This is a genomic window from Vagococcus xieshaowenii (assembly GCF_004792515.1).
Classification (GTDB): domain Bacteria; phylum Bacillota; class Bacilli; order Lactobacillales; family Vagococcaceae; genus Vagococcus_A; species Vagococcus_A xieshaowenii.
This window is the reverse complement of record NZ_CP038865.1, coordinates 327,672-385,342: the sequence shown is the minus strand read 5'-3', so window position 1 is coordinate 385,342 and position 57,671 is coordinate 327,672. Positions and strand designations below refer to the sequence as shown.

Here is a 57,671-nt window from a genome sequence, read left to right as displayed (position 1 = left end):
GGCTAACAAATTCTCCTTCATCATCTATTATAAATTCACCGTGAAAATTAGGACATAAACGTTTACGATTCTCACTTGTTCTAGGAGCATTACGTTTTGATTTATTATGAAAACGTCCTCTCTCAGCAATCAACTTGCGACCGCCTAAACCACCAGACTTTTTAGGGTTTGTCACATATAATTGAAGTGCTTGTTCATCATTCATGCTTGGTAATTTAAAATATGAACGAATATAACGAATATTATGCTCATCAATATAGATTCTAAACTGATGTAGACGCTTATCCTTCAACCCTTCTCGTCCATACGCACGTTGCACTAATTTGGAAAAATAATGTAAAAATTTCCCATGCGGCGCCATTTTAACGTCAAACGTATGCGTCCCCGTTAATTGTAACATGCCATGATTATCTATCTCAGCACCCATCTGATTTAATAGTAGCGCAATCTTTTTTTCTGTTGATAAGCTAGATTTCTTATACATTTTATAATAAAGTGTTGTTCCCACACGTAAACTTTGATTCAATTCTGTTTGGATTACCTTATCTAAAGATAAAGTCTCATTTGCTGTCAAATATTTTTTTACACAATTTTTAACAAAATACGCTCTTGCCTTTTCATCCCATCCACGCTGTTCACATACTATTTTCTGGATTATCAGATGATAATGCTCCAGCAGTTGATTTTCTTTTACTGTCAAACGGTAACGATAACGAAATATTCCTAATATGTATCTACGAAAAAAACTCGCCATCTCGCTATCCCCCCTTTGCCATTATTATAGTACAAAATCAAAAAAATCACTCAAAAGTTGATTGTTAACCACTTATTGAAAACAAAAAAACAAGGTGGTGACAAAAGTTTGTCACAACCTTGTATTAATCCTACTTTTTAACCTTTTACCGATCCATGTATTAATCCTACTTTTTAACCTTTTACCGATCCATTTGTTACACCCTCAACGTAATATTTTTGCATGAAAATAAATAATAACGTAATCGGAATAGCAATTAACACACATCCCGCCGTAAAGGCCATAAAGTATTCGTTAATTTTATCCTTCGTTTGCATCGTGAATAAACCAATCGCGACTGTATATTTTTCAACATTGTCACCTAAAATAATTTTAGCAAAAATAAAATCCATCCAAGGTGCCATAAATGCCATTAAGGCTGTATAAACAATAATAGGTTTACTTAATGGTAAAGTGATTTTTGTGAAAATCTCAAATTTACTAGCTCCATCGATCATGGCTGATTCATCAAGTGCCATAGGAATTGTATCAAAGAAACCTTTAGCAATATAAAAACCTAACGCCGCCCCAGATGAGTACACGATAATCAATGCTAATAAACTACCCGTTAAATTCATTGCTTTTAAAATATAATAAACAGCAATCATGCTCATGAATCCTGGAAACATGTTCAATACTAACGCAACCTTCAAAAATGGTTTTCTCATTTTAAAACGTAAACGACTTAATGAATAAGCCATCGCGATGGTAATCAATGTTGATAAAATACAACTACAAATCGCCACAAATAACGTATTAAAGAACCATCTAATAAACGGATAGGTATTACTTGTTAATAACATTTTATAATTTTCTAATGTAAAGTTTTTGGGCATAAAATAAGTAACAAACGCTCCACCTTCACCTCTAAAACTAGTTAAAACAATCCATACTATCGGAAATAACCAAACGATTGCTAAAACAGTTAGTAACGCATGTTGCCATATAGCCGTCTTTCTTTTTTGTTTTTGCATAATGATTACGCTCCTTCCGTTTTATATGAACCACTTCGAGTATAGGCAATTAATGAGAAGACTGCCGATAAGACAAAGATTAAAATCCCGATAACCGAAGCTAAATTATAATCAGCTGCAGATACCGTTAATTTGTATAACCATGTCACCAACAGATCGGTTTCTCCCGCGTTATAGTAGTTACTATTAGCTGGTTGACCACCTGTTAATAAGAAAATAACGTTAAAGTTATTAATATTGCCAATAAACTGTTGAATCAAACTCGGTGCCATAACGAATAAAATTTGTGGAAAAGTAATGTTCTTAAACACTTGAAATTTCGTAGCACCATCAATTTCAGCTGCCTCAATTTGATCGGTAGGTAAATTGGTAATAATACCTGTTGCAACTAACATAGTAACGGGAATCCCTACCCACATGTTGACAAAAATAATCGTAATTTTCGCCATTAAACCATCTGTTAAGAATGGAATGGGTTGACTAATCAATCCCCAGTTTTGCAACAAGGCATTGACTGGTCCTGCTCCATTAAACATATTAGCCATTAATAATAAACTAACAAATTGTGGCACAGCCATTGTAATAACAAAAATTGTACGCCAAACTTTCTTACCTTTAACTCCTTTTGCATTAATTAATAATGCTAATAGAATACCAAAGAAAAAAGTCGTGATTGTTGCTAAAACAGCCCATACCATCGTCCACGCAAAAACAGGGAAAAAGGTACTCGCAATATCACCAGTGATTACTTTACCAAAGTTTTCAAACCCTACCCAATGGAAAAGATTTTTTGGTGGCAAATGATTATGATCATAATTAGTAAAAGCGATTGATACCATATAAAGTAGTGGTAATACAGTAAACATTAAGACTCCGAACAATGGAATAGTCATCAACGTTATGTGGAAATTTTCATTTAGTAATGTGTGTAAATCTTCCTTCATTGTTGGGAGTGGTTTACCTTCTTGTTTTAATAAATGAATGTTTCGAGCACTTTTTAAATTCATTATATACATCACTAGGAACATCACAATAATAATAAGAGCAGCAATCCCAAACAATAATAATAACATTGAATTATCACCAGGTTGTTGAATTTCAATTCCTAATTCTTCATCCAATATCCAGCCTTGTGTTTTAGTTCCTAATGTTTGTAACATTGATAGTGCCTTAACACCATTTGATACTAACCAGGCAATAAAGCCTACTTCTAATACTAAAAATAATAAGCCCTTGATAAACTGTTTATTAGCAAAGTTGGCACTTCCCATCACCAAATAAGAAAGTTTCGTTGCGAGGTCGCCTTCTTTAAACAATTGCCTAAATGACAGTTTTCCTTTTACTTGAGTCGTATCCATAACTTTTCACATCCCATTCTATTCTTACGTCCTTCTCAATGTAGAAAATAGGAAGGAATGACTAATTCCTTCCTACTTTAATTGACGTTTTATTTACTTGTATCTTCTACTAATTTGTCTAGTTTAGCTTTGTAATCATCAGCTGAAATTTTATCATTAAATGTATCATTGATAACCGCATCTGATGGTCCCCAGAATGTTACCATTGCTGGTAATTTAGGCATTACAAATGAATGTTCTGCATCACTCATTGTCATTACTGCTTGTGTTACTTCATCAGCTTGAACGTTTTCAGCTGTTTGGGCTTCAATATTTGAAGGAACTGTTCCGTGCCCTTCAAAGACTGTTAATTGACTCTCTTTATTCGTAATATAGTCTGCTAAAGCCATTGCTGCAACTGGACTCTTAGTTGCGGCATTCACACCGAATAATTTAACCCCTAAGAACGCTTTTTGTTGCACTTCACCATCACCAAAATCAACGGTTGGATAAGGAGCTGCAGCGAAATTATCACCTAAAGCTTTTTCAACGTCGTTCTTAGACCATGGACCTGATAAGAACGCATCTACTTTACCACTTTCTAGATTTGATAAGGCTTCAGCATTCGATTGAATCACACCTTTGTTATCTTTTTGAGCGCGAATCCATTCTAATACTTGAACCCCTTTATCATTATTAAAGTTAGTTCCTTTTAAATCTTCTCCATTTTCACCATATAACACATTGCCATTAGACATAAATAACGGTGTAAAGATGTAGTTAGCACCTGCTTCTCCAAAGTTAGTCCCTAATTTTCCTTTCGCAGTTAATGTATTCCAAGATGTAACATCCTCGGCTCTAAGTTTAGCTTTGTTATAATAAAGAATTTGTGTTTCAACACCATATGGATAGCCATATAATTTACCATCATAAGTTGCAGCATCTACAGCGCTTTCAATATTATTTTCTTTAACTGTTTCTTCATATTTAGTATTAGGATAAATCATTCCAGCTTCTACCATTTGACCTATATGATCATGTGGGAACATGAAAACATCTGCTGCTGCACTTGGGTCTTTTTTAATGTTTTCTTGAGCTGTAGCAGACTCACTTGGCTTAATGGTTACTTTCCAATTTGGATTTTCTTTTTGGAAGTCATCAACAATTCCTTGATATGTCTCTACTTGTGCTGCATCTACCCACAACTTAATAGAAGCGTTTTCATTTGTTTTTGAAGTATCTGTCGCTTGTTCCGTTTCTTTATCACTGCCACAACCTGCCAATAACATCGCTGATAAACCTAACGTTGCACCGACCCCTAAAACTCTTTTTGTTTGCTTTTTCATATTTTCCTCCCCTAAACCTTTAGTTATTAATTTCTATAACCCCATTGTGCAACCGTTTGTCTAAAAAGTCAACTATTATTTATCAACCACTACAAAAAATTAGAATGTTCGATTGACAAAAAACAAAATAAAAATGCTTAAAAAGTTGATAAAACAACGTTTTAACGAACTAAGCATGACCGAATAATTATAATAGTCGTCGATAATCACACCTGTTACAAATAAAAACGTCTAAATGCAACCGATTGCGAAATAACGATTGAAACCGTTTTTATATTATGCCATAATAGTAAGTAACTTAAAATAAACTATCATGAAGAAATATTTTATACAGGAGGAATCATACGATGAATACAGCAGCTATTTTACACCGACCAGAAAGCGAATATGCTTATCTTTACAAGAAAGATTTGATGCACATTCGTATTAGAACAGGACGTGGTGATATTAAACACGTTGAACTAATTCACGGGGACCCTTATCAATTAGATCAAACAGAATGGTTTAAGCAATCTAACCATATGACAAAAGGTCTCACCACTTCGACTCACGATTATTGGGAAATTGAATTAACCGCTCCTTTCAGACGATTAAGCTACGCATTTAAAATCGAAGCTTACGATGGTAGTATTCTATTCTTTGGTGAACATGGTTTCTCTGAATATACGGATAAAAACCTGAAAGCTGCTAATAATTATTTTCGTTTACCCTATTTCCATGAAGCAGACCGATTTACTGCACCTGATTGGGTGAAGGAAACCGTTTGGTATCAAATTTTTCCTGAACGCTTTGCCAATGGAGATCTTACTAACGACCCTGAAGGAACATTAGCTTGGGGAAGCAAAGAACATCCTGACCGAGAAGATTTCTTCGGCGGTGACTTACAAGGGGTTATCGATCACTTAGATCATTTAGTCGAACTAGGAATTAACGGCATCTACTTCTGCCCAATTTTTAAAGCTCATAGCAATCACAAATACGACACGATTGACTACTTAGAAATCGATCCAGATTTTGGAGACAAAGCACTCTTTAAACAACTAGTCGATGAATGTCACCAACGTGGAATTAAAGTTATGTTAGATGCGGTCTTTAACCACATGGGTGACGTTTCACCTCAATGGCAAGATGTTATCGCACATGGTGCAGATTCACCATTCGCTGATTGGTTCCACATTCATGACTTCCCTGTTTCATATACCGAAACGGAAGATTTTGAATTTTCAGAAGATATAAATTACGATACATTTGCTTTTACACCACACATGCCTAAATTAAATACTGCAAATAAAGAAGTACAAGAATATCTACTAACAATTGGCAAATATTGGATTGAGGAATTTAATATTGATGCTTGGCGTTTAGACGTTGCAAACGAAGTTGATCACCGTTTCTGGAAAAAATTCTACGATGCATGTACCACAATCAAACCTGATATTTACATTTTAGGAGAAATCTGGCATTCATCTCAACGTTGGTTAGAAGGCGATGAATTTCATGCGGTAATGAACTATCCATTCACTGATGCGATTACCGCTTACTTCTTACATAAAACCGTTTCTTTACCACGTATGATGGAAAATATTAATGCGCAATTAATGCTTTATCGTGAACAAACCAATCAAGTAATGTTTAACGTCTTGGATTCACATGATACACCACGTTTACTCACATTAGCAGAAAATAATAAAGAACTAATGAAACAAGTCCTAGCCTTCACTTATTTACAAAAAGGGCTTCCTTGTTTGTATTATGGTGATGAATTTGGAATGAATGGTGCGGGTGATCCAGATTGTCGCAAGTGCATGGTCTGGGAAAAAGAACAACAAGATACAGATATGTTTAATTTCATTAAAACATTAATCGCTACACGTAAAGCTTATCAGCCAATTTTATCTGAGGGTAAACTAATTTGGACAAAAGCTGATGAAACAACTGGCTTAATCGAATATTGTTACCAAACACCTCACCATACATTACGTGCAACTTTCAACTCTGGGAACAATGCGATAACGTTAAATGAATCTACTGGCGTTCTATCCTATTTAACACATACTACTGATCATACATTAACAATTGAACCATTTGGCTTTAACGTAAGCTTGATTAATGAAAGGACGGATGAAGAATCATGACACATACACATTGGTGGCAAGAAGTTGTTGTTTATCAAATCTATCCTCGTAGCTTCAATGATAGTAACGGTGATGGTATTGGGGATATCAACGGCATCATTGAAAAATTAGACTATTTAGAAAAATTAGGAATTGGTGCTATTTGGTTAAGTCCAGTCTACCAGTCACCCAACGATGATAACGGGTATGATATTTCCGATTATCAAGCGATAATGACAGAATTTGGCACGATGGCTGAAATGGACCGTTTAATTGCCGAAGCAAAAAGACGAGGGATTCAACTTATTATGGATCTCGTTGTCAATCATACAAGCGATGAACATGCTTGGTTTGTAGAAGCAAAAGCTTCAACAGATAGTAAATACCGAGATTTCTACGTTTGGCGTAAACCCGTCAACGGACAAATACCTAACAACTTACAATCAACCTTCTTAGGACCAGCTTGGGAATTAGATGAAGCAACTGGCGAATATTATCTACATCTATTTAGCAAAAAGCAACCTGATTTAAATTGGGAAAACCCAGAAATGCGTCAAGCAATTTACGACATGATGAATTTTTGGATTGATAAAGGAATCGGTGGCTTCAGAATGGATGTTATTGATCTAGTTGGAAAACTACCTGATCAAGAAATAACTGGTAACGGGCCAAAATTACATGATTATTTACAAGAAATGAACCGTGAAACATTTGGCAAACACGACTTATTAACCGTTGGGGAAACGTGGGGAGCAACTCCAGAAATCGCCAAACTTTATTCACACCCTGACCGCCAAGAATTGTCTATGGTCTTCCAATTTGAGCATGTTGGATTAGATGAAGTTCCTGGAAAAAGCAAGTGGGATTTACGCCCGCTACCAATCAACGAATTGAAAAACGTTCTTAGTAAATGGCAAACAGAACTGGGAAACGACGGATGGAATTCACTTTTTTGGAACAATCATGACTTGCCTCGTATTGTCTCTCGTTGGGGAAATGATCACATTTATCGGGTCGAAAGTGCTAAAATGTTTGCTATTTTATTACATATGATGAAAGGCACACCTTACATTTATCAAGGCGAAGAAATCGGCATGACCAATAAACCCATTAGCTCTTATGAAGAAATTGAAGACATTGAAAGCCGCAATTTTTATCATGATCGTCTTGAAAAAGGTTATAGCGAAGCGGAAATCTTCACATCGATTAACGCCAAAGGACGTGACAACGCCCGCACGCCAATGCAATGGGACGCTAACAAACATGCTGGTTTTACAACGGGTACACCTTGGTTAAGCGTCAATCCAAATTACACAGGCATAAACGTCGCTCAAGCTTTAGCTGACCCAACATCTATCTTTTATACTTATCAACAACTCATTCAACTTAGAAAAGAACACCCAATAATCGTATGGGGAGACTTCGAGTTATTAACAGATACTGTTGATGAAATTTTTGCTTATTATCGTCACTATCAAGGTGACACATGGTTAATCGTTGCTAATTTTTCTGAGCAAATACAACCCTTCCACGTAACACACTCTGTGGAAAAGACCCTCATTTCAAACATGTCTGAGTATACATTAACCACAGGAGATAATTACTTGCCACCTTACGCGACCTTCGCCGTGAAGTTAGGAGATACAGTATGAACAACTTACTTATTGAAAAAAACAACCAGACCGATGATTGGTGGAAAAAAGCCGTTGCCTATCAAATTTATCCACGTAGTTTTTATGACAGTAATAACGACGGTATTGGAGATTTAAACGGAATTCGTGAAAAATTACCCTACTTAAAAGAGTTGGGAATTGATTTCATTTGGCTTAATCCAATATATGCTTCGCCTAATGTTGATAACGGCTACGATATCTCAGACTATCAAGCGATTCATCCTGATTTTGGGACGATGGCTGAATTTGAACAATTACTCGCCGAAGCGCATGCCTTAGATATTAAAATTATTATGGATTTGGTCGTGAACCATACAAGCGACCAACATCCTTGGTTTCTTGAAGCCAGACAATCAAAAGATAACCCTTATCGAGATTACTATTTATGGGAAGATGCAACCGCTGATCAACTTCCTAATAATTGGCAATCGTTCTTTGGTGGCCCTACTTGGACGTATGACGAAACAACCGAGCAAGCTTATTTCCACGTCTTTGCAAAAGAACAACCCGATCTTAACTGGAAGAATCCGACTATGCGAGCAGCTATTTATAAAATGATTCGCTGGTGGTTAAACTTAGGCATTGACGGTTTTAGAATCGACGCTATTAGCCATATCCAAAAAGAACCTTGGGACTTCGAAATCACAGACAACCAATGGGCACCTTTTATGAATGTTAGTGGGATTGATGACTATATGTTAGAATTAAAAGCTATATTTGACGAATACGATATCGTAACGGTCGGCGAAGCAAGCGGTGTATCTTCCGAAGAAGCCGTCGCGTGGACTGGAAACGACGGTTACGTTAACATGATTTTTGAATTAGAACATTGTGGCCGCATTGGCGAACCCGGTCAGCAAAAAGGATCCATCCCTCACCTTAAAGATACTCTAACTCGTTGGCAAAATAGTCTGGCAGACAATGGGTGGAATGCTCTTTATTTGGAAAACCACGACACTCCACGTAGCGTTTCTGTCTACGGAGATGGTTCTGAAAAATCAGCAAAAGCCTTAGCGACTCTCTTACTATTAATGAAAGGGACTCCATTTATTTACCAAGGGCAAGAGTTAGGGATGATAAACTATCCTTTTCGTTCTATTGAAGAAGTAGATGGCAAAGATACTTTGTACGCTTATCAAGCATTACTCGAGGAACAGCCTGAATTAACATCTGAAGAAGCTTTGACTATCACGATGAATTGGTCACGTGATCACAGTCGAACTCCTTTTCAATGGAATACAGAAGCATTTGGCGGTTTTTCAAAAACAACCCCTTGGTTAGCGGTTAATCCTAATTTTCCTATCATTAATGCCCAATACGAACTTCAACAACCACATTCTGTTGTTAATTTCTATAAACAATTGATCACTTTGAGAAAAAATACAGACACATTAATCCATGGAACCTATCATTTACTCTTAAAGAATCACCCATCTATCTATGCGTTCACACGTCAAAGCGATACAGAAACTTGGCTAATTATAACTAATTTATCAACTCGTAGTGTTACAATCGATTTATCTGAAGAATTAACACTTAACGATTGGCAACTCATACTTACTAACAATCAAAAACTATCATTATCGCACCCCTTAACTTTAGAGCGGTTCGATGCACTGGTCTACCGAAAAAGGCATTAAAAAAGAGCTATGACAAAAATTTGTCATAGCTCTTTACACTTTAAAACTAAACGCTTTGTTCACAGCCTCTTTTATGTGTCTATTGATTCAAATCAATGACTGTTTCACGACGAATCAGTTTATGAGGAATTACCATACGTAAACTAGACGCTTCTTCATCTCCTAGAGATTTCACTAATTGGCGTAAACCAAGTTTCCCTAATTCTTGAACAGAGATATCCATGCTCGTTAAATATGGATGAACCATTGTCGCAATTATGGAGTTATTAAAACTCACAATTGAAAAATCTTCTGGAACTTTATACCCATACATTTGCACTAATTGAATAACCTTCACTGCAAACATATCATCAATTACTACTGCCGCACTATATTTTTTCTCTGCTAACAATTCACCGAAGGCTTCATAATCTTCCGCATTAATTAAATTTATCGATGTATGGTGAGGCAAATTATTCATCATCAACGATTTTTGATAGCCAAAATAACGTTCAAAGAAAATATTCTCGTGAATAGTATTAGTAATAAACAAGATATCTTTGTGTCCATTTTCAATTAAAAAATCTGTCGCATGTTTACCTAACAATTGATTATCATTATCAACGTACACAATATTGTCTTCTTGCTGATAAGGTTGACCAATCAACGAAAACGGTATGTCCTTCTCACATAAGTAAGCAATTACAGGATCATCTTTATCAGAATAAACTAACACGAAACCATCTACTTGTCGTTGTGAATGCATTTTTTTTACATTTTCTAATAATTTCTCATAATTTGTCGCTGTCGCTACAGCCGTTGTTAAATTATTAGCAAGGGCTTCTTCATTAATTGCTTCAATAATTTCTAAGAAGAAAGGATTACCCATACGTTCTTTAGAATCTAGGGGTGGTAAAATAACCCCTATCGCATTTGATTTTCTTTTCCCTAAATTTTGCGCCGCAATATTAGGAACATAACCTAATTCGTCCATCACTTTCATCACACGTTTCTTAGTAGCGTCTGAAATACTTGGATGATCATTGATTACGCGCGACACAGTAGACGTCGCAACACCCGCTTTTTTGGCAACATCTTTTACTGTAACAGTCATCGTATCATCCTTTCTACTCGTCTAATTAAAATAGTAGCGAGTTGTTAATTTTTTTTCTTCATTAGCACTTAGTTCTATTGATGGCCATCCATCAAAATGAACACTGTCGGGTGCTTCTTGAGGCTCAATGGCTAAACCATAATTGGAATGCATCTTACGCCCATTCAATTGAATGTCTGCATCAAACCCTGTCGTAGAAAATAATACCACACCTTGACGCTCAGTGACTATCTCAAGTTGTCTTCCTGAAATCTTTTCCGATAATACTAATTGCTCAGTCGCTTCATTTTTTTTATCAAAAACAAAGTAATCATCTAACCCTTGTGGATAAACTTGAAAAATATCATTAAAGTCTTGGGGATAAGCAACATCCAGTTTCGGTAATATACTTTCACCCGTGGGTAATTTATCCTCATCTAAGATTAACTGTTGATGTGATTGAACCTGCAAGATGTGACTGTCTAAATCACGCTTGCCATCCCCAGATAAATTAAAATACGTATGACTCGTTGGATTAAACAACGTCAATCGTTCAGAGCTTCCTGTTATTTCCATCTCTAAACAATTGCCAATTAAGCGATAAACCACTCGAGCATCTATCGGACCAGGATAACCAGAGCTATCATCATGTAACGTAAAGATGACACTTAGGATTTCTCCTTCATCCTCTACCTGTGTTTCCCAATAACGGTAACTCCAACCATTATCTCCACCATGAATATGGTGATCACCATTATTCTTATCTAGGCACAACTCACCCCATCTTGCTTGTCGGATACGTCCTGCTACAGGCCCTACTGTTGCCCCAAAAAAACTCGTGTCCGCTTGTAAAGCTTCTAACGAGTCAAACGAAAGTAAAACGTTTTCTTTTTTTCCCTTTTTATCAGGGGCATACAGCGTGTGCATACGTGCCCCATAATTAACAAAACTAGCCGTTATTACCCCATTTTCTAGGGTAATAACGTTTAGTTTGCCATCTTTTTGCTCTTTAATTCTCATGTTTTTCTTGCCATTTCTCTAATAAATACTCGTAAGTTAACGCTGCTGTTGTCGTCACCAACGCAATATCATCACCTAAATCTTCAGCTTGTCCGACACCTATTGGTAAAGCACCACTAGCTTTAATAGCTGCGATACCAGCTTGCGCATCTTCAATTCCAATAGATTCCGTAATCGCTACACCAACCTCTTTAGCAGCTAGTTCAAAAATATCAGGTGCTGGCTTACCTTGAGCAACTTTTGCTGGATCGGCAATCGCATCAAAGTAGTCAGTTAACGCCATTTTATCTAATAAACTAGGACCATTTTTACTCGCTGATGCTAACGCGATTTTAACCTCATGTGCTTTCAAGGTTTTCAACAACTCAAGAATTCCTGGATAGACATCTCTAGGTGACACTTCTTCAATCATTTGTACATAGTTATCGTTCTTCTTTTTAGCTAGCGCTGCAAATTCTTCAGCTGAAAAATCTGCTCCACGTCTGCCATGCTCTAAAATCAATCGCAAAGAATCTTCTCGACTGACCCCTTTTAAGCGTTCATTAAATTCACGATCAATCGAAATCCCTAATTCTTCACCTAATTTTTTCCACGCACGATAATGGTACTCGGCTGTATCCGTAATAACACCATCCAAATCAAATAAGACTGCTTTAAACATGTTATGCCTCCTTCAATGCAACAGTTAACGTATCCGCTAAGTTATACACTTGGTCATAAACTGTTACTTCTAGACTAGGTCCAGATACTAAGTTCATCACCACACCTACTTTTGACACCTTAATTTCTAATAAGCTACCACGGTAGTTAATATGGAAAGCATAACCGTTCCAAATCGATGGTAAGAACGGTGAGAAACTTAGTGTATCGTTAGCTGTTTTCATTTGCGCAAATCCTTGCACAATCGCTAACCAACTACCCGTCATTGACGTAATATGTAATCCATCTTCTGTATCGTTATTATAGTTATCTAAGTCTAAGCGTGCCGTACGTTGGTACATTTCAACTGCCTTTTCTTCCATGCCTAATTCCGCTGCTAAAATAGCGTGAATACATGGTGATAATGATGATTCATGAACAGTCATTGGCTCATAAAATTCGAAATTCTTTTGTTTTTCTTCACGTGTAAATTCATCATTGAAGAAATAAATACCTTGTAAAACATCTGCTTGCTTAATAAAGCATGAACGTAAAATACGATCCCAAGACCAGTTTTGATTCAACGGTAAATGTTGTGCTTCTAAATCTGAAACAGGCATCAAATCTTTATCTAAGAACGTGTCGTGTTGAACAAAAACACCTAACGTCTCATCTTTTGGATAATACATTTTCTCAACAATTTCTGCCCATTTTGCTAATTCTTCGTCTGATATTGAAACAGTTGCTTCACTGCGGAATTTTTCAAACATCTCAGCTGTATACTTCAATACCCAAGCAGCAATATAGTTCGTATACCAGTTATTATTCACATTATTTTCATATTCATTCGGACCAGTCACACCATGCATCATGTAAGCATCTTGTCGTTTAGAATAGTGCACACGATCGGCCCAGAAACGCGCAATTTCCGTTAATACTTCTAGCCCTTCTTCCTTCACATAACTTTCGTCACCTGTATAGTTCGTGTAATTATAGATAGCGTAAGCAATCGCCCCATTACGATGAATTTCTTCAAATGTAATTTCCCATTCATTATGACATTCAACACCAGTAAATGTTACCATCGGATATAATGCACCTGCTAGTCCTTGTTGGCGTGCATTGTGTTGTGCTTGTGGTAATTGATTGTGACGGTAAGTTAATAAGTTTTTTGTCACTTCTGGATCAGCTAAGGCTAAGTACAACGGTACCGCGTAAGCTTCTGTATCCCAATATGTAGCACCTCCATATTTTTCACCAGTGAAGCCTTTAGGGCCGATATTCAAGCGTGCATCTTCTCCGTAATAAGTAGAGAATAATTGGAATAAGTTAAAACGAATGCCTTGTTGCGCCTCATCATCGCCATCAATCACCACATCAGCTAATGCCCAACGTTTTGCCCATTCAGATGTTTGAACCTCTAGTAATGTCGTAAAATCATCCGTCACACTCTTTAATAACTCTTTTGCCTCAGACGCTTGCTGCGCTTGCGCAACATCGCGACTCGTTAAAATGACCACTTTTTTAGTTAACGATAAGCTTTCAGTAGTTGAAACATGTGCTTCAAACGTTTGTGTAACCAGGAAATCTGTCACTTCTTCAGCCATCAACGAGGCATTCGTTTCATTTTTCATCACTGAAGTTACGGCAAAACGCTCAATCCCAAAATTATTAGGAATAGTTTCTGTTGTCAATAACCCTAGACCTTCTTCAACTGAACTTGCTTTGTGTTCCCAGAACATTTCGTCATAGTTACTGTCTTCATTACGTACATCTCCGTCTAATTTAGAGACCACTTTCACCACAGCTTCACCCGCTGTTGCCTTTACCTCTAATGACATTACACCTAATTCTTTTGTTGCTACACTTAAGAAGCGTTTAAACGCAAATACTAACGTCGCATTTGCAGTTTCTAGCGTATATTGACGTGTCAATAAACCGTTTTTCATATCTAACTCTAAATAAAAATCCTTTGGCTCTTGTTTAGCTAAATCAACTTTTTCGCCGTCTACATATATATCCATCGCGATAAAGTTAACCGCATTAATTACTTTACCAAAATATTCAGGGTAACCATTTTTCCACCAACCAACACGTGTTTTGTCTGGATACCAAACACCCGCTAAATAAGAACCAGCATGGTGATCTCCTGAATAATCTTCCTCAAAATTACCACGCATTCCCATATAACCATTACCAATAGATGTTAGTGATTCTTGTAAGCGTAACTCTTCTTTGTGTAAATGTGTTGTACTAATTTTCCAAGGGTTAATATCGAATAATCGTTTTATATTTTGCATAACGTCCTCCTAAAGTAAATATCTTGTTGCATTAATAATAAACGCAATCGGTTGCGAAAGTCAATCTTTTTAATTAAAAAAAATAAACAGACCTACTAAATCATTACATCTACTATATACACCCGTCATATCAACTTATTCAAAATAAATGGTTTACAAAAAAATATATTTATATTATACTTCAATCAACGAAATCGATTGCATTGATTTATTCGATTCAGCAATTATTTAGGAGGAATCATCATGAAAAAATTATTTAGTTTCGAGTTTTGGCAAAAATTCGGTAAAGCCTTAATGGTAGTAATCGCCGTAATGCCTGCTGCGGGTTTAATGGTTAGTATTGGAAAATCACTTCCTTTAATCAACCCCGACATGGCGGCGTTAGTAACAACTGGCGGCGTTATCGAAAATATTGGTTGGGCCATTATTGGTAATCTTCATTTATTATTTGCACTAGCGATTGGTGGCAGCTGGGCCAAGGAACGTGCGGGCGGAGCATTTGCAGCAGGGATTGCTTTTGTTTTAATCAACCGTATTACTGGGTCAATCTTTGGGGTTACTGGGGATATGTTAAACGATCCTGAAGCATTCACTCATACATTATTTGGCACAAAAATTATGATTAACGGCTTCTTCACCAGTGTTTTAGAAGCTCCAGCTTTAAACATGGGCGTATTCGTCGGAATCATCGCAGGTTTTGTCGGTGCTAATGCTTATAACAAATATTACAATTTCCGTAAATTACCTGAAGCGTTATCTTTCTTTAATGGTAAACGCTTCGTACCTTTCGTAGTTATTTTATGGTCTGCAGTGGTTTCTATCGCATTAGCACTTGTATGGCCTTACATCCAAGCAGGAATCAATAATTTTGGTTTATGGATAGCTGAGTCTCAAGATACTGCACCTATCTTAGCTCCTTTCTTATATGGAACTTTGGAACGTCTATTGTTACCATTTGGTTTACATCATATGTTAACCATTCCTATTAACTACACACAATTAGGTGGTTCTTATACTATTTTGTCTGGCGCACAAGCTGGGACACAAGTATTTGGGCAAGACCCATTGTGGTTAGCTTGGGCAACAGACTTAGTTAACTTTAAAGGCTCTGGCGATTTAACTCAATACAATAACGTCTTAAGCGGTTGGACTCCTGCTCGTTTTAAAGTTGGGCAAATGATCGGTGCTTCTGGTATTTTAATGGGAATGGCATTAGCCATGTACCGTAATGTTGATGCTGACAAACGTTCACAATACAAATCAATGTACATCTCTGCAGCTTTAGCAGTTTTCCTAACAGGTGTAACAGAACCTTTAGAGTTCATGTTCATGTTTGCTGCTATTCCTTTATACGGAATTTATGCCGTTCTTCAAGGCGCTGCTTTTGCAATGGCTGATATTTTACCATTACGTTTGCATTCATTTGGTAACATTGAATTAGCAACTCGTCTGCCTATTTCTTTTAAAGCTGGTTTAGGGGGCGATGTATTAAACTTTATCCTAGTGACACTAGCATTTGCAGTTGTTACCTATTTATTAGCAAACTTCTTAATTAAAAAATTCAACTTTGCAACACCTGGTCGTAATGGTAACTATGATAATGGTGGCGATTCAGTAGACAACGACTCTGGTGATGCTAATTCATTAAGTAATCAAGTAGTTTCAATCATCAATCTATTAGGCGGTAAAGAAAATATTGAAGATGTTGATGCGTGCATGACACGTCTACGCGTTTCAGTTAAAGACAAATCAAAAGTTGGCAATGAAGAGGCTTGGAAATCAGCTGGAGCGCTTGGTTTAATTGTTAAAGACAACGGCGTACAAGCCGTTTACGGACCAAAAGCAGATATCTTGAAATCTGATATTCAAGATGCACTGGATGCTAATATCGATATTCCTGTCACGAATGTATCAGCTATTGATAATAATACAACCAAAGAAAGTAACACAAACTTTTTGAACAAGCAATTACCTTTAGTCGCTGTTGCCGAAGGAGAAGTTTTGTCGCTTGAGCAAGTAAATGACCCTGTTTTTTCAGCAAAAATGATGGGCCAAGGTTTTGCCATTGAACCTGTTAGTGGTAAAATTGTGGCGCCTGTCGCAGGAACAGTAACCAGTATTTTTCCAACACAACATGCTATTGGCTTATTAACAGATGACGGCATTGAAGTTCTGATTCACATGGGAATTGATACTGTCTCGTTAAAAAATAAAGCATTTGGCATCACCGTGAAAGAAGGACAACAAGTGTTAGCAGGGGAAAGTATCGCACTTGCAGATTTAACTTCTATTAAATCTGAAGGCAAACAAGTGACCATGATCGTTGTCTTCACAAACAGCGATAAAGTAAACAGCATTCATATTGAAAACAATCAACAAGTGATTGCTGGTCAACCAGTCGGTCAATTATCTATTTAATTTGTGTAAACAAGCTGTGACACTTTCGTCACAGCTTGTTTTCTTGCTATAATATCCCCACTATCTTAAAAAGGAGCCTCATCATGACATATAAACTACTAACATTAAATCTTCACAGTTGGATGGAAGAACAACCTTTACTCAAACTAGACATACTCGCACAGGAAATTATTAAACAAGATTATTCAATGATTGCTCTCCAAGAAATCAATCAACTAATAACATCTCCTACTACCACAACCGATGACTTCTTCTGTGCTACACCTCAGCAACACGCGATTAAACAAGATAATTTCGCCTTATTACTTATTAATCGTCTAAAAGAATTAGGCAGTCATTACTATTGGGGATGGGCATATAATCACATTGGCTATGACAAATACGAAGAGGGAGTAGCACTACTTTCAAAAACACCTCTAGTAACTTCTGCTCACACCATCTCCCAACGTCAAGACCCTACTGATTATCGTACAAGAACAGTCTTAATCGGAGAAACACAACTAGATCATCAATCATTGACGATTGTTAGCGGGCATTATTCTTGGTGGATTAATTCAGAAGAAGGATTTGCTTATGAATGGCAACGTCTTATCGAACATTTACCACCTGAACAACCACTCATTTTAGCTGGAGATTTCAACAATCCTGCACACTTACCTAGAGAAGGCTATGAATTAGTCATGCGTTCTTCTTTGGAATTGACAGATGCTTTCCTTGACGCAAAAGAAACAGTTGGTGAGTTTACAGTAGAAAAAACAATTGATGGATGGGAAGAAAATACGCAACAACTACGTATCGACTATATTTTTGGCCGCGGGGTATTTTTTGAAACTTATCGTATAAAGTTTAATGGAATAGACACTTCTATCATAAGTGATCATTTTGGTATAGAGAGTGCGCTTACATTTTTATAGAATTTCATTAGAATCGCAATATTTAGATTAATTTATTTTAATAATCCTCTATTTAAAAAATATATTTTATATACTCAAATTATCAAATAGAAATGGAGGATTATTATGACAAAGAAAAAATTAACACTTACCGCGCTTATTTTAATGATTTTCACGTCAGTATTTGGATTCACTAACATGCCCAGAGCGTTCTTCTTAATGGGATATGCGTCGATTCCATGGTATATTTTAGCGGCACTGACATTCTTCTTACCTTTTGCTTTTATGTTAGCTGAGTTTGGAGCTGCCTTCAAAGACTCAAAAGGGGGAATTTATTCTTGGATGGCGGAATCAATCAATCCAAAATTCGCCTTTATCGGAACTTTCATGTGGTACGCTTCTTACATTATTTGGATGGTAAACGTTGGATCAGGTATTTGGATTCCTTTATCAAACTTCATATTTGGGGTTGATAAAACACAATCTTGGAGCATTTTTGGTTTAAATAGTGTTCAAACACTTGGGATTCTGGCTATTATTTGGATTATCTTTATCACTGTTGTCTCTTCTAAAGGATTAGACAAAATCAAAAAAATTACTTCTGCTGGTGGGACTGCCGTTGCCTTATTAAACGTTATCCTAATTGTCGTTGGATTACTTATCTTAGTATTAAACGGTGGTGAAATGGCTCAACCACTTTCAGGTGGTGCCTTCACTTCTTCACCAAATGCAAGTTATCAATCAATCATTTCTATCTTTAGCTTCTTAGTATTCGCTATTTTTGCTTATGGTGGTATCGAAGTTATTGGTGGTTTAGTAGATGAAACTGAAAATGCTGAAGTTACTTTCCCTAAAGCTGTAACAATTTCAGCGTTAGTCATTGCTATCGGATACGCTATCGGAATTTTCGTTATGGGGGCATTCACAAATTGGGACTTTGCTTATACTCAATTTAGCTCAGCAGAAACAACGTTAGGTAACGTTGCCTACATTACAATGAACAACATGGGATATCAACTTGGATTAGCAATGAACTTAACAGATGCTGCTGCTGTAACAATGGGTAACTGGTTCAGTCGATACATGGGAATTTCAATGTTCTTATCATTATCAGGTGCCTTCTTTACACTAAGTTTCTCTCCATTAAAACAATTAATCGAAGGAACACCAAAAGAAATTTGGCCTTCTAAATGGACAAAAACTGTAAATGGCTTACCTACTTATGCAATGAAGATCCAAGGAGCTATCGTTATCGTGATTATCGCCTTAGTATCATTTGGTGGTGATAGTGCTGCTAAATTCTTCGAAATCTTAACAGCTATGACTAATGTCTCTATGACAATCCCTTATATTTTCATCGCATTAGCATTTATGGGATTCAAAAACAAAGATTCTATCAAAAAACCTTTTGAAATGTACAAATCAAAAAGCAAAGCAAAACTTGCAACTTACATGGTTATTTTAGTCGTAGGTTTCGCAAATGTCTTTACGATTATTTCTCCAGCTATTGACGGTGACATTATGACAACTGTCTGGTCAATCGTCGGTCCAATTTTCTTTGGTGGCGTAGCTTGGTGGTTATTCTCAAGATATGAAAACAAACAAAAATAATGCGTCATTTAAAACAGGATAAGCTAATGCTTATCCTGTTTTTGTATACTCTTCAATAGTTCGTCTTGATCATACACTTGATCAATCAAAACATATGGTAACTTATTACGTTGACACTGTTCAAGTAGATGTCTATTCCCCTTTATTAAATTTTCAGAGGTTAACCACCCATCGTCTAAACGTCTTTCAATTACAGAACTATACTTCACTATTTCTTCAAAAGATTGTCTGATATACGCCTCTGAAAAAATTAAACAAAGATAACGTATTTCTTTTAAATAGGCCTTCGAAAAATATGTTTTCCAATTTTCTGGGACGTAACACCCTTCAACAATCAATGATTGCTGGTTTTCGATAGCTGTTTTTATCATTTCAGCTACAATCGGCCATAAATACTCTGTTAACGACTCATCTGAAGACATCGGAGTTAACGCTGTCTGTTTCGTACGAATTAAGCCCATTTTCAAATGATCAATTGATAGATAAGGTATTTGTTCTATTTCTAATAGACGTTGTGCAAGCGCTGTCTTTCCAACGTGTGTTTCGCCTGTGATAATCGTGATCAACTTATTGCCTCCTCTTAACTAAAAATCCCCTCTTATCATTATATAAGAGAGGATTCATTATCAACCACTTTAACGAATAACTTGTTCTGTTTCTTTATCAAAATAATGCGCTTTAGCTAAATTAAATCCTAATTGCACATTTTGTCCTGGAGAATAACTTGAGCGTGCATCTACCCGAGAAATAAATTCTGTATTACCTAACGTTGTATAAAGCATTGTTTCTGCTCCTAATAGTTCTGATACGACTACTTTAGAGTCCACAATAGACTCATTGTAAGTATCCAATGCAATTGGCTCAGTATGGATATCTTCAGGACGAATACCAAACGTAATAGCTTTCCCTTCATAACCTTTTTCTTTTAGCATGTTATATTGACCTTCAGGAATATGTAAGTTTAATCCTTCATCATTGACTACAAAACCATTCTCAATTCGTGCATCAAAGAAGTTCATTGCTGGAGAACCAATGAAGCCTGCGACGAACACATTATTTGGTGTATCATAAACTTCTTTAGGCGTACCAATTTGTTGTACAAAACCATCTTTCATAATAACAATACGATCAGCCATTGTCATCGCTTCTGTTTGATCATGTGTTACATAAATAGTTGTAGTTTCTAAACGTTGGTGTAATTTAGCAATCTCAGCACGCATTGCTACACGTAATTTAGCATCTAAGTTTGATAATGGCTCATCCATTAAGAATACTTTAGCATCACGTACAATCGCACGACCTAAGGCTACACGCTGACGTTGTCCACCAGATAGCGCTGCTGGTTTACGTTGTAAGTATTCTGTTAATCCTAAAATTTCCCCTGCATCTTTCACTCGGCGATCAATTTCCGCTTTATCATATTTACGTAATTTCAAGCCAAACGCCATATTATCATAAACCGTCATATGCGGATATAACGCGTAGTTCTGGAATACCATTGCGATATCGCGGTCTTTAGGTGCTACATCGTTCATCAATGTATCCCCAATCCATAATTCCCCTTCTGTGATATCTTCTAAGCCAGCTACCATACGTAATGTTGTTGATTTACCACAACCAGAAGGACCAACAAAAACTATAAATTCTTTATCTTTAATATCTAAATTAAAATCTGTTACTGAATATTTGTCGTTACCTTCATATTTCTTTTGGATATGTTTCAAATTAATATCTACCATGTTTAACGTCTCCTATTTCATATTTTTTTACTTAATTATCAGTTAACGATCTCATTATCCCCACAAATAATACGCTTACATTTTTTATGAAATCATAAGTCTTTTATCCTTAATTGACCTATTTATTTTCCTTACTGTATCGCTATATTCCTTGAAGACAACAAATAAAAATAACTAACACGTTCGTTCATAAGCGATGATAACACCCGAAACCCCTTTAAACATCGTGTTATTTCAATAAAAACAAATAATTAAATAATTGATAAACCAATTATAAAACGTTTTCATAAATGTGTATATAAAATTTCATTTTTTTATTTTTTATTTCTCTTTATTTAGTAAATTTTTACATATTATTTACTAACATAACGACACAACAAAGAGGCATCCCTTACGGTCATGCCTCTTCAACCATTATTTTATTTCTCTTGTTCTACTTCTCTTTAAGCTTGTGACTATTTCTTTTCCCTCAGCATCCCATTTTACCATACGATAAAAGGCATCATGATAAAAAATAAAGCCGTAGTCATTCTCTTTTGCTTCGTTCATCCACTTCTCTTTGGCAAAAATCGAAGTCATCGGATAATCATCGTAAGCTAATACCCATAATGGATTTTGATGAGCATGCGTTGGCATAATATCAGCCATATGAAGTAACACTCGGTCCTCTTGCTGAAGCTTCACTACGGCATGTCCCTTACTATGTCCTCCAGAGTGAATAAGTTGAATACCTGGTAAGTCATCATAAACTTCTTCATATGTTTTTACTTGGTGAATGATTGGTTGCCAGTTATAGTCCCAGTAAGTGCTCTTAGAGCGAATATTAGGTGATTGCATTTCTTCCCATTCTATAGCATTCACAATGATTTCAGCCCGTTCAAAAACTGGTACATACTCTCCTTGAGCGACTTGTTTCGTTAAACCAGACGCGTGATCAAAATGTAAATGAGTCATTAGTACACTATCAATATCGGCTGTTGTTAATCCCAAATAAGCCAAACTTTCTTCTACTTCTGATTCTCTTGAAACACCAAAAATCTTTCGTTGTTTTTCAGTCAACTTACCTTTCCCAATCCCTGCATCAATCAAAATATTCTTTCCTTGATACTGAATTAATATTGGATCTGTTGGTAACTCAATTTGATTGTTTTCGTTAAAAGGATATTTGCGACTCCACAATGGTTTAGGCACCACACCAAACATTGCCCCACCGTCCATTGCGGTTGTCCCTCCTTCTAACCACGTAAGTGTCATTTCTCCAAATACTAATTGATCTAACGTCATGGTTTCCCTCTTTTCCTAGATGCGTATTTAAGCTAGATAACCCATTGCTTTTGCTTGCTCCATCAACTCTTCACGGAATTTAGGATGCGCAATATTGATTAAGCTTTCCGTACGTTCTGAAATTGTCTTCCCTTTTAGTTTAGCACTTCCATATTCTGTGACAACCGTATCGATATCATTTTTTGATGTGGCAACTGGCGCGCCACTAAATAAGTGCGAAACAATGGTCGAAATCTCATCGTTTTTGGCTGTAGCATACAAGCAAATGATACCGGTTCCATTCTTAGTTAATCGAACACCTTTCATGAAGTCAGACTGGCCACCCGTTGAAGAATAGTACATACTCTTCACACGTTCTGAATTACATTGACCTAAAAAGTCTACTTCAACCGATGAATTAATGGCAACTAAATTATCTAAGCGACTAATCACCTCAAAACTATTGGTATAGTCACATGGATTCATTAAAATATCAGGATTATTATCCATAAACTCATACAAACGTTTTGAGCCAATTGCAAATGTAGCCACCGATTTTCCTGTATCAATTTCTTTTTGACTATTATCAATCACACCTTTTTCAGCTAAATCGACTAATTTTTCCGGTAACATCTCTGTATGTAAGCCTAAGTGACGTTTATCGACTAAGTACTCCATTACGGCATTTGGCATGGCACCAAAACCAATTTGTAGCGTATCCCCATCTTTAACCTTAGCTGCAATTTCTTTTCCAATCGCTAAATCTTTTTCATTTAATGATGGACTTCCTAACTCTGGTAAATCAATATTATGCTCAATCAACGCAGCGACTTGGCTAATATGAATCCCATTATTAATTCCAAAAGTGCGTGGCATACGATCATTTACTTCTAATATAATCGTATCTGCTTTATCAATTAATGAAGCAACATATGATGGACTAGTCCCTAATGAGAAGTAGCCTTCTTCATCCATTGGTGCAACTGTTGCCATGATAACCATGTGTCCTTCTTCACGCTCTAACAAAATAGAAGGAATGTCAGAAAAGTGGTTAGGTAACAAATCGACAGTTCCTGAATTCATTGCTTTACGATCCATGCCCGATAAGAAAATTGAGATTTGACGTAGTTTATCTTTTGGTGCATCAACCACCGGAAAACTTGGTAACATACGATATAAACGATTATCTTCTAATGTTTCTAATTCACGGATACCATCTAATAATGCTTTAGGTTCACCTGGCATTATTGGGAAAATAATTCCTTGTCCTGGTTTCACTAAACGAACCGCCTCTTCAGCTGTCGTTAATTTCTCTTCATATAATCCTTGTAAGTCTAATTTTTCAGCAACTAATGTAGCATTCATCATGTTCATACACTTCCTTTAATAGATTTTTATTTTATCTCGTGATTATTGTTTATTAAATGCTGCTTTTCGACGATTCAAGAAAGCATCCATACCTTCTGTTTGATCATCTGTTGAAAATAATGAGCCAAAAACTTCTGCTTCTAAACGTAATCCATGTTCGATAGGCATTTCTAGCCCTCGATCAATCACTTCTTTGCTCAATTCAACTGCCAGTGGGGCATTTTTACGAATTTGATTAGCTAAGTTTTGCGCTTCAATCAATAATTCTTCAGCAGGCACCACACGATTTAGTAACCCAATGCGATGTGCTTCTTTAGCGTCGATGATATTGCCCGTGAAAATCAATTCTTTGGCCATGCCTGTTCCTACTAAGCGAGCTAATCGTTGTGTCCCACCAAATCCTGGTATAATACCTAAACCAACTTCTGGTTGGCCAAACTTCGCATTTTCTGCACCAATACGCATATCACATGCTAGCGCTAATTCACAGCCTCCACCTAGTGCAAAGCCGTTCACACAAGCAATAGTTGGTTGTCTCAAATTAGCCAATTTACTAAACACTCGATTCCCAACTTCAGAGAATGTACGTCCCTCAAATACACGTTTTTCTTTCATCTCCGCAATATCCGCTCCGGCAACGAACGCTTTTTCGCCTGCTCCAGTAAGAAGTAACACATCGATTGTCTCCATCATTGAAATATCATCAATCATTAGTTCCAATTCTTCTAGTACTTCTGTACTTAATGCATTTAACACTTTAGGACGTTCAATCGTTAAACTCCCAATCCCTTGTTCTATTGTTAATGAAATATAATTATATGTTTGCATGATTATTCTCCTATTAATTGTCGTAGTTATAGAAACCTTTTCCTGTTTTCTTACCTAACCATCCTGCTTCTACGTATTTTTTTAGCAATGGGGCTGGACGATATTTAGAGTCATTGAAACCATCGTATAATACATTCATAATCGCCAAGACTGTGTCTAAGCCTATATAATCTGCTAATGCCAATGGACCCATAGGATGATTAGCACCTAACTTCATTGATTGATCAATTTCTTCAGCTGTCGCCACACCTTCTCCTAATACAAAGATGGCTTCGTTTAACATTGGAATCAAAATTCGATTAACCGCAAATCCTGGTGAATCCTTAATATCGATTGACACTTTATTCATGTTATTAGCAACTTCTCGGATTGTGGCTATCGTCGCTTCATCTGTGGCTAATCCATGATTAATTTCAACTAATTTCATCACTGGCACTGGGTTAAAGAAATGCATCCCAACTACTTGATGAGGACGTTTTGTTACCGCAGCGATTTCGGTAATCGATAGTGATGACGTATTGGTTGCTAAAATAGCATGTTTAGGGGTAATCTCATCTAATTGACGGAAAATATCTAATTTAATCTCTTTATTTTCAGTCGCTGCTTCTACCACTAGATCTACTTCTTTAGCATCTTCATAAGACGTAGAGGTTTGAATATTCGATAAAATAGTCGCTACCTCTTCTTGCGCTTTTTTACCTTTTTCAACGCTTCTATTTAATGCGCTTTCAATTTTATCGTAAGCACGATTCACAAATTCTTCTTTAATATCATTCATGTAGACATGGTAACCTGCCGTTGCTAATTCTTGAACAATACCACTTCCCATTTGTCCTGATCCAATTACCATTACTTTTTCAATTGTCATTTCATTTCACCTTTCTTTTGTTACATTTCATCTTCAACGTCTTAACACGCTGTCCAAGGTTCTGCGATAATTTTCCTTAGACGATTAGATGAGCTGCCGTAAATTGCTGTTATTTTAGCATCTCTAATTAAACGTTCAATATCGTTATTCTTCATATAGCCATAGCCACCTACTAAACTAATAATTGTTTCCGTTATATCAATAGCATGATTGGAAGCACTCAATTTAGCCATAGCTATAAAACGATCATCATCTTGATGTGTCGTAACGACTTGGTTTAACAAAGCATTATCCGCATATAATTTGGTTTCTATTTCTGCTAATTTGAATTGTGTATTTTGCAAGTCAATTAATCGTTTGCCAATATTTCTTTTACGTGAAACATAGCCTAACGCTCGCTTCATTGCTCCTTCAGAGATACCAATAGCTTGTGCTGTAACGGCTAAACGATTACGATTTAATATCGCATTAACTTGTTCTTCACCATTTAAGCATCCACCCAACACCTCATCTTCTGAAACGAAAACATTTGTCATTTTTATGTTCGCAACAGGTAATGCTCGTATGCCCATCTTATCTTCTGGTTTTCCTACTTCAAATCCTTTTGCACCTTGTTTAACAATAAACACACCATACGTATCTTCTTGCCCTCTATTTATCACACGAGCTGCAATAAGAAATAGGCTAGCAACAGGTGCATTAGAAATATATTGTTTTTCACCAGTTAATTGCCAACCGCCTGCTACTTTTTCTGCTACCGTCAACATTTCCGTTATATCACTTCCAGAATGCTCCTCATTTAATGCAAACGAACCGAATTGATTGCCTAATAATAACTCTGGAAGATAACGTGCTTGTTGTTCTGACGTTCCAAATTTAGTAAACGGATATAATGCATGACTTTCTTGCGTTAACATAATACTTGCTAAAGCTGGAAAATGATGACTCACTAATCGTAAATTTGATAAGTAATGTTGATAATGAGTATTGGATTCAGCATATAATGATTGAAAAAAACCTAGGTCAAATAATTTCTTTACTTGTTCTTCTGGAAACTCTTCTACTTGGTCATAATACCTAGCAGCTCCCACCAATACCTCATTAGAATACTTTTCAATTTTTTCTACTAGCTCGTTCATCATCATCTATCCCCTTTAATGATACTAATTACTCATCACGTTTTATAATTAATGAAATACCTTGTCCGCCACCGATACATAATGTTGCTAGACCATTTTTAGCTTCACGTTTTTTCATTTCATGCAGTAACGTTACTAAAACACGTGCACCACTTGCACCAATAGGATGTCCTAAGGCAACCGCGCCACCATTGACGTTAGTAATTGCTTCATCTAGCCCTAATTCTTGTACAACACTCATTGCTTGTGCAGCGAAGGCCTCATTAGCTTCTACTAAATCTAAATCTGATACCTCTAACCCTGCTCTTGTTAAGGCACGCTTCGTTGATGGAATCGGGCCTGTTCCCATAATCGTCGGATCAACACCCGCCGTAGCATAAGAAGCAATTGAGCCCATAATTTCCATACCTAATTCTTCGGCTTTATCACGACTCATTAAAACAAGAATCGCTGCACCATCATTGACACCTGAAGCATTTCCAGCAGTCACGGTTCCATCTTTTTTAAAGGCTGCACGAAGTTTTCCTAAACCATCTGCAGTTGAGCCAAATCTTGGGAACTCATCCTGATTAAACTTAATGGGCTCACCTTTTCTCACTGGAATTTCAATCTCTACAATCTCATCAGTAAAACGTCCTGAGGTGATAGCTGCCTCTGCTTTATTTTGACTTGAAGCTGCAAAAGCATCTTGTGCTTCACGGGTAAAGCCAAATTTTTCTGCAATATTTTCTGCTGTTATCCCCATATGAATCCCATCAAATGCATCCGTTAGACCGTCTTTTAATAATGTATCAACAATTTCACCATTTCCCATACGTCCACCCCAACGATGGTTCGGTAATACATATGCTGCCTGGCTCATACTTTCTGTACCACCGGCGATAACGATGTCATTTTCTTCTAACATAATAGATTGAGCCGCTAATATAACCGCTTTCAATCCAGAACCACAAACTTTATTAATCGTCAACGCCGATGAAGATTGTGGCAATCCTGATTTCAACGCAACTTGACGTGCGACATTTTGTCCTAATCCTGCTGATAAAACATTCCCTAAAATCACTTCATCCACTAAGTTAGGATCTAAGTTAATATCTGCTAATGTTTTTTCAACTACTTTTTGTCCTAGTTCAACCGCAGATAAATTTTTTAAACTTCCACCAAAACTACCAATTGGACTTCTTCTTGCTGCTACGATAACTACTTCTTTCATGTGATGTTCCCCCTGTATATATTAATGAAAACGTTTTATTTCTTTTGACACTCTTATCATACGGCTGATTTCACAAAAAATCTAACAAGTAAATGTTATTAATTCTATTAGTAATTTTAATACATACAAAAAAACCTTGAGTTAGCAACGTTTGAAAGAAAACGTTTTCTAACTCAAGGCGGATGATTTTCTTAAAAAAAGTTTGTGAATTTTTTGCACACTATTATTCTACGATTGGTTGATAGAAATAGCTTAAAATTGACTCATAAACTAAACCTTCAACATCATTATAATTTCCTTTAATTGGTCGACATAATAAGACATTAAAGGGAATTGGTTCTTTAAATGGTATTTCAACAAATAAATTTTTATCCATGGTTCTTTCGATTGGTGACGGCAAGACTGCCACAATATTTGATTCTTGTGTTGCCTCTACTAAATAATCCCATGATGAAGAAGTTAACTTTATTTGGGCATTACTTTTTTCTTTTTTTAGTTTCTCAGTTACTAATTCATAGGTAGTAAAACTTTCGTTGAATGTTGCAACTGGAAAGGATTCCAAATCGCGCCAAGATAAGCGTTTTTTATGCGCTAATGGATGTGTATGATAGACAAATGCCGTCATTTCATCAATTTGAATGACATGTTCTTCAAAACTTTTGGGATCAAGACTAGTTGGCTCAATTAAAATAGCATAGTCTAAATCATTTTGAAATAACATTTTTCTTAAATAATTACTACCACCTTCTACAATCTCTAATTGAATATTAGGATTATCCATCATTAATTTTGGGAAAAATGATGAGAAAAAAATTCTTAAAATAAGGGATGGCAAACCAATTCGAATGGTCCCTTTTTGTTTAGCGGCTTCTTTACGAACCATCTCATTCATCTGTTCATGCAACTGTGTGATTTCTTGTGCATAAGTATATAACTTTTCTCCACTTGGGGTTAATGACTCTAACCGACCATTTTTACGATAAAATAGTGTTAATTCTTCATTTGCTTCAAAATTAATAATTAACTGGCTTAATGCCGATTGTGTGATATGAATTTTTTTCGCTGCTAATGACAAATTACATCCGCACTCTACAATGTTCATAAAATAATATAACTGTTGAATATCCATCTAACAAAACTCCCCTATAGCGTTTGATACCTTTATCTTACTATAAATGTACTCGTTTTCATAAAGTTGAGCCTACAAAAAAAGCCGCTGTTGACTAGGCAGCGACTTTTAAACTGTGAATGTCAAATGTTCCATACAAATGTCTAAAAGAGATTGTTTTTTTTATAATGTTTGAATGAATGTTTTCTACTGCTATTGATTAAGTATTAAACGAAAGCTCCTACACCTGTTAAGAAACGACCAACGATTAGCGCATTAATTTCATGTGTACCCTCGTAAGAATAAATCGCTTCACCATCTGCAAAGAATCTTGCCACATCTGTTTCAAGAGTAATACCATTACCTCCACAAACTTCACGCCCCCAAGCAACTGTTTCACGCATTCTCATCGCATTATGCATTTTGGCTAAAGCTGAATTTTCTTCTAAAAAGTGACCTTGTTCTTGCATATTAGCTAATTGTACTGAATATGCCATTGTTGATACAACATTCGCTTGCATGCGTGCAACTTTTTCTTGCACTAATTGGAAACCTGATAATTTACGACCAAATTGATCACGATCTTTGATATATTTCAACGCTGCTTCAGTTGCACCAATTGTCATACCTGTTGCTAAATGTGCAATATCAGCACGTGTTGAACGTAAAATTCTTGCCACATCTTTAAAGCCATTAACGTTTTCTAAACGATCCTCATCCAAAACTTCTACATTTTCTAATGTAATATGACCATTTTGAACTAAGCGTAAAGAAACTTTATGTTTGATATTTTCAACAGTTAACCCTTTTGATCCGCCTTTAACGATAAAGCATTTAATTTTTCCATCTTCTTTATCACGAGCAAAAATTGGTAAAATATCAGCGGTTGATGCACCACCAATCCAGCGTTTTTCACCATTAATGATCCATTTATCTCCAACTTTTTCAGCGGTTGTTGCTAATCCGCCTGCAATATCAGAGCCGTGATCTGGTTCGGTTAAACCAAAACACCCTTGCCATTCCCATGAAGCAATTTTAGGTGCATATTTTTCAATTTGCGCTTCACTACCACCTAATAGAATCGTGTTATAACATAAACCACCGTGAACAGTATAAAAGGTTGCGATAGAAGCATCCAATTTAGCTAATTCAAAGTATAAAAACGCATTGTATAACTCACTAGGTTTTCTAGCCCCTTCACGTCCTTCAAACAATAGTGGGCTATTCATAATGCCTGTTTCTGCAATTCCTTTAAAGATTTCAAAAGGAAAATCAGCTTTTTCCCAATACTCATTGACCACTGGCTTAACATCTGTTTCAAGGAAGTGACGTAAGTTTTGTAAGACCGTTAATTCTCCTTCAGTTAAACCGTTTGCATAAGCATACATATCAAATGGATACATTTCTTTTAATTTTTCGCTTCTTGCCATTTTGTTTCTCCCCTTTAGTTGTTTTTGATGTCTTTATCATATACCACAAAAATGAAAGCGTATACTTAAGGAAAATTATGATAACTATTAGAAAAATTAATAGTTATGGAAAACCCTTACAAATAAACAATGTGTAAATGATGATAAAAAAACTTACGTCAGATTTTGGTCTAACGTAAGGGAATCAAGACATATTTTCTTTTTTATTATTTAATTCGAATTAGGATATAAATAATTAGTTAAATCCGCAAACTCTTGTAAAGATAATGTTTCCCCACGGCGTTTAGGATCAATCTCACATGCTGCTAAAGCTGTTTCTAAGCGTGTTTTTGTGGCTTCATCTTTTCCAAAATAACTAATCAAATTATTCCATAATGTTTTACGTCTTTGTTGGAATGAGGCGCGAACTAGTGCAAAGAATTTGTCTTCGTTATTAACTTCAACTGCTGGCGTTTCACGTTTGGTTAAATGTAAAATAGCTGAATCAACATTAGGCTGTGGTACAAACGCTGTTTTAGGAACAATAAACGCTGTTTCAGCTTCCATAAAATACTGAACAGCTACTGATAGCGAACCATAAGCTTTAGTCCCAGGACCTGCTGTAATACGATCTGCGACTTCTTTTTGCATCATAACAACCATTTCATCAATTTCAAGTGATGCTTCTAAAAAGTGCATCATAATAGGCGTTGTAACGTAATAAGGCAAATTGGCTACGACTTTAATTGGTAATTCTGGATTTTCAAATACTTCAGATGTTATTTTTTCTAAATCTGCTTTTAAAACATCCTCATTGACCACTGTCACATTTGGATAAGGCTCCATTGTTTCAGCCAATACTTCCATCAGCCGTTGATCAATTTCAAATGCCAATACTTGATTAGCTTCTCTAGCTAAAAATTCCGTTAATGAGCCCATACCAGGTCCTACTTCAATAACATTGGTTTGATCATTTAATTGTGCAACCTCCACAATATTTCTTAAAATATTCAAATCTGTCAAGAAATTTTGACCTAAACTCTTTTTAAATGAGAAACCATATTTCTTTAATAATTCTTTTGTTCTTGTAGGATTAGCTACTTCTTTTGTCATCATTATTCCTTTCTAGTACACGTATTGCGTCCATTAACTCTTCTTCCGTTATTCTAAACATATTTAATCGTTTTAGCAATTGTTTACCATTAGTATAACCGATTCTCAAATAATCACCCAATTGTTCACGTTTTTGACGACTACCTGGACCTGCTAATAAACCAAGTGATAACAAGGTTTGTTGATTAATACTTGGGATATCATCTTGACTAGGTGTCATGACATTTTCCAAAGCCTCTTTCAACGCTTCCTCACTAGCATGTTCAACGCCCAAGCTATTCCCTCGTTTACTAGGGGTTCCTTCTTTTCTAGAAATGAACGCATGCTTTACTTCTGGTAAATAATTGCTAATAGTTTTACGAATTTTTTCACCCGAAAAATCTGGGTCAGTAAACACAATCACTCCCCGAACTTCATGTGCATGCTCAATACGTTCCAAAATTGCCTCATCAATGGCAGAGCCAATTGTTTCAATCGTGTCTACTTCAAAAAATTGTTTTAGTCGTTTAGTATCATCTTTTCCTTCTACAACGACAATTTCTTGAATGGTTATTTTTTTATTCGTATCCATACTACTCACCTATTCTAAACAAGCGATGAGCATTTTGTGTTGTTTGTTTAGCCACTTCTTCCCATGTCATACCGCGTAACTCCGCAATTCTTTCAACAACATAACGAGTATAGGCTGGTTCATTGCGTTTACCTCTAAATGGAACAGGCGCTAAATATGGTGCATCTGTTTCTACGAGTAATGAGTCTAGCGGCACCACTTTAGCTACTTCTTGTAAGTCAGTTGCTTTTTTAAATGTCACGACCCCACTTAAAGAAATATGTAGCCCTAAGTCTAAGAATCGTTTCATCCATTCACTATCACCACTAAAACTATGCATAATGCCACCCGTCAGATGTACTTGTTCTTCTTTTAAAATTCTATAAGTATCCTCCATAGCATCACGTGTATGAATGCTAAATGGCAACTTCATTTCTCTAGAGATAGCTAACTGACGACGAAATACTTTTTCTTGTACATCTTTAGGATCTTCCATCCAATGATAATCTAATCCAATTTCACCTAATGCCACCACTTTAGGTGTATTGAGTAATTGCTGTAACTTTGCTTCAATTTTCGGTGTATAGCTTCCTGCTTCTGTTGGATGCCAACCTATAATGCTATAAATATTATCATAAAGTTGACTCAACTCTAACGATTTTTCTATCGTTGGTTCATCAAATCCCACTACCGCCATCTCAGTTACGCCCTGTTCATTGGCTCGTTCAACTGTTTCATTAATATCATCTTTAAATTGTTCAACATTTAAATGAGTATGTGAATCAAAAATCATCTTCAAACGCTTCCTCTCTTAATTACTACCCATACTACAAGTAAGGGAGCATGACACGAGTCTGTCACACTCCCTATTACTTATCTAATTTACTTAATCATAACAAGCTAGCAACATATGAAGTCTGTTTATTTTTTATCCTTAGGCTAGTTCTGAACCATTTGGAATAGATTTTGGTACTTCAATCATTTTCAACTTGCCATCGTATTCAGCTGATAAAATCATACCTTGACTAATTAGCCCACGAATTTTTCTTGGTTTCAAGTTAGCAACAATTGCTACTTTTTTCCCAACTAATTCACTTGGGTCAGGATAAAATTCCGCAACTCCTGATAAGATTTGGCGATGACCTTCATCACCCGCATCTAAACGGAATTGTAATAATTTATCGGCAACCTCTACTTTTTGGCAATCAATAATTTCAGCTACTTTTAACTCAACTTTTTCAAAATCTTCAAATTTAACAGCTTTTTCTTTTGAAGAAATTAACGTTGTGTCTTCAGGATTCCAGACAACTGAACTTGTAGGTGCTTTTTCATTCATTTTTTCTTGAATATAAGCAATTTCTTCTTCTGCATCTTGACGTGGGAAGATTGGTTTTCCTTTAATGATGACTTTACAGTCACTAGGAAATTCACCAAAACGGATACTTTCCATATTATATTCTTCGTGTTCAATTCCTAGTTGTTTAAATATTTTAGCAGGAGTTTGTGTCAACATTGGTTGTAATAATACCCCAACAATACGTAATGATTCAGCTAAATGAACCATGACACTATTTAACTCAGCGCGACGTTCTTCATCTTTGGCTAATACCCATGGCTCCGTTTCATCAATATATTTATTTGCACGAGAAACCAAACTCCAAATTTCTTGAAGTGCTACACTGACTTCCATATTTTCCATTGCTTTACGGTAGTTACCAATAACGTTAGCAGCTGTTGTAGATAAGCCACTGTCGAATTCCGTCACATGTGACGCATACTTAGGAACGAAACCATCACAATATTTATTAATCATCGCAACTGTTCGATTTAATAAGTTGCCTAAATCATTAGCTAAATCATAATTCACACGTGCCACAAAATCCTCCGGTGTGAAGACACTGTCATTTCCAAAGGGCATTGAGCGTAATAAATAATAGCGTAATGCATCAAGTCCATAACGTTCTACTAACATTTCAGGATAAACAACATTTCCTTTAGACTTAGACATCTTGCCTTCTTTCATTACGATCCAACCATGTGCATAAATTTTTTCAGGCAGTGGTAACTCTAATGCCATCAAAATAATCGGCCAATAAATGGTGTGGAAACGAACGATTTCTTTACCAATGACTTGAACACTGGCTGGCCAGAATTTTTGGAAATTAGCATCGTCTTCAGTTGAGTAACCTAAAGCGGATAGGTAATTCATCAACGCATCAATCCACACATAAACCACATGTTTAGGATTACTTGGCACTTCAATTCCCCATTTAAAGGTCGTACGCGTTAATGCTAAATCTTCTAATCCTGGGATAATAAAGTTGTTCAACATTTCCGTCTTACGAGACTCCGGTTGAATGAATTCTGGGTGCGATGAGTAATGTTCAATTAAACGATCAGCATATTTACCCATTCTAAAGAAATAACATTCTTCAGTTACAAGTTCTACTTCATGTCCACTCGGTGCTTTACCACCAATGACATTACCTTGTTCATCTTTATAAACTTCCATTAATTGTGTTTCAGTAAAATACTCTTCATCTGATACTGAATACCATCCTTGATATTCACCCAAATAAATGTCACCTTGCGCTAATAAGCGTTCAAATGTTCGTTGGACTACCTCTACGTGTTGTTTATCTGTTGTACGAATAAAATGATCATAATTAATTTCTAAATGTTTCCATAATTTTTTTACATCGACTGCCATGCTATCCACATATTCTTGTGGAGAAATGCCATTTTCTTCTGCTTTTTGTTCGATTTTTTGTCCGTGTTCATCCAAACCTGTTAAAAAGAACACTTCATGACCTGTTAAACGTTTATAGCGAGCCATTGCATCACAAAATAGCGTAGTATAAGAACTACCGATATGTAATCTGCCACTTGGATAATAAATTGGTGTTGTGATATAAAAAGGCTTTTTGTCCGCCATTGTGTACCCTCCTAAATAATCCCTAAGATAAAAGTTCAATTTTCCTCTTAGTATATCATATTTCGAACAAAACTTCCTTATTTTTTAGTAAACAACCCATTAAAACCTTTTGACATACTACCTAGGTAATACGTCAAAAGGTTCTTATATTATTGACCAAATGACTTCATTTTATTGTTGTAATACTGCGTTTTATTGATTCTCCTGTCACAAGTTTTACCTCAAGCAGATAATGTCCGGTTGCTTCATAGGTATAATGGATTACACCCGTTGAATACACTAATTCACCCGATTGCTTTTCTTCAGTATGCTCTAAATAAAAAGTTGCAAGATTGACTAAGGTCTCAATCCTTGAACGTTTAATACTGACTGAAATAAGTTCTTGTTGAACATCATAGCGATGAAAAATGAAGGTTAACGTCGTCACATACATAAAGGTTAAAACAATAGTAGATGCTAGGAGGCTCCCCTTATAATAAATATTTTTAGATTTCATTCTCTATTTCTCCCGATAGATTAAACGTTTGATAATGACTACGGACAGATCCATCTAAAAATGAGACGGTAATAAATAATTGTTGCTCGTTTACCTGGCTAACTTGCCATGAAGAAACATTTAATAATAAAGGCTCATGCCCTGAAAGACTAGTCGTTCGTCTAATCATATTTTGATAGTGTTCAACACAATAATGAGTCCCCGATGCATCATTGTACTCAATGGTTTGAGGAGTGATTGTATTAATTGTTCCTTCAGTAACAGCTCGTTCTAATTGACTCGTAAATGTTTGCCACTCCATCATGGCTTGATTAGAATGTTGCTCTTGATAAAAAGAGAGATAATGAATAAAAGGATGAAAAAAAGATAACACTATTGCCGTCACGAATAAACCGTACAAACCTTCAATTAATGTGAAGCCTTTAAATTTATTTTTTCTCAATCAAATTCACCGTTTCTATTACGTTGTTCTCTTGATGAATGCTCATCTCTGTTATTAGAACATCGTTACTTTTCACTTTTACCAAGTAAGACTGATGATTATCAATATACCGTTGTTTTTTTAGATCAGGAAGCAAACATTTATCACGCGATACTTCATACAAGTATCGTTCTTTTTTCCAACTATCATTAAGAGACGCTTCGGTTTTTTTTAATTGTGTTAATAACGGAAGGATCACCATGGTCAAGACGACTATTAGACCTAATGACACCAAACTTTCTAACAAAACAATACCTCTATAATACGTCGATTTTTTTAACAAGTTTGCCACTCCCTATTTGGACTGTATACGTTACTTTCACTTGATTCAATTGATCAATAAAATAAAATTTATTTGCTTGACTAACATTTCCACTCATTGATTTAAAAGAAATGGATACTTTTGAGGGACTTTCAATGGTGGCTGGTACTTGGATCAATTCTTCTATTTTTTTCTCACCAAATGAATAATACAGACAGGTAATACCTTCTTGAGCGTCAATATATAAATAAGTCCCTTTTGCATTTTGAACAGCTGATAGTTGGGTTCGATGATAACTGTTTTCCAAATCACTAAAAAATTGTTTATTCACCAACTGATGCTCCCATCGTCGGTAAGCTAAAATGGGTAACAACATAGTCATACTAACAATCAATATGACTAACAATGACTCCAATAACGTCATACCCTTATATTTGGTTGATTTTATGGGACCTCAATCCCCCAGCCTTCAGCTTGTTCTTTTTGTTTTTCGGTTATGTAACCTTTTGATACCAAGTTATCAAGCGTAACATCTCCTGTCTCATTCATTTGATAAAGCGTTACTTGTGAGGTTAAAACTGACTGAAGGGCAGATTTCCCTTCAGCATCTACTTTGTTCTTTTGTTTGCTTAAATTAGGGACAAACAATAAAATTAGCACAGAAATTATAAATAAAACGACCATCATTTCAATTAAAGTAAATGCTTGATATTTTTTCTTTTTCATGTGAACACCTCGATATTTTCATAGATTGGTAGTAGCAATGCGGCATAAACTGCAATAATCATCACTGCGACGAATAAAAAAATGGTTGGTTGTAAATAATTAGTTAGTTTTTCGATTTTATTTAAGAGCTCTTCCCAAAGTTTATTACTATACATCAGCAATTCTTCAGATAGTTTTCCTTTTCGCTCACCTTGTCTGACCATTAAGGAAAAACCTGGTAAAAAAATAGGGCAAGCAGCTAATACATCATACATTGCTTCTCCCTTTAGTGCCGATTTTTGAAAAGCACTGCCCATTTCTTGCATTAACAACGTATTTTCTTCGTTTTCCATAATACTAATAATACCTGTCAACTCAATACCATGAGCAAGTAATTTCCCCCATTCGTGGGCCATATAAGAAGTTAAATAAAGCTTGATTAATTTTCCTACTATCGGTAGACGCGTTAACAAGCTGTAATGAGCGATTGCCGTATGATTTCTTCGATGAGAAACTATCACTCCGTAACACAACAAACCTATCAGTAATAGTACAAGAAAAACATAAGGAAAATTATTAATGAGAGCCATTGCTAAGGTTTGATTTTCTTTTTCAACATTCATAGAAGGTAATAACACAAATTTCATTAGAAACAATATCCCTATCAAAAAGACTAATAACATAATGGGATAAACTAAGACTTTAATTAAATTTTTTCTTTGTTTCTGATAATCCGTTAGTTGATTAGCAATTCTAAAAAATGCCCCAGCCAAATCGCCATGATGTTCACTTAAATAAAGTTGTGCAATGTATTGCTTTTTCAACCCAATCAACGCCACTCCTTGTGTTATACTGCCCGATTCCATTACCTTCTCACTTGCTTGCTTAAATAATTCAGCATCTGATTCATAAATTAAGCACAAAAAAGACATACTTTCTTGAAAAGAAAAACCATTCTCTAACATGTCTGACATTAATTGTGTGACATTGACTTGTTGTTGAAGAGAGAGCTTATGATTATTTTTAAGTTTTAGTTTCAATTGGACCTCTCTCCTTCCCATTTATCCCAGAATCTTTTAGTCATATGTAATGTTTCGATATGAACTGCTTGATGGTGAGTGGCTACCTGTTCATTACCTTCAAACACTCTCATATCCAAATAAGCAACCATCTGTAAAACTTGCTTTAACTCATGAATAGAAACACCCAGTTCAACCAGACGTGAAATAACATTTAATGCGTCCATCGCATGTACTGTTGTTAACACCGTATGACCCGTTAACGCTGCCCGAACCACAGCATGCGCTGTTTCGCTATCTCGTATTTCACCAATGACTAAAACATCTGGCCGATGTCGCAAACACAGTTGAATGAGACGTTGATAACTAAGATCAATTTTTTCGTTCACTTGTAACTGCAAAAAATTCGACATAGAAAATTCTACAGGATCTTCAATTGTAATAATTTGTTCACCTTTTTTGGCACAATGATTGGCTAATCGATACATCATGGTTGTTTTACCCGAACCTGTCGCACCAGAAAAAATAAATAAACCTTTTTGAGTCAAGCTGTCCTGTATTTGAATATAGGATGAGGTGTTTATCAAATTAAAACTATCCTGGTTTTCTATATTTCCTATAAACCTAATAACTAACGTTTCACGATTTTGATAGTCTGCTACAGAAGACAAGCGGATGGCAAGTTCTTTGTTATCTTTGAGTTCAACGATTGCTGAACCTAGTTGAATCTTGCGCTTTTCTCCGACATCCATATTTCCTAGATATTTCAAAAATAATATAAACTTTTCTCCTTCACCTAAAGGCAGTTGCTTGATAATTTTCTTTTTATTTTGATATCTTAGCGTACATTCATAACTTTCTTCTGTCGGAAAAATATATAAATCACTTGCATGATGGGCCAATGCTTGATCAAATAACTCTCTCATCAACTGCTTCACATCTGAACCTCCCTTCATTTAATAAATATGCAAACAAAAGAAAAAAGCATGTGAAAAATAAATTTTCACATGCTTTTTTGATTATTTCTTTTGGCGAATTGCTAATATAAGAAGACAAATAACCACACCTGTTAACGCTCCGACACTATCCAACATAATATCTTCAACCAACGGTGTTCGTCCTCCGGTTACCATTTGATGAAACTCATCCAACCCAGCATAACCTGTTGCGGATAACCAACTAACCACGCTTGCTAGTAAGACGCTCTTTAGTTGCTTGTTTAATATTAACAACCAACTGATACCCAACGCAAAATAGGTGACAAAATGTGCTCCTTTACGGATAAAAAATTCTATAAAGCTTGCATACCCTTTTGCCGCAATACTAATATCACTTCCTGCATAAACAAACTTCACTTTTGTTAATGACTCTTTAAACGGTTCATTTTTCAACAATTTTGACAACAAACCCACTTGTGATTGTTGTTCATAAGTCTGAGAGGAACTAAAAAATAATACTGCCATAATAATAACGGCTAGTAGTAAATAAAGATAGCCTGACTTCTTTAAGTCTTTCAAAAAAACACCTCACTTTTTTTCTTTATCATCATACCATATCTCATAAATTTTATTGATAAAAAAGTTTAGCCATTTCATTTATCAAATACGCTTTCTTGCTTTATAATTATGTTAATATGAAAGGAGTGTTAGAATGACATATGCAATCAATTGGGATTTAGACTCAATTTTCCCTGGAGGTTCATCATCACCACAGTTACAAGCACGTTTAGATAAGTTAGAAACAGAAATTCAGTCATTTACTGAATTAGTTGAAGGATGGGATATTCATCAAGATTCGCCCACATTCAACGAACTAACAACAGTCATTACAGCAATAGATACAATCAGCAATGGGTTTTCCCAAACAGGAAGCTTTATTAATGCGATTCAATCTGCTGATGTTCATGATAAAAAAGCTGGCACACTTTTTGGTAGCTTACAACAATTAAGCGCTACTTTCCAGAACGCTTACAATACCTTTATGGAAAAAATTTCAAGCTTAACAGACGAAGAATGGCAGTATTTAGAAAAAAGTTCTTTAGCTAAGCAACAAGGTGTTTTGTTTAATTTAAGCGAAGTTCGCGAAAAAGGAAAAAAATTACTCTCTAAACCAGAAGAAAAGATTATTAATCAATTATCCATTGATGGTTTTAACGCTTGGAGTTCTCACTACGATACAATCGTTGCTAGCCTAACCATTGATTATAACGGTGACACGTTATCTGCTGGACAAGCATTCAATCGTATGATGGGTGATAGCGATCCTATTGTTCGTGCGGAGCTATTTGAAATATGGGAAAAAACATGGGCAGAAAAAGCACCACTTTTTGCCGATACGTTGAATCATTTACAAGGATTTCGTTTAGCTAATTATGAATTACATAACACAACTGACTTCTTAGAAACACCATTAAAATATAATCGCATGCAAAAAGAAACACTAAACATGATGTGGCAAGTGATTACCGAAAACAAACAACTTTTCATTGACTTCTTAACACGAAAAGCACAGTTATTTGGGAAAGAAAAAATGGAATGGCAAGACCAAGATGCCCCAATCGTTCTTGGCGACTTAGAAGAAACACGTTATACCTTTGATGAAGCAGCAAACTTTATTATTGAAAACTTTGCTAAATTCAGTCCTAAAATGGCCGATTTCGCTCAAGATGCGTTTGAAAAGAGTTGGATTGAAGCAGAAGATCGCCTTGGCAAACGTCCTGGTGGTTATTGTACAGCCTTAGCTGAAAGCCAAGAATCACGTATTTTCATGACATATGGCGGTTCAATCAACGAGGTGGCAACCTTAGCCCATGAATTAGGGCATGCTTATCATAGTCACGTAATGTGGGATTTACCAGGCATGAGCCAAGACTACACAATGAACGTAGCCGAAACAGCTAGTACCTTTGCTGAATTAATCGTAGCTGACGCTACCTTAAAGCAAGCACAATCTGATTTAGAAAAAATCAATTTATTAGATGTAAAAATGCAAAATGCCATTGCGATGTTTATGAATATCCATGCGCGTTTTATTTTTGAAAACAACTTCCATGAAGCACGTCAATCACACGTGTTATCTGATGAAGAAATTACGCAATTAATGTTGGATGCGCAAAAAGAATCTTACCAAGACTCATTAGCATCTTATCACCCACATTTCTGGGCAAGCAAATTGCATTTCTACATTGATGATGTACCGTTTTATAATTTCCCTTATACATTCGGTTACTTATTTAGCCTAGGTATCTATGCATATGCACAACAAGCGGAAGGAAACTTTGAAGAAGATTACATCTCTCTATTACGTGATACTGCTTCAATGACTACTGAAAACTTAGCGCAAAAACACTTAAATGTTGATTTAACCAAACCAGACTTCTGGCAAAATGGTATTAATATCTTGAAAGCTGATATTGAAGAATTTATGAGCTTATCGGAGCAATACATCTAATTAACTCATGAATAAAAGGTGTGCCTTAATCAAGGCACACCTTTTATTAGTTATTATAACTCTTCCCCATTAGTAGCAATGACGTTTTGATACCAGTAGTAGCTATCTTTTTTATAACGTGTTAAGCTTCCGTTTTGTGTTTCATCTTGATCGACATACACGAAACCATAACGTTTTTGGTAACCATTCAACCAACTTAATAAGTCAGTATAAGACCATGTGCAGTAACCTAAGACCGTTACACCATCTGTTATCGCTTCTTGAATGGCTTTGACATGACTACTTAAGTAATTAATACGGTAATCATCATGAATTTCATTCGTTTCAGTTATTTTATCGTACTCTCCTAAACCATTTTCAGTAATTAAAATAGGCATGCGGTAACGACTTGTCATACGACGTAAAGCGATACGTAACCCTTGTGGATCAATTTCCCAATCCCAGTTCGTACGATCAATAAACGGATTCGCAACTTTTTTAGATACTCCTGGCATCCCTGTTTCTTCACTAGAACCTTTTTTACCACTTGTATTCATTTTACCCATACCGACACCATTCAATGGATTAAAGACGTGTGTGGCAGTCTGATAATAATTAACCCCAAGAAAATCCGGCTTACCTTCTTTGAGTAGCGCCATGTCTCCTGGTTCAATTGTCGGTGCAACGCCTTGTTCTTTTAAGTAATTCATAGCAAAAATTGGATACTCTCCCCATGCGTAAACATCTAACCAAAAATTAGCCATAATATCTTCGGTATCTTCAGCTGCTAATACGTTCAATGGATTGCTATCAAATGAATAATTTGGTGTGTAAGCAAAACTTGGACCAATTTGTCCTGGCATATCCATTTCATGGAATTTTTTAATAACAGATGCATTCGCTAAATTAGCAATGTGATTAGCTTCATACATACGTTTTGGATCTACTACTGCTGGTGGATGAACAGCCATCAAGTAACCAAGTTGAATAAATATATTTTGCTCGTTCAAACTAATCCAATACTTCACTTTACCACGGAATGTTTCAAATAAAACCGTCGCGTAATTCACGAAATCATCAATGACTTGACGAGATTCCCATCCCATATATTCATCTTGTAACGCTTGAGGTAAATCCCAATGATAAAGTGTTACAAGTGGTTCAATCCCATTAGCAATTAATTCATCTACTAAATTAATGTAAAAATCTAAACCAGCTTGATTTATTTCCCCGCGTCCATTTGGAAAAATACGTGTCCAAGCAATTGAAAAACGATACGCTTTTAAGCCTTGTTCTTTCATTAACGCAATGTCTTCTTTATAACGGTGGTAATGATCAACTGCTAATTCACCATTTGTTCCTTTGAACGTTTTTCCAGGAATTTTAACGAATTCATCCCATACTGATGGTCCTTTACCATCTTCATTCCATGCACCCTCTACTTGATAAGCCGCTGAAGCTGATCCCCACAAAAAATCTTTCGGAAACGCTTTTAATTGTTTGTATTCCATTTTTCTCCTCCTAGAATCATAAACTTGATACATATAGTCTATACTTTTATTTTTAAATGCGCAATCATTTTATACTAAAATTTAAAACGATTACATTTTCTAACACCAATGATCTATTTAATGAACTAAGACGATCGTACTTACAGTCATATACACATATTAAACCTATGAAAAAACTGCTTCAAAAGATGTTGAACATCTTTTGAAGCAGTTTTAATTTATTTCTTTAATTTAGTCAAACTAAGATAAAATTAAGCTTTATCTTTTGAACCGAACCATTCGATACGTTCTTTAACTAAGTTAACAACAGCTTCAGTACCAGGAGCTAATAATTTACGAGGGTCAAAACCTTTACCTTCTAAATCTTTACCTTCTTCGATGTATTTACGTGTTGCAGCTGCAAATACTTCTTGACATTCAGTGTTAACGTTGATTTTTGAAACGCCTAAAGAGATAGCTTTTTGTACTTGTTCTAAAGGAATACCTGAACCACCATGTAATACTAATGGTAAGTGTCCACCAGTGATTTCAGCGATTTCAGCTAATGTTTCAAATGATAAACCAGTCCAGTTTTCTGGGTATGAACCATGAATGTTACCAATACCAGCTGCTAAGAAGTCAATTCCTGTATCAGCCATAGCTTTACATTCTTTAGGATCAGCTAATTCACCAGAACCAATGATTCCGTCTTCTTCTCCACCGATTGATCCAACTTCACACTCAACTGAAACACCTTTAGCGTGAGCTTTAGCTACTACATCTTTAGCTTGTTCGATGTTTTTGTCGAAGTCTAAGTGAGAACCATCATACATTACTGAAGTGTATCCAACTTCGATACATTTTAATGCATCTTCGTATTCACCATGGTCTAAATGCAATGCAACAGGAACAGTGATTCCCATTGATTCAATTAAATCTTCTACTAAGTGTACACATACTTGGTAACCACCCATGTATTTAGCTGCACCCATAGATGTTTGGATCATAACTGGTGCGTTAGATTCTTGAGCACCTTGTAAGATTGCTTTAGTCCACTCTAAGTTGTTTGTGTTGAAAGCTCCTACTGCGTATTTACCTTCACGTGCTTTTTTCAACATTTCTGCTGCTGATACTAATGCCATTTGTAAATTCCTCCTAAATGGAAATTGATTTGGTTAAGCTTTTCACACTTAACTGACTCTTTCATTTTATCAGAAAATTACAGTAAATACTACCAATAAATAAGAAACCTTCCATGGTAAATTTTTTCTAGTTTCTTAAAAAAAAAAAATATCAGCCGATAGTAATACTACTGGCTGATATTTTCAAATTATTCTTGTTCAGAATTTTTCTTTTTCTTTGCTGCACGTTCACGCTCACCTTTGTCTAACAATTGTTTACGTAGACGAACGCTTTCTGGTGTTACTTCACAATATTCATCATCATTTAAGAATTGTAATGATTCTTCTAATGTTAAAATTTTTGGTTTTTTGATAACTGATGTTTGGTCTTTATTAGCTGAACGAACGTTAGTCATTTGTTTAGCGCGTGTAATATTAACAGTTAAGTCATTTTCACGACTGTTTTCACCAACAATCATACCACCGTATACTTCAGTAGTTGGTTCAACAAAGACAGTTCCACGTTCTTCGATACTCATAATTGAGTAGGTAGTTGCTTTACCTGTATCAATAGATACTAAAGCACCATTACGACGGCCACCTAATTGTGTTTGGATCTTAGGTAAGTATTGATCGAATGTGTGGTTCATGATTCCATAGCCACGTGTCATTGACATGAATTCAGTTGAATAACCGATTAAACCACGAGCAGGCACTAAGAAGATTAATCTTACTTGACCATTTCCTGAGTTAATCATGTCTAGCATTTCACCTTTACGTTGACCTAATGATTCAATTACACCACCCATATATTCTTCAGGTGTGTCAATTTGTACACGTTCGAATGGTTCGCATAAAATACCATCCACTTCTTTTTCGATAACTTTTGGACGTGATACTTGTAACTCATATCCTTCACGACGCATGTTTTCTATTAAGATAGATAAATGTAATTCCCCACGTCCTGAAACAATCCAAGCATCCGGTGAATCAGTATTTTCAACACGTAAAGATACGTCTGTTTGTAATTCACTCATTAAACGCTCTTCAATTTTTCTTGATGTGACAAATTTACCTTCACGACCAGCAAATGGTGAATTATTTACTAAAAATGTCATTTGTAATGTTGGTTCATCAATATGTAAGATTGGTAATGCATCTTGATGATCAACTGGTGTAACAGTTTCACCAACGAAGATATCTTCCATACCTGAAACGGCAATTAAATCACCAGCTTTTGCTTCTTGGATTTCAACACGATCTAATCCTAAGAAACCAAAGATTTTTGTGACACGGAAATTTTTAGCAGAACCATCAAGTTTCATTAATGATACTTGATCTCCTACTTTGATTGTTCCACGGAACACACGACCAATACCGATACGTCCAACATAATCACTGTAGTCTAACAATGATACTTGGAACTGTAATGGCTCTTCGCTATTATCAACTGGTGCTGGGATATGTTCAATAATTTGATCATAAATTGGGTTCATTGTATGTTCTTGATCTGCTGGATCATCAGATAAACTAGATGTTCCGTTGATAGCTGAAGCATAAACAACTGGGAAATCTAATTGATCGTCATCTGCTCCTAATTCGATAAATAATTCTAACACTTCATCCACAACTTCTTCTGGACGTGCTGATGGCTTGTCAATTTTGTTTACTACCACGATTGGTGTAATACGTTGTTCTAAAGCTTTTTTCAATACGAAACGTGTTTGAGGCATTGTACCTTCGTAAGCATCTACGACTAAGACAACTCCGTCAACCATTTTCATAATACGTTCTACTTCTCCACCGAAGTCCGAGTGACCAGGTGTGTCCATAATGTTAATACGTGTTCCGTTGTATTGAATAGCTGTGTTTTTTGCTAAAATAGTGATACCACGCTCACGCTCGATATCGTTTGAGTCCATTGCTCTTTCTTGCAATTCTTTACGCTCGTCTAATGTGTGTGACTGACGTAATAACTCGTCTACTAATGTTGTTTTACCATGGTCAACGTGGGCGATGATCGCTACGTTTCTAATATCTTCTCTTAATTTCACTTGATTGCTCCTTACTTTTTAAGGTCTTTCTTTCACGACTAATTTACTCGACTTTCTATTATAACAAGAAAGAGGCTTCCATTACAATAAAAAACTTTCAGAAAATTACAGTTCTTTAATTTTCCTGATTTCTTGATAGGTAGCAGGTGTGGCAAAAACGACCACTTGACGTTTAGTTAATGTTAATTGTTCTTCATCTATAGCCGCAACGACAATTCCAACACTTTCGGCCAAAATACGTCCTGCCGCATAATCCCATGGCTGTAAATAAGACATATATGCGACCTGTTTGCCTAAAACAACTTCCTTAATAGCAATACCAGCACACCCTACCATTCTGATCCCAAGTGATTGTTTAATAATCTGTTGCGCGTTATAACGGTTGTTTATCACCATACCTGAATTAATATTAATAAGCCCATCTCTTAACGGTTGATCGACCACCATTGATACTCGCTTATCATTTAAGTATACGCCAACTTTAGGTCCACCCCATAGCATCTCATCACGCATCAACTCATAGATAAAACCTAATGAATCCCCCTGCTCTTGCTCAATGGCAATCATCAAGCAAAAGTAGTCTTTTTGTTTATAAAAATTTAACGTTCCATCAATAGGATCTATCAACCACGTTCTTTGTGTGTCGTTGTCATGATTTCTACTTGCGCCTTCTTCTCCTATAATACGATCTTCTGGAAACTGTTCGATAATTTTACTGACAAAAAATTGTTCGATTTCTTTATCCACATTCGTAACGATATCTTTGCGACTAGATTTCTCATCGGCCTTGAGTGGCGCGTTTAATGCTTCTAAAACCATCTCACCTGCTTCATATAACCAACTTTTCACCACATCACTTAACCTATTTATCTCCATTGGGTGACTCCTTACATTTTGACTTTCCCTTTGTCAGTAGCTCTGGCTTTTTGCATCACACGGTATAGGGAATAACCCGATAGTTCTTCATACTCTTTCCCTAAAGAGCGTTCTTCACCAATACTTTTCACAACTGATTTGAACTGTTCATAGACTGACATAAGGCGTTCTTTTTCGACCCCTTTCTCATAAACTTCTTCTATTAATGCCCACATTTCTATGACTTTAGTTATTTCATCATGTGTCCAATCCATATCCATTGGGTAACTATAATTTTCTGCCATTTTTCCACCTTTTCATTGTTCTTTTCTAACGTACTACCCTCATTATATTCACTTTTTCACTTAAAAGAAACAAAAACGAAGAGAATAATGGAGGCAAAACCATTTTCTCTTCGTTTTACTATTCTTTTTTATCTAAATGATCTGGAAAGATTAACATAAACGTTGTTCCTTCGCCTTTTTGACTCTTAACTTCAACTGTCCCATCATGTAAGCGAATCAACTGTTGTACGATTGCTAATCCTAATCCTGATTCGCCATATTTAGTATGTTTTCTTGAAGGATCTACTTTGTAATAACGTTCCCAAATATTACGAACCTCTTCATCTGTCATACCAATACCTGTATCTTGAATTTCAATCATTGTCTGACTATTTTTACGAACTGCTTTTATCGTAATCTGACCGTTTTGAGTAAATTGAATAGCATTCTGTGTAATGTTAAAAATAATTTGAATAAAACGATCATAATCAGCATCAATAGGAATAATTTCATCAGACTCTAAGTAGATAGTATTGCCAAACTCGGACGCCTTTTGAGATAATTGCGTCATAATTCCGTTTAATACTTCTGCTGCGTTAAATCGTGAAAAAGCCATCTGAATCTGATTAGTTCTTATTTTTTCAAAATCTAAATTTTCATTTACTAAGCGAATTAAACGATTGGTTTCTTTACGCAACAATTCGACCGTTTTCTCTTTTTGACTTTCCGGAATCATATTGTGTGAAACCCCTTCAAGAAGACCATTAATCGTCGTAAGTGGTGTTCTCATCTCATGCGCAGCATCTGCCATAAATCGACGTCGCTGTTCTTCCTGATGCTCAATTTCTAAATTAGATTCATGTAATTTTTTAGCCATTTTATTAAAAGAAATGGCTAGTTCATCTAACTCATCAAATTTCTTATGGAAAGTGACATCAATTTGAACATCTAATTCACCGTTAGCAATTTTTTTTGTACCATTTTTAATACGATTAATACGATTCACTTGATATTGTGAAAATATAAAACTAAAAACAATGGCTAATAAACTAGATAGCAAGAAGGCCATTAATAAATTTTTCGTCAAGGCATTGATATTAGCATCAATTAAACTGACTGAATGATACATCACTAAGGCCCCTGCAAAAGAGTTGTCGATTTCTTCTGTAAAAATCGGTTGTACAATCACTGCAAAATCTTTTTCTTGCTCGTGTATACGATATTTTTTACTAAAAGATATTGCTTGTCCATTTTTTAATTCACTCAACTCTTCTTCAGTTAAAGAATGTGCCAAAATTTCAGCATTTTCAATTTTTTCAGGATAAACAACTTCTTTATTTTGATTAAATAAAATAATGCCCACCTTTTGATTTTTTAAAAAATCATCAGCATCTTTAATATTATCAATTAATTTTCCATCACGATTTTTCGTTAAGGTTACCACACTTCTGGCATAAGAAAACATCTGATCATAATAGTTTTCAACCAGTGTTTGACGTGTTAGTGATTTAAATGATATACCTACCACTATCATTACGGTTAAAATAACAATAAAAAAGCCTAACATCTGTTGTAGTAAATATTTCATTCACCAGGTACTCCGCTATCGTCAAACTTATAACCAATACCCCAGACGGTTTGAATCACCTTTGGACCAAACACTTCGATCTTTTGACGTAATTTTTTAATATGAGCATCCACTGTTCGTTCATCGCCATAAAATTGATAATCCCACACCAGCTCTAATAACTGTTCTCTTGAAAAGACTTGTCTTGGTTTTCCAGCAAGTGTTAATAATAAATCAAATTCTTTTGGTGTTAGCCCTTCGATAAGTTGCCCATCAAAACGAGCCTCTCGTGTATTAACATCCATTTTGAAGTGGGGAGTCACAACATCGTATCTTTTTTTCTCTTTAACTGCTTTTTCTTCCACAGGTGAATCACTACGTTCTGCACGACGATAGAGCGCTTTAATACGAGCAATTAAGGTCAATGGACTAAATGGTTTCGTGACATAGTCATCCGCGCCTAATTCTAAACCAATGACTTGATCACTTTCAGTATCTCTAGCAGACAAAATAATAATTGGCACATTTGCTGATACTTTTCTAATCTCCTGACAAACGGTTATCCCATCAAGCGTAGGTAAATTTAAATCTAATGTTACCATATCCCAATTATTAGGCTCTTCCAAAAAAGCATCTAATCCTTCTTGACCATCAAATTTGAACGTTGCTTCCCAATTTTCATTCATAAAAAATATTTTCATCATTTCTGATACAGATTCATTATCTTCAATCATTAAAATCTTCATTAGCTCCCACTTCCCTCCATTTTTCACTTTTTATATTATACTATAAAATCACAATGAAATTATCACTTTTATTTAGTCTCTATAGCTAAATTAATCATAACACATTTTATTATGCTCAGTTTATGAATTTTGTTATGATAGTAGTAACACCTAATGGTTACTAGAAAGGATGAATTAGTAGATGATACCAGTAAAAGCACTCGTTTTTTTCGATTTAGACGGTACATTATTGAATGATCAATCACAATTAACCGATGAAGTAATTGAAGCACTCCATCGTATGCCCGATAACGGGGTCATACCGTTCATTGCCACCGGTCGAACAAATACTGAAATCCAAGAGATTTTAGAAAAAACTGGCATCGATTCATTTATTACTATGAATGGGCAATATGCCTCTTTTAAAGGAAAAGAAATACTTAATCACAAAATTCCTAATCGATACGTAAAAGAACTAGAAGAAAAAGCAAAAGAACTGCAACATCAAGTAGCCTTTTACAAGCATTCAGGTATTATTTTATCCGAAAACTCTGACATGGCTAACCATCATTATGAACATTTATCTCAACCCGTTCCACCAATTAGCACACCAACGTACACAGAAGATAGCTACAATATGTTACTTATTCTCGGACAAGGGTATGACGATGTCTATCAAGAAGCATTCCCTGATTTAACATTTTATCGTAACACACCTTATTCTATCGATGTTGTTTCTGAAGGACACTGCAAAGGAACTGGTGTAGAAGAAATATTGAGACATCTTAATGATAATGTCACCACCTTTGCATTTGGTGATGGGCCTAATGATTTGGAACTTCTTCGTGCCTGTGATTATAAAATCGCCATGGGTAATGCCGTTGAAGATTTAAAAAGACAAGCTGATTACATTACAGGCGATCACAATGAACATGGTATTATCGAAGCGCTTAACTACTACAACTTGATTTAAACATAACGTTGTCTTTTACAAGATAGCTTTTTATGCTATAATTAAGAGCAACGTTAAATACGGGGGCGTTATGGATTCGACAGGCATAGTTTGAGCTTGAGTAGCGTTCTGTAGGTTACGTCTACAATAAAACGTTACAGTTAAATATAACTGCAAAAAACAATAACAATACTTTCGCTTTAGCAGCTTAATAACCTGTTAGCGAAGATCCTCCTGGCATCGCCCATGTGCTCAGATCAGGGTCTCAAATTTAGTGGGATACATTAACCCTTTCCGTCTGTAAGTGTTAAAAGAGATCATCAGACTAGCAAGATAAGACGCCTGTCATGTGGCAGTTTATCAAGCGAAACTTCAATAGCATGACTACGAACGTAGAAGCTTTTGTGGCAATATGTTTGGACGCGGGTTCGACTCCCGCCGCCTCCATTTTTCGAATTCAGGAAGTATCAAAAACTGTTAAATCGTTGACGTATCAAGCGTTGACGATTTTTTATTTATATGTTTTGAAAACCACCCGCATAGCAGGTGGTTTTCAAAACATATAAATTAATAAAACAGAAATCGAAATTTTCGATTCCTGTCATAAAATATTTTTTGTTTTTTCTACTGTCCACTTGACGGGGAGCACTTCACATCCTCTTCGTCTTTTCAGTTTGTACTGAAATCAATATATTATTGAAAATTCCTGCATAATTCATAGATTACGTAAAAATTTCATTTTTATTTAAAGCTTTGTAATAGAGTTAAAAATTTTTGGTTCTATTTTATTCTTCTAGCTGGATCTAGTTGTCGTTCAACAAATCCTAATACAACATCCACCATAATTGCCATAAACGCTGTAGGCAATGCTCCTACTAGAATAATAGCGGTGCCATTCGTAGCGTTTGTTCCGCGCGTAATAATATCCCCAAGTCCACCAGCTCCTACAAAAGAACCAATGGCTGTAATCCCTATTGCTACCACAAGAGCATTACGTATACCTGCCATAATCACCGATATTGACAAAGGTAATTCAACTTGTATAAGTAATTGTAAACGTGTCATTCCCATCCCTTTTCCCACATCTAATATATTGCTATCAACTTGCCTCATACCCGTATAAGTATTGGAAATGATAGGTAACAAAGAGTATAAAAATACTGTAACAATCACTGTATTTACTCCCAGTCCTAACCCCAACATAATTATTGATAACATTGCTAAAGAAGGAACTGTTTGAATCACATTGGCTATTCCTATGACCCATTTCGCTAAATTTTTCTTATGCGAAAGAATAATACCTATTGGGACACCGATTATTGCGGCGAATACTACACCATACAGAGAAATAAGAAAATGACGCCAGAATTGAGCTAAAATATAGCTCCCATTTTGAGAAAAGTAGTATAAAAATTGTTCTAAAACATTTAAATTATTCATGGGTTAGACTTCCTTTCTCACCAAAGTAATTATTTTCTCGTAAAAATTTTTTGGCGACTGTCTCAGGTTCGAGTAATTGATCATCGACTTGGAAATTAAGTTGTTGCATTGTTTTAGTATCGATTTTCCCATTCAATGCACTTAATATGTCATCTAGCCCTTCAACTTGCTCAAGCAAATCAAACCCAACAACAATTGAAGCATCGTAAGGAGGGAAAAATTGCAAATCATCTTCTAGTACTACTAAATCATAACTTGCGATTCTTCCATCCGTTGAGTAACCTAGTACCACATCCATTTTTCCTGCATTCACCGCATCATATACTAATCCTATTTGCATTGGATATACTTTTCCAAAATCAAAATCATATTCATCAACAAATCCCTTATAACCATCACCTTTTCGGTCTAGCCAAGAGGTATCCACTCCAGCTGTTAAGTTCCCCGCAACTTTTTTTAAATCACTAATTTTTTTCAATTTATACTTTTTCGCGGTTTCCTGACTTACCATAAAGGCATAACTATTAGCAAAACCATAAGAAGGATACCATTTTTGATTGTAACGATTTTTAAATTCTTTTTGAACGATAGATAAAGCTTTTTTAGGATTTTTTTCAGGCGGCAACTGAAGTGCACCACTCAAATCGGTCCCTGTATAACGTACAGCAGATATTGAAACGTCACCTCGTAACATTGCTTGATGTACGACGGTAGAAGTTCCTAAGTTATTTACCAAGTCAACTTGTACGTCCTCTTTATGATATTCAATCATTTGTTTCACAATGTGAGCTAAAACTTGTGATTCTGATGTAGATAGGCTTGCAATAGATAATGTATTCTTATCGTTTCCACCTGACAATCCAGGTAAACGACAACTACTAAATATAAGAAGACTTCCTAATAGGATGCATACACTTATGGCTTTTTTTAATGGCCTCATTTAGACCACCTCATTTTCTATTACAGGTGTTAGTTTTTCTTCGAGTTTAGCAAAAAAATAATCAGTGATTAAGGCCAATAGTGTAACTGGAATCGTACCGCCGATAATCAATGCAGGTAAATAATTATTCAGACCACTAAAAATAAAATCACCTAGCCCACCAGCCCCAATATAGGAAGCTAGCGTTGCCCAAGCAATCACATAAACAGACGCTAACTTAACACCTGCCATAATCGTTGGTAGTGCATTGGGAATTTCTACTAGAAGAATTTGCTGGCGTGAAGTCATCCCCATCCCTTTTGCAGCATCGACCAAGTCAGTATTGACATTGTTCATTCCAATATATGTGTTACGAAGGATAGGTAATAAGGAATAAATAAACAACGCTACAATGGCAGGTAATTTTCCCACTCCTAAAAAAGGAACCATAAGTGCCAGGAAAGCAAGTGAAGGGATCGTTTGTAAAAGGCTTGCAATCCCCATTATAAAACCAGCAATTCTTTTGGTTCTTGATAATAGAATACCTAGTGGGACCGCCACAATAACTCCTAGTAATAATGAAATAAATGAAATAAATAAGTGTTCTCCTGTTTTCACTAACAATTCTGTCCCGTAATTAAGTAAAAAACTTTCCATTTCAATTATCCTCCTTCACTACGTTATCAGACTCCGTGGCTTGTTCAAGTAATCCTTCAGATCCCCATACAACATCGTACACAATATCTACCAACGTTGCTCTTGTCACTATTCCAACTAATTTTTTATTTTCGTCTACAACAGGGACATATTTTAAGCCTCGTTTTAAAATTTGTCGGACAGTATCACGCAACTTAGAGTTTTTTCGAACAAAGAAGACCTGTGTTTCTATGATATCACCGACACTTGTCGCTGTTTTACGATTCCTATTAAGGGTTTCAAGATCAATAAATCCTTTTAATACAGCTGCATTGTCTACCACTAACAAGGTGTCAACACGTTTTTCTCGCATTAAACCAATTGCTTCGGTTAAAGTTTTTTCAGGTGTGATTGTGATAGCTGTACCTAACATGATTTGTTCAACTGTTGCATCATCTTGTTTAGCTTGAATTAGTCTATCTTCACCAATCAGGTTCTCAACAAATTCATTGGCTGGATTCCTTAATATTTCATCTGGAGTATCGTACTGAACAACTTTCCCATTATCCATTATCATAATACGGTTAGCCAAATTCAAGGCTTCATCCATATCATGTGTCACAAATACGACCGTTTTCCCCATCTTTTCTTGTAATTCTTTGACCAAATCTTGTAACGTTTCTCGTGTAATTGGATCCAACGCTCCAAAAGGTTCATCCATTAGAATAATATCTTGATCGGCTGCTAAAGCTCTGACAACTCCAATTCTTTGTTGTTGTCCGCCAGATAATTGTCCTGGATATCTTTCTAACATTTCACGAGGTAAATTTACTAAATCAATCATTTTTTCAGCAATTCTGTTTCGCTCCTCTTCAGGCCATTTGAGCAACTTTGGTACCATGACAATATTTTCACGAATCGTCATATGTGGCATTAAACCAACATTTTGAATAACATATCCAATTTTTCGTCGTAATTGAACAGGGTCTTTACTTTTTATGTTTTCTCCATTGATTAAAATTTCACCTTCAGTTTGCTCAATCATTCGATTAATCATACGCATTGTCGTTGTTTTACCACTTCCACTTGTCCCAATAAAACAAACAAATTCACCTTTATTTATAGTTAAATTCACATGATCAACGGCGACTTTTCCTCCTTTAAACACTTTAGAAACATTGTTAAATTCAATCATTTTTTTCCTCCTTATTAGACATATCACTAGTACCTTCCTATCAACCCTCTCATAAATAGAACCTTTTTGCAAACGTGACGTTTCTTTTTAACGCCTATAATGAACAGTTTATTCTACTTTGTCATACTATTTATAAAGCAAATATTTTCAATAAGCCGCTTACTTTGTTTCCGTGTGACTTATTTTCCATTACATATAGCTGCTTCCAAAACACTTTTTTTGCCTATTTGGACTAGTCATGATATATATTAAATAACAAAAAGAAAAGGATGGTTTATAGGTATGGATAATAATAAAGAAGTCATCACATCAGGATTAAAAGAAATTGAGGAATTAATTGAAAAAGCAAAGAACTTAGTAAAAGACGGAACAATTGATGAAGCACAATCACAAATTACTGGCTACTTAAAAGATTTAGGTGGACAAGCAGAAGAATTAATAAATAAAGTTAAAGAAACAACACCTGAATTGGTAGACGCTTTAGACGGTATTTTTAATAAAGAAGAAGCGCAAGAAGCAACCGATACCGTTTTAGAAAAAAAAAACAGATAACTTATAATATAACAAAAGAGCTATGACAAAATTTTTGTCATAGCTCTTTTATTTGAATAGACATCATGACAAAAACAACTTATCATCTGCCTACATTGAACCTTTAAACACATGGGAATTTTTTACGAAGTAATCTACTCCTGAATAAATCGTAAAAACTAAACATGCATATAATAATATCGTTGCTACAGGTATGCCAATTCCTTCAAATGGCACATTGTTAATTAATAAAAAGATAATAGCTAACATTTGCGTAGCTGTTTTTACTTTACCAGGCCAAGCAGCTGCCATTACTTCCCCATCTTCAACTAATAATAGACGTAAACCTGTTACAGCTAATTCTCGACAAACAATGATTGCAACAATCCATGCTGGCGCCTTTCCTTGTGCGACTAACATAATAAATGCTGTCATGACCAACATTTTATCCGCCAAAGGATCCGCAAACTTCCCAAAGTTCGTGACTAAACCTTGAGAACGAGCAATTTTCCCATCTAGCCAATCAGTAAGACTTGCAATGGCAAAAATAATCATTGCAACAAATTGTGTCCACGCTACAACTGTACCACCCATTGTAAAACTTCCCCAATCCATTGGAGCTCCTGCAATCACAATAAAAATTGGAATCATAATAATTCTCAATACGGTTAATTTATTTGGTAAATTAATGTTAAACACACCCTTCAATTTTTCAAAAAAACTGTTACTCTTCTGTCTTCTTGTCATACGTCAATGATAAATTCAAGTTTCTCATATCTAAGTTAGAACCCGACTTATTAAAATCTACTTTCTCACCATTAACAAAAACTTCTACTGCATTTGCTGCACCTAGAGTAATCACAGCATTTTCCATACCTTCTGTTAAAGTTGTTTCGACTGTTTGATTGGCTTCTACGGTACCGTTGTACAGGCTTTGACCATTACCATTGATGCCAATCCAACAACGACCTCCTGTACTTTTCACCATTATTTCAGCAGGGTCTTTGTGCGATGCTACTTTGATAGCCAACTCTCTTCCCGCTTCTTCGCCAACTTCAACAGTTGATTGTTTCTCTTCTTTTTCTTTTGACTCACTTGTCTCTTTTTCCTTTTCTTTTGACTCACTTGTTTCTTTTTTGTCAGAAGATTCTTCAAAGCTTCCTTCAACTAAGACGTCACTATTATTTGTTTGAATGACTTGTTTAGGCTTTGCTTCTCTTAACGTTAGCCAGAAAACAGTCGCAATAATTAATAATGATGCCAAACTTAATAAAAGCATTGGCCATTTATCTTTGCTAATATTACTTGTTCGATGTTTTTTACGGTTTAATTCTGTTCTTGAACGTTGGTTTTCTATTACTGCAGTGCTTTTAGACACTCCACCACCGTCATAAACTTCTACTAATTCATCTCCATCTAAACCAACAGCTTGGGCATACTGACGAATAAAATTACGCGCATAATATGTCCCTGGCAGCAATTCAAATTGGTTATCTTCAACTGCTGATAAATACCTTGCTTGAACTTTTGTTATTTTTTGTAAATCTTCGATGGTAATTCCTTTTGATAACCTTGCTTTTCTAAGTCTTTCTCCAATTGTCTCCACGTATTCGTCACCTTCATCCCTTTATACTTTCCAGCCCCCAGTAACAGGTAGCACTGTACCTGTTATATAACCAGCTGAGTTACTCATTAAAAATGTTACAGCTTCTCCTATTTCTTGAGGTGTTGCCATACGATTTAACGGAATCTCTGTCAATAATTCTGTTATTTCTTCTTCCGTCCAATCCGTATTCATCTGTGTGGCTACTGCACCAGGTGCCACTGCATTCACTGTTATGCCTAAACTCGCAACTTCTTGGGCATAGGCTTTTACAAAGGCGTGTTGTCCGCCTTTTATGGTGCTATACATCACTTCCATCGAACTTCCTTGAATGCCATAAACCGACCCTATAAATACAATACGCCCCGCTTGTTGACGACTTAATTTATCTTGTAATTGCTGACAAATTTCAATAGGAAGTTTTAACATAGTTCTCCACAAGTAGTCCATCTGTTCAGGGGTGGTTTCTGTTAATAATTCATAAACGGTTTGCCCATTTGCGACGACAATACCGTCCACATTAAAGACTGCGTTCATAATGTTA

The 57,671-nt window shown here is 35.8% G+C and carries 53 protein-coding genes and 1 other RNA gene (2 of these 54 cut by a window edge); 10 read left to right on the top strand and 44 right to left on the bottom strand.

Annotated elements, in window-relative coordinates; translation table 11 throughout:
• The 4 genes from E4Z98_RS01905 to E4Z98_RS01890 all read right to left on the bottom strand — a co-directional run.
• A protein-coding gene (locus tag E4Z98_RS01905) for a DUF3114 domain-containing protein (protein ID WP_135254979.1) crosses the window boundary here: on the bottom strand, nt 1-754 show its 5' portion. The gene continues 299 nt to the left of window position 1, outside the view; 754 of the gene's 1,053 nt are visible here — the first part of the coding sequence; it begins with the start codon at nt 752-754; its stop codon lies off the left edge, out of view.
• Between the two features lie 173 nt (nt 755-927).
• On the bottom strand, nt 928-1,767 hold the full coding sequence (locus E4Z98_RS01900; protein WP_135254978.1) for a sugar ABC transporter permease: 840 nt from the start codon (nt 1,765-1,767) through the stop codon (nt 928-930).
• A 5-nt stretch (nt 1,768-1,772) separates the two neighbouring features.
• Entirely contained in the window at nt 1,773-3,125 is a 1,353-nt protein-coding gene (locus E4Z98_RS01895; RefSeq protein WP_135254977.1) for a carbohydrate ABC transporter permease, read from the bottom strand.
• Nucleotides 3,126-3,214: 89 nt separating this feature from the next.
• Complete coding sequence (locus E4Z98_RS01890; protein WP_135254976.1) at nt 3,215-4,450, bottom strand: extracellular solute-binding protein; 1,236 nt, start codon at nt 4,448-4,450, stop codon at nt 3,215-3,217.
• A gap of 347 nt (nt 4,451-4,797) precedes the next feature.
• Between E4Z98_RS01890 and E4Z98_RS01885 the strand changes: the two genes are divergently transcribed.
• The 3 genes from E4Z98_RS01885 to E4Z98_RS01875 are packed head-to-tail and all read left to right on the top strand — an operon-like array spanning nt 4,798 to nt 9,877.
• Nucleotides 4,798-6,585 (top strand): glycoside hydrolase family 13 protein, encoded by a 1,788-nt coding sequence (locus E4Z98_RS01885; protein ID WP_135254975.1) that lies wholly within the window; start codon nt 4,798-4,800, stop codon nt 6,583-6,585.
• On the top strand, nt 6,582-8,216 hold the full coding sequence (locus E4Z98_RS01880; protein WP_135254974.1) for a glycoside hydrolase family 13 protein: 1,635 nt from the start codon (nt 6,582-6,584) through the stop codon (nt 8,214-8,216). The genes E4Z98_RS01885 and E4Z98_RS01880 overlap by 4 nt, the downstream gene beginning before the upstream one ends.
• A complete protein-coding gene (locus E4Z98_RS01875) occupies nt 8,213-9,877 on the top strand; it encodes a glycoside hydrolase family 13 protein (protein ID WP_135254973.1) in 1,665 nt (554 codons plus the stop codon). The genes E4Z98_RS01880 and E4Z98_RS01875 overlap by 4 nt, the downstream gene beginning before the upstream one ends.
• A 79-nt stretch (nt 9,878-9,956) precedes the next feature.
• Here the strand turns inward: E4Z98_RS01875 and E4Z98_RS01870 are convergent, their stop codons facing one another.
• From E4Z98_RS01870 to E4Z98_RS01855, 4 genes are read right to left on the bottom strand one after another with little or no spacing between them, the layout of a single operon-like run.
• A complete protein-coding gene (locus E4Z98_RS01870; protein ID WP_135254972.1) occupies nt 9,957-10,970 on the bottom strand; it encodes a LacI family DNA-binding transcriptional regulator in 1,014 nt (337 codons plus the stop codon).
• A 21-nt stretch (nt 10,971-10,991) separates the two neighbouring features.
• Nucleotides 10,992-11,969, bottom strand: coding sequence for an aldose epimerase family protein (locus E4Z98_RS01865; protein WP_135254971.1), 978 nt, complete (start codon nt 11,967-11,969; stop codon nt 10,992-10,994).
• Nucleotides 11,959-12,630 carry a beta-phosphoglucomutase gene (gene pgmB / locus E4Z98_RS01860; protein WP_135254970.1) on the bottom strand — a complete coding sequence of 224 codons (672 nt, stop codon included), beginning with the start codon at nt 12,628-12,630 and terminating at the stop codon, nt 11,959-11,961. The genes E4Z98_RS01865 and pgmB overlap by 11 nt, the downstream gene beginning before the upstream one ends.
• A 1-nt stretch (nt 12,631) precedes the next feature.
• Nucleotides 12,632-14,908, bottom strand: coding sequence for a glycoside hydrolase family 65 protein (locus E4Z98_RS01855; protein WP_135254969.1), 2,277 nt, complete (start codon nt 14,906-14,908; stop codon nt 12,632-12,634).
• Between the two features lie 243 nt (nt 14,909-15,151).
• On the opposite strand from E4Z98_RS01855, the gene E4Z98_RS01850 reads away from it, so the two are divergent.
• The 3 genes from E4Z98_RS01850 to yjeM all read left to right on the top strand — a co-directional run bounded on the left by E4Z98_RS01850 (nt 15,152) and on the right by yjeM (nt 19,830).
• Entirely contained in the window at nt 15,152-17,326 is a 2,175-nt protein-coding gene (locus E4Z98_RS01850) for a PTS transporter subunit IIBC (protein WP_135254968.1), read from the top strand.
• 83 nt (nt 17,327-17,409) lie between these two features.
• Nucleotides 17,410-18,240: an endonuclease/exonuclease/phosphatase family protein gene (locus E4Z98_RS01845; protein ID WP_135254967.1), complete on the top strand. Its 831-nt coding sequence runs from the start codon at nt 17,410-17,412 to the stop codon at nt 18,238-18,240.
• Between the two features lie 105 nt (nt 18,241-18,345).
• A complete protein-coding gene (gene yjeM / locus E4Z98_RS01840; protein ID WP_209316316.1) occupies nt 18,346-19,830 on the top strand; it encodes a glutamate/gamma-aminobutyrate family transporter YjeM in 1,485 nt (494 codons plus the stop codon).
• A gap of 23 nt (nt 19,831-19,853) precedes the next feature.
• Here the strand turns inward: yjeM and E4Z98_RS01835 are convergent, their stop codons facing one another.
• The 22 genes from E4Z98_RS01835 to E4Z98_RS01730 all read right to left on the bottom strand — a co-directional run bounded on the left by E4Z98_RS01835 (nt 19,854) and on the right by E4Z98_RS01730 (nt 39,843).
• Nucleotides 19,854-20,396 carry an adenylate kinase gene (locus E4Z98_RS01835; RefSeq protein ID WP_135254965.1) on the bottom strand — a complete coding sequence of 181 codons (543 nt, stop codon included), beginning with the start codon at nt 20,394-20,396 and terminating at the stop codon, nt 19,854-19,856.
• Between the two features lie 69 nt (nt 20,397-20,465).
• Nucleotides 20,466-21,569, bottom strand: coding sequence for an ABC transporter ATP-binding protein (locus E4Z98_RS01830; RefSeq protein ID WP_135254964.1), 1,104 nt, complete (start codon nt 21,567-21,569; stop codon nt 20,466-20,468).
• Nucleotides 21,570-21,983: 414 nt separating this feature from the next.
• Complete coding sequence (locus E4Z98_RS01825) at nt 21,984-22,853, bottom strand: YtnP family quorum-quenching lactonase (RefSeq protein WP_209316315.1); 870 nt, start codon at nt 22,851-22,853, stop codon at nt 21,984-21,986.
• A 27-nt stretch (nt 22,854-22,880) separates the two neighbouring features.
• Complete coding sequence (locus E4Z98_RS01820) at nt 22,881-24,200, bottom strand: acetyl-CoA hydrolase/transferase family protein (protein WP_241856712.1); 1,320 nt, start codon at nt 24,198-24,200, stop codon at nt 22,881-22,883.
• 42 nt (nt 24,201-24,242) lie between these two features.
• On the bottom strand, nt 24,243-25,028 hold the full coding sequence (locus tag E4Z98_RS01815; RefSeq protein ID WP_135254963.1) for an enoyl-CoA hydratase-related protein: 786 nt from the start codon (nt 25,026-25,028) through the stop codon (nt 24,243-24,245).
• A gap of 13 nt (nt 25,029-25,041) precedes the next feature.
• Nucleotides 25,042-25,896, bottom strand: a complete 855-nt coding sequence (locus E4Z98_RS01810) for a 3-hydroxybutyryl-CoA dehydrogenase (protein WP_135254962.1) — start codon at nt 25,894-25,896, stop codon at nt 25,042-25,044.
• Nucleotides 25,897-25,937: 41 nt separating this feature from the next.
• On the bottom strand, nt 25,938-27,041 hold the full coding sequence (locus tag E4Z98_RS01805) for an acyl-CoA dehydrogenase family protein (protein ID WP_135254961.1): 1,104 nt from the start codon (nt 27,039-27,041) through the stop codon (nt 25,938-25,940).
• Between the two features lie 22 nt (nt 27,042-27,063).
• Nucleotides 27,064-28,248, bottom strand: a complete 1,185-nt coding sequence (locus tag E4Z98_RS01800) for an acetyl-CoA C-acetyltransferase (RefSeq protein ID WP_135254960.1) — start codon at nt 28,246-28,248, stop codon at nt 27,064-27,066.
• A 223-nt stretch (nt 28,249-28,471) separates the two neighbouring features.
• Nucleotides 28,472-29,377: a LysR family transcriptional regulator gene (locus tag E4Z98_RS01795; RefSeq protein ID WP_135254959.1), complete on the bottom strand. Its 906-nt coding sequence runs from the start codon at nt 29,375-29,377 to the stop codon at nt 28,472-28,474.
• A gap of 206 nt (nt 29,378-29,583) precedes the next feature.
• Nucleotides 29,584-30,786 (bottom strand): acyl-CoA dehydrogenase FadE, encoded by a 1,203-nt coding sequence (gene fadE / locus E4Z98_RS01790; RefSeq protein ID WP_135254958.1) that lies wholly within the window; start codon nt 30,784-30,786, stop codon nt 29,584-29,586.
• 210 nt (nt 30,787-30,996) lie between these two features.
• The gene (gene rsmA, locus E4Z98_RS01785) at nt 30,997-31,881 is read right to left on the bottom strand and encodes a 16S rRNA (adenine(1518)-N(6)/adenine(1519)-N(6))-dimethyltransferase RsmA (protein WP_425330217.1); all 885 of its coding nucleotides are present in this window, start codon (nt 31,879-31,881) and stop codon (nt 30,997-30,999) included.
• Nucleotides 31,859-32,449, bottom strand: coding sequence for a ribonuclease M5 (gene rnmV, locus E4Z98_RS01780; protein WP_135254956.1), 591 nt, complete (start codon nt 32,447-32,449; stop codon nt 31,859-31,861). The genes rsmA and rnmV overlap by 23 nt, the downstream gene beginning before the upstream one ends.
• A gap of 1 nt (nt 32,450) precedes the next feature.
• On the bottom strand, nt 32,451-33,221 hold the full coding sequence (locus tag E4Z98_RS01775) for a TatD family hydrolase (RefSeq protein ID WP_135254955.1): 771 nt from the start codon (nt 33,219-33,221) through the stop codon (nt 32,451-32,453).
• A gap of 141 nt (nt 33,222-33,362) precedes the next feature.
• Entirely contained in the window at nt 33,363-35,363 is a 2,001-nt protein-coding gene (gene metG / locus E4Z98_RS01770) for a methionine--tRNA ligase (protein ID WP_135254954.1), read from the bottom strand.
• 166 nt (nt 35,364-35,529) lie between these two features.
• Entirely contained in the window at nt 35,530-35,859 is a 330-nt protein-coding gene (locus E4Z98_RS01765) for a hypothetical protein (RefSeq protein ID WP_135254953.1), read from the bottom strand.
• Nucleotides 35,849-36,301, bottom strand: coding sequence for a competence type IV pilus minor pilin ComGF (gene comGF / locus E4Z98_RS01760; RefSeq protein ID WP_135254952.1), 453 nt, complete (start codon nt 36,299-36,301; stop codon nt 35,849-35,851). The genes E4Z98_RS01765 and comGF overlap by 11 nt, the downstream gene beginning before the upstream one ends.
• Nucleotides 36,288-36,623: a hypothetical protein gene (locus E4Z98_RS01755; protein ID WP_135254951.1), complete on the bottom strand. Its 336-nt coding sequence runs from the start codon at nt 36,621-36,623 to the stop codon at nt 36,288-36,290. The genes comGF and E4Z98_RS01755 overlap by 14 nt, the downstream gene beginning before the upstream one ends.
• A complete protein-coding gene (locus tag E4Z98_RS01750; protein WP_280953123.1) occupies nt 36,598-36,978 on the bottom strand; it encodes a hypothetical protein in 381 nt (126 codons plus the stop codon). Before E4Z98_RS01750 ends, E4Z98_RS01755 begins: the two co-directional genes overlap by 26 nt.
• Before the next feature lie 68 nt (nt 36,979-37,046).
• Nucleotides 37,047-37,328 carry a competence type IV pilus major pilin ComGC gene (gene comGC / locus E4Z98_RS01745; protein WP_135254949.1) on the bottom strand — a complete coding sequence of 94 codons (282 nt, stop codon included), beginning with the start codon at nt 37,326-37,328 and terminating at the stop codon, nt 37,047-37,049.
• A complete protein-coding gene (gene comGB, locus E4Z98_RS01740; protein ID WP_167790950.1) occupies nt 37,325-38,347 on the bottom strand; it encodes a competence type IV pilus assembly protein ComGB in 1,023 nt (340 codons plus the stop codon). The genes comGC and comGB overlap by 4 nt, the downstream gene beginning before the upstream one ends.
• A complete protein-coding gene (gene comGA, locus E4Z98_RS01735) occupies nt 38,344-39,264 on the bottom strand; it encodes a competence type IV pilus ATPase ComGA (protein ID WP_167790949.1) in 921 nt (306 codons plus the stop codon). Before comGA ends, comGB begins: the two co-directional genes overlap by 4 nt.
• Nucleotides 39,265-39,345: 81 nt before the next feature.
• Nucleotides 39,346-39,843, bottom strand: a complete 498-nt coding sequence (locus E4Z98_RS01730) for a VanZ family protein (protein ID WP_135254946.1) — start codon at nt 39,841-39,843, stop codon at nt 39,346-39,348.
• A gap of 133 nt (nt 39,844-39,976) precedes the next feature.
• Here E4Z98_RS01730 and E4Z98_RS01725 point away from each other — a divergent pair, with 133 nt between their 5' ends.
• Nucleotides 39,977-41,776: a M3 family oligoendopeptidase gene (locus tag E4Z98_RS01725; protein ID WP_135254945.1), complete on the top strand. Its 1,800-nt coding sequence runs from the start codon at nt 39,977-39,979 to the stop codon at nt 41,774-41,776.
• Between the two features lie 53 nt (nt 41,777-41,829).
• Here the strand turns inward: E4Z98_RS01725 and E4Z98_RS01720 are convergent, their stop codons facing one another.
• The 7 genes from E4Z98_RS01720 to E4Z98_RS01690 all read right to left on the bottom strand — a co-directional run bounded on the left by E4Z98_RS01720 (nt 41,830) and on the right by E4Z98_RS01690 (nt 49,872).
• A complete protein-coding gene (locus E4Z98_RS01720; RefSeq protein ID WP_135254944.1) occupies nt 41,830-43,266 on the bottom strand; it encodes a glycoside hydrolase family 1 protein in 1,437 nt (478 codons plus the stop codon).
• 251 nt (nt 43,267-43,517) lie between these two features.
• On the bottom strand, nt 43,518-44,387 hold the full coding sequence (locus E4Z98_RS01715) for a class II fructose-bisphosphate aldolase (RefSeq protein ID WP_135254943.1): 870 nt from the start codon (nt 44,385-44,387) through the stop codon (nt 43,518-43,520).
• Nucleotides 44,388-44,575: 188 nt separating this feature from the next.
• Nucleotides 44,576-46,420, bottom strand: a complete 1,845-nt coding sequence (typA, locus tag E4Z98_RS01710; protein ID WP_135254942.1) for a translational GTPase TypA — start codon at nt 46,418-46,420, stop codon at nt 44,576-44,578.
• Between the two features lie 105 nt (nt 46,421-46,525).
• The gene (locus tag E4Z98_RS01705) at nt 46,526-47,296 is read right to left on the bottom strand and encodes an inositol monophosphatase family protein (RefSeq protein ID WP_135254941.1); all 771 of its coding nucleotides are present in this window, start codon (nt 47,294-47,296) and stop codon (nt 46,526-46,528) included.
• A gap of 11 nt (nt 47,297-47,307) precedes the next feature.
• Nucleotides 47,308-47,580, bottom strand: coding sequence for a UPF0223 family protein (locus E4Z98_RS01700; RefSeq protein ID WP_135254940.1), 273 nt, complete (start codon nt 47,578-47,580; stop codon nt 47,308-47,310).
• Nucleotides 47,581-47,698: 118 nt separating this feature from the next.
• Nucleotides 47,699-49,147 (bottom strand): sensor histidine kinase, encoded by a 1,449-nt coding sequence (locus tag E4Z98_RS01695; RefSeq protein WP_135254939.1) that lies wholly within the window; start codon nt 49,145-49,147, stop codon nt 47,699-47,701.
• The gene (locus tag E4Z98_RS01690) at nt 49,144-49,872 is read right to left on the bottom strand and encodes a response regulator transcription factor (protein WP_135254938.1); all 729 of its coding nucleotides are present in this window, start codon (nt 49,870-49,872) and stop codon (nt 49,144-49,146) included. Before E4Z98_RS01690 ends, E4Z98_RS01695 begins: the two co-directional genes overlap by 4 nt.
• Nucleotides 49,873-50,053: 181 nt before the next feature.
• Between E4Z98_RS01690 and E4Z98_RS01685 the strand changes: the two genes are divergently transcribed.
• Both E4Z98_RS01685 and ssrA read left to right on the top strand, forming a co-directional pair.
• Complete coding sequence (locus E4Z98_RS01685; RefSeq protein ID WP_135254937.1) at nt 50,054-50,824, top strand: Cof-type HAD-IIB family hydrolase; 771 nt, start codon at nt 50,054-50,056, stop codon at nt 50,822-50,824.
• Nucleotides 50,825-50,885: 61 nt separating this feature from the next.
• Nucleotides 50,886-51,253: a transfer-messenger RNA gene (ssrA, locus tag E4Z98_RS01680) on the top strand.
• A 330-nt stretch (nt 51,254-51,583) separates the two neighbouring features.
• On the opposite strand, the gene E4Z98_RS01675 is transcribed toward ssrA, so the two are convergent.
• Genes E4Z98_RS01675 through E4Z98_RS01660 form a run of 4 tightly spaced genes read right to left on the bottom strand, consistent with a single transcriptional unit; the run spans nt 51,584 to nt 54,993 of the window.
• Nucleotides 51,584-52,243, bottom strand: coding sequence for an ABC transporter permease (locus E4Z98_RS01675; RefSeq protein ID WP_135254936.1), 660 nt, complete (start codon nt 52,241-52,243; stop codon nt 51,584-51,586).
• On the bottom strand, nt 52,236-53,183 hold the full coding sequence (locus tag E4Z98_RS01670; protein WP_135254935.1) for an osmoprotectant ABC transporter substrate-binding protein: 948 nt from the start codon (nt 53,181-53,183) through the stop codon (nt 52,236-52,238). Before E4Z98_RS01670 ends, E4Z98_RS01675 begins: the two co-directional genes overlap by 8 nt.
• Nucleotides 53,184-53,819, bottom strand: a complete 636-nt coding sequence (locus E4Z98_RS01665) for an ABC transporter permease (protein WP_135254934.1) — start codon at nt 53,817-53,819, stop codon at nt 53,184-53,186.
• 1 nt (nt 53,820) lies between these two features.
• A complete protein-coding gene (locus E4Z98_RS01660) occupies nt 53,821-54,993 on the bottom strand; it encodes a betaine/proline/choline family ABC transporter ATP-binding protein (protein ID WP_135254933.1) in 1,173 nt (390 codons plus the stop codon).
• Nucleotides 54,994-55,275: 282 nt separating this feature from the next.
• Here E4Z98_RS01660 and E4Z98_RS01655 point away from each other — a divergent pair, with 282 nt between their 5' ends.
• Nucleotides 55,276-55,545, top strand: coding sequence for a hypothetical protein (locus E4Z98_RS01655; protein ID WP_135961158.1), 270 nt, complete (start codon nt 55,276-55,278; stop codon nt 55,543-55,545).
• Nucleotides 55,546-55,635: 90 nt separating this feature from the next.
• Here E4Z98_RS01655 and pgsA read toward each other — a convergent pair whose 3' ends face one another.
• The 3 genes in view from pgsA to ymfI are tightly spaced (at most 34 nt apart) and all read right to left on the bottom strand, a layout consistent with a single transcriptional unit that may run on beyond the window.
• Entirely contained in the window at nt 55,636-56,214 is a 579-nt protein-coding gene (pgsA, locus tag E4Z98_RS01650; RefSeq protein WP_135254991.1) for a CDP-diacylglycerol--glycerol-3-phosphate 3-phosphatidyltransferase, read from the bottom strand.
• Between the two features lie 34 nt (nt 56,215-56,248).
• Nucleotides 56,249-57,130, bottom strand: coding sequence for a helix-turn-helix domain-containing protein (locus tag E4Z98_RS01645; RefSeq protein ID WP_135254931.1), 882 nt, complete (start codon nt 57,128-57,130; stop codon nt 56,249-56,251).
• A gap of 21 nt (nt 57,131-57,151) precedes the next feature.
• Nucleotides 57,152-57,671, bottom strand: partial view of an elongation factor P 5-aminopentanone reductase gene (gene ymfI / locus E4Z98_RS01640; protein ID WP_135254930.1) — the 3' portion only. The gene runs 209 nt beyond the window's last position; 520 of the gene's 729 nt are visible here — the last part of the coding sequence; its start codon lies off the right edge, out of view; the stop codon is at nt 57,152-57,154.

Bases quoted from the DNA above. Each gene is read 5' to 3' on its own strand.
- E4Z98_RS01900 (WP_135254978.1), bottom strand. From the start codon at position 1,767: ATGCAAAAACAAAAAAGAAAGACGGCTATATGGCAACATGCGTTACTA.
- E4Z98_RS01895 (WP_135254977.1), bottom strand. From the start codon at position 3,125: ATGGATACGACTCAAGTAAAAGGAAAACTGTCATTTAGGCAATTGTTT.
- E4Z98_RS01890 (WP_135254976.1), bottom strand. From the start codon at position 4,450: ATGAAAAAGCAAACAAAAAGAGTTTTAGGGGTCGGTGCAACGTTAGGT.
- E4Z98_RS01885 (WP_135254975.1), top strand. From the start codon at position 4,798: ATGAATACAGCAGCTATTTTACACCGACCAGAAAGCGAATATGCTTAT.
- E4Z98_RS01880 (WP_135254974.1), top strand. From the start codon at position 6,582: ATGACACATACACATTGGTGGCAAGAAGTTGTTGTTTATCAAATCTAT.
- E4Z98_RS01875 (WP_135254973.1), top strand. From the start codon at position 8,213: ATGAACAACTTACTTATTGAAAAAAACAACCAGACCGATGATTGGTGG.
- E4Z98_RS01870 (WP_135254972.1), bottom strand. From the start codon at position 10,970: ATGACTGTTACAGTAAAAGATGTTGCCAAAAAAGCGGGTGTTGCGACG.
- E4Z98_RS01865 (WP_135254971.1), bottom strand. From the start codon at position 11,969: ATGAGAATTAAAGAGCAAAAAGATGGCAAACTAAACGTTATTACCCTA.
- pgmB (WP_135254970.1), bottom strand. From the start codon at position 12,630: ATGTTTAAAGCAGTCTTATTTGATTTGGATGGTGTTATTACGGATACA.
- E4Z98_RS01855 (WP_135254969.1), bottom strand. From the start codon at position 14,908: ATGCAAAATATAAAACGATTATTCGATATTAACCCTTGGAAAATTAGT.
- E4Z98_RS01850 (WP_135254968.1), top strand. From the start codon at position 15,152: ATGAAAAAATTATTTAGTTTCGAGTTTTGGCAAAAATTCGGTAAAGCC.
- E4Z98_RS01845 (WP_135254967.1), top strand. From the start codon at position 17,410: ATGACATATAAACTACTAACATTAAATCTTCACAGTTGGATGGAAGAA.
- yjeM (WP_209316316.1), top strand. From the start codon at position 18,346: ATGACAAAGAAAAAATTAACACTTACCGCGCTTATTTTAATGATTTTC.
- E4Z98_RS01830 (WP_135254964.1), bottom strand. From the start codon at position 21,569: ATGGTAGATATTAATTTGAAACATATCCAAAAGAAATATGAAGGTAAC.
- E4Z98_RS01825 (WP_209316315.1), bottom strand. From the start codon at position 22,853: ATGACGTTAGATCAATTAGTATTTGGAGAAATGACACTTACGTGGTTA.
- E4Z98_RS01820 (WP_241856712.1), bottom strand. From the start codon at position 24,200: ATGATGAATGCTACATTAGTTGCTGAAAAATTAGACTTACAAGGATTA.
- E4Z98_RS01815 (WP_135254963.1), bottom strand. From the start codon at position 25,028: ATGCAAACATATAATTATATTTCATTAACAATAGAACAAGGGATTGGG.
- E4Z98_RS01810 (WP_135254962.1), bottom strand. From the start codon at position 25,896: ATGACAATTGAAAAAGTAATGGTAATTGGATCAGGACAAATGGGAAGT.
- E4Z98_RS01805 (WP_135254961.1), bottom strand. From the start codon at position 27,041: ATGATGATGAACGAGCTAGTAGAAAAAATTGAAAAGTATTCTAATGAG.
- E4Z98_RS01800 (WP_135254960.1), bottom strand. From the start codon at position 28,248: ATGAAAGAAGTAGTTATCGTAGCAGCAAGAAGAAGTCCAATTGGTAGT.
- E4Z98_RS01795 (WP_135254959.1), bottom strand. From the start codon at position 29,377: ATGGATATTCAACAGTTATATTATTTTATGAACATTGTAGAGTGCGGA.
- fadE (WP_135254958.1), bottom strand. From the start codon at position 30,786: ATGGCAAGAAGCGAAAAATTAAAAGAAATGTATCCATTTGATATGTAT.
- rsmA (WP_425330217.1), bottom strand. From the start codon at position 31,881: ATGATGACAAAAGAAGTAGCTAATCCTACAAGAACAAAAGAATTATTA.
- rnmV (WP_135254956.1), bottom strand. From the start codon at position 32,449: ATGGATACGAATAAAAAAATAACCATTCAAGAAATTGTCGTTGTAGAA.
- E4Z98_RS01775 (WP_135254955.1), bottom strand. From the start codon at position 33,221: ATGATTTTTGATTCACATACTCATTTAAATGTTGAACAATTTAAAGAT.
- metG (WP_135254954.1), bottom strand. From the start codon at position 35,363: ATGGCGGACAAAAAGCCTTTTTATATCACAACACCAATTTATTATCCA.
- E4Z98_RS01765 (WP_135254953.1), bottom strand. From the start codon at position 35,859: ATGAAATCTAAAAATATTTATTATAAGGGGAGCCTCCTAGCATCTACT.
- E4Z98_RS01750 (WP_280953123.1), bottom strand. From the start codon at position 36,978: ATGTTGTTACCCATTTTAGCTTACCGACGATGGGAGCATCAGTTGGTG.
- comGC (WP_135254949.1), bottom strand. From the start codon at position 37,328: ATGAAAAAGAAAAAATATCAAGCATTTACTTTAATTGAAATGATGGTC.
- E4Z98_RS01725 (WP_135254945.1), top strand. From the start codon at position 39,977: ATGACATATGCAATCAATTGGGATTTAGACTCAATTTTCCCTGGAGGT.
- E4Z98_RS01720 (WP_135254944.1), bottom strand. From the start codon at position 43,266: ATGGAATACAAACAATTAAAAGCGTTTCCGAAAGATTTTTTGTGGGGA.
- E4Z98_RS01715 (WP_135254943.1), bottom strand. From the start codon at position 44,387: ATGGCATTAGTATCAGCAGCAGAAATGTTGAAAAAAGCACGTGAAGGT.
- E4Z98_RS01705 (WP_135254941.1), bottom strand. From the start codon at position 47,296: ATGGAGATAAATAGGTTAAGTGATGTGGTGAAAAGTTGGTTATATGAA.
- E4Z98_RS01700 (WP_135254940.1), bottom strand. From the start codon at position 47,580: ATGGCAGAAAATTATAGTTACCCAATGGATATGGATTGGACACATGAT.
- E4Z98_RS01695 (WP_135254939.1), bottom strand. From the start codon at position 49,147: ATGAAATATTTACTACAACAGATGTTAGGCTTTTTTATTGTTATTTTA.
- E4Z98_RS01690 (WP_135254938.1), bottom strand. From the start codon at position 49,872: ATGAAGATTTTAATGATTGAAGATAATGAATCTGTATCAGAAATGATG.
- E4Z98_RS01685 (WP_135254937.1), top strand. From the start codon at position 50,054: ATGATACCAGTAAAAGCACTCGTTTTTTTCGATTTAGACGGTACATTA.
- E4Z98_RS01675 (WP_135254936.1), bottom strand. From the start codon at position 52,243: ATGAATAATTTAAATGTTTTAGAACAATTTTTATACTACTTTTCTCAA.
- E4Z98_RS01670 (WP_135254935.1), bottom strand. From the start codon at position 53,183: ATGAGGCCATTAAAAAAAGCCATAAGTGTATGCATCCTATTAGGAAGT.
- E4Z98_RS01665 (WP_135254934.1), bottom strand. From the start codon at position 53,819: ATGGAAAGTTTTTTACTTAATTACGGGACAGAATTGTTAGTGAAAACA.
- E4Z98_RS01660 (WP_135254933.1), bottom strand. From the start codon at position 54,993: ATGATTGAATTTAACAATGTTTCTAAAGTGTTTAAAGGAGGAAAAGTC.
- E4Z98_RS01655 (WP_135961158.1), top strand. From the start codon at position 55,276: ATGGATAATAATAAAGAAGTCATCACATCAGGATTAAAAGAAATTGAG.